51 protein-coding genes and 1 pseudogene (2 of these 52 cut by a window edge) are annotated in these 57,192 nt (G+C 62.8%); 36 read left to right on the forward strand and 16 right to left on the reverse strand.

Annotated features, from left to right (window positions below):
* The 6 genes from gspL to gspG all read right to left on the reverse strand — a co-directional run.
* A protein-coding gene (gene gspL, locus AB3X89_RS20240; protein ID WP_368584842.1) for a type II secretion system protein GspL crosses the window boundary here: on the reverse strand, window positions 1-870 show its 5' portion. The gene continues 540 nt to the left of window position 1, outside the view; only the first 870 of its 1,410 coding nucleotides appear in the window; it begins with the start codon at window positions 868-870; the stop codon falls past the left edge of the window.
* 28 nt (window positions 871-898) lie between these two features.
* A complete protein-coding gene (gene gspK / locus AB3X89_RS20245; protein ID WP_368584843.1) occupies window positions 899-2,008 on the reverse strand; it encodes a type II secretion system minor pseudopilin GspK in 1,110 nt (369 codons plus the stop codon).
* A gap of 1 nt (window position 2,009) precedes the next feature.
* Window positions 2,010-2,684, reverse strand: a complete 675-nt coding sequence (locus tag AB3X89_RS20250; RefSeq protein ID WP_368584844.1) for a type II secretion system protein J — start codon at window positions 2,682-2,684, stop codon at window positions 2,010-2,012.
* Window positions 2,662-3,054, reverse strand: a complete 393-nt coding sequence (gene gspI / locus AB3X89_RS20255; protein WP_368584884.1) for a type II secretion system minor pseudopilin GspI — start codon at window positions 3,052-3,054, stop codon at window positions 2,662-2,664. The genes AB3X89_RS20250 and gspI overlap by 23 nt, the downstream gene beginning before the upstream one ends.
* 52 nt (window positions 3,055-3,106) lie before the next feature.
* Entirely contained in the window at window positions 3,107-3,646 is a 540-nt protein-coding gene (locus AB3X89_RS20260; RefSeq protein WP_368584845.1) for a GspH/FimT family pseudopilin, read from the reverse strand.
* A gap of 176 nt (window positions 3,647-3,822) precedes the next feature.
* On the reverse strand, window positions 3,823-4,287 hold the full coding sequence (gspG, locus tag AB3X89_RS20265; RefSeq protein WP_013090996.1) for a type II secretion system major pseudopilin GspG: 465 nt from the start codon (window positions 4,285-4,287) through the stop codon (window positions 3,823-3,825).
* A 136-nt stretch (window positions 4,288-4,423) separates the two neighbouring features.
* Here gspG and AB3X89_RS20270 point away from each other — a divergent pair, with 136 nt between their 5' ends.
* Complete coding sequence (locus AB3X89_RS20270; protein ID WP_368584846.1) at window positions 4,424-4,837, forward strand: type II secretion system protein N; 414 nt, start codon at window positions 4,424-4,426, stop codon at window positions 4,835-4,837.
* A gap of 76 nt (window positions 4,838-4,913) precedes the next feature.
* On the opposite strand, the gene gspF is transcribed toward AB3X89_RS20270, so the two are convergent.
* From gspF to gspD, 3 genes and pseudogenes are all read right to left on the reverse strand, one after another.
* Entirely contained in the window at window positions 4,914-6,131 is a 1,218-nt protein-coding gene (gspF, locus tag AB3X89_RS20275; RefSeq protein ID WP_176380597.1) for a type II secretion system inner membrane protein GspF, read from the reverse strand.
* A gap of 4 nt (window positions 6,132-6,135) precedes the next feature.
* Window positions 6,136-7,649: pseudogene (gene gspE, locus AB3X89_RS20280) on the reverse strand (type II secretion system ATPase GspE).
* 5 nt (window positions 7,650-7,654) lie between these two features.
* On the reverse strand, window positions 7,655-10,057 hold the full coding sequence (gspD, locus tag AB3X89_RS20285) for a type II secretion system secretin GspD (protein ID WP_368584847.1): 2,403 nt from the start codon (window positions 10,055-10,057) through the stop codon (window positions 7,655-7,657).
* Between the two features lie 496 nt (window positions 10,058-10,553).
* Between gspD and AB3X89_RS20290 the strand changes: the two genes are divergently transcribed.
* Window positions 10,554-10,997, forward strand: a complete 444-nt coding sequence (locus AB3X89_RS20290; RefSeq protein WP_013090991.1) for a lytic transglycosylase domain-containing protein — start codon at window positions 10,554-10,556, stop codon at window positions 10,995-10,997.
* Between the two features lie 144 nt (window positions 10,998-11,141).
* Window positions 11,142-12,497 (forward strand): GTP-binding protein, encoded by a 1,356-nt coding sequence (locus AB3X89_RS20295; protein WP_368584848.1) that lies wholly within the window; start codon window positions 11,142-11,144, stop codon window positions 12,495-12,497.
* A 99-nt stretch (window positions 12,498-12,596) separates the two neighbouring features.
* Here the strand turns inward: AB3X89_RS20295 and AB3X89_RS20300 are convergent, their stop codons facing one another.
* Window positions 12,597-12,875, reverse strand: coding sequence for an HU family DNA-binding protein (locus AB3X89_RS20300; RefSeq protein ID WP_013090989.1), 279 nt, complete (start codon window positions 12,873-12,875; stop codon window positions 12,597-12,599).
* A 445-nt stretch (window positions 12,876-13,320) separates the two neighbouring features.
* Between AB3X89_RS20300 and mnmC the strand changes: the two genes are divergently transcribed.
* The 7 genes from mnmC (at window position 13,321) to AB3X89_RS20335 (ending at window position 22,706) form a co-directional block, all read left to right on the forward strand.
* Complete coding sequence (mnmC, locus tag AB3X89_RS20305; RefSeq protein WP_368584849.1) at window positions 13,321-15,288, forward strand: bifunctional tRNA (5-methylaminomethyl-2-thiouridine)(34)-methyltransferase MnmD/FAD-dependent 5-carboxymethylaminomethyl-2-thiouridine(34) oxidoreductase MnmC; 1,968 nt, start codon at window positions 13,321-13,323, stop codon at window positions 15,286-15,288.
* A gap of 972 nt (window positions 15,289-16,260) precedes the next feature.
* Entirely contained in the window at window positions 16,261-17,466 is a 1,206-nt protein-coding gene (locus tag AB3X89_RS20310; RefSeq protein ID WP_368584850.1) for a cation:proton antiporter, read from the forward strand.
* A gap of 88 nt (window positions 17,467-17,554) precedes the next feature.
* On the forward strand, window positions 17,555-18,670 hold the full coding sequence (locus AB3X89_RS20315; RefSeq protein WP_368584851.1) for a YbdK family carboxylate-amine ligase: 1,116 nt from the start codon (window positions 17,555-17,557) through the stop codon (window positions 18,668-18,670).
* Window positions 18,671-19,242: 572 nt separating this feature from the next.
* The gene (locus AB3X89_RS20320) at window positions 19,243-19,881 is read left to right on the forward strand and encodes a MarR family winged helix-turn-helix transcriptional regulator (protein ID WP_176109905.1); all 639 of its coding nucleotides are present in this window, start codon (window positions 19,243-19,245) and stop codon (window positions 19,879-19,881) included.
* A 142-nt stretch (window positions 19,882-20,023) separates the two neighbouring features.
* Entirely contained in the window at window positions 20,024-20,737 is a 714-nt protein-coding gene (locus AB3X89_RS20325) for a glutamine amidotransferase (protein ID WP_368584852.1), read from the forward strand.
* 110 nt (window positions 20,738-20,847) lie between these two features.
* Window positions 20,848-21,960, forward strand: a complete 1,113-nt coding sequence (locus AB3X89_RS20330) for an NADH:flavin oxidoreductase/NADH oxidase (protein WP_368584853.1) — start codon at window positions 20,848-20,850, stop codon at window positions 21,958-21,960.
* Between the two features lie 212 nt (window positions 21,961-22,172).
* Complete coding sequence (locus AB3X89_RS20335) at window positions 22,173-22,706, forward strand: SET domain-containing protein (RefSeq protein WP_368584854.1); 534 nt, start codon at window positions 22,173-22,175, stop codon at window positions 22,704-22,706.
* A gap of 94 nt (window positions 22,707-22,800) precedes the next feature.
* Here AB3X89_RS20335 and AB3X89_RS20340 read toward each other — a convergent pair whose 3' ends face one another.
* Complete coding sequence (locus tag AB3X89_RS20340) at window positions 22,801-24,315, reverse strand: sensor histidine kinase (protein ID WP_368584855.1); 1,515 nt, start codon at window positions 24,313-24,315, stop codon at window positions 22,801-22,803.
* A gap of 167 nt (window positions 24,316-24,482) precedes the next feature.
* Window positions 24,483-25,169, reverse strand: a complete 687-nt coding sequence (locus AB3X89_RS20345) for a response regulator transcription factor (RefSeq protein WP_013090980.1) — start codon at window positions 25,167-25,169, stop codon at window positions 24,483-24,485.
* Window positions 25,170-25,318: 149 nt separating this feature from the next.
* On the opposite strand from AB3X89_RS20345, the gene AB3X89_RS20350 reads away from it, so the two are divergent.
* Complete coding sequence (locus AB3X89_RS20350; RefSeq protein ID WP_368584856.1) at window positions 25,319-25,543, forward strand: DUF3717 domain-containing protein; 225 nt, start codon at window positions 25,319-25,321, stop codon at window positions 25,541-25,543.
* A 104-nt stretch (window positions 25,544-25,647) separates the two neighbouring features.
* On the opposite strand, the gene AB3X89_RS20355 is transcribed toward AB3X89_RS20350, so the two are convergent.
* Both AB3X89_RS20355 and phhA read right to left on the reverse strand, forming a co-directional pair.
* Window positions 25,648-25,962 (reverse strand): 4a-hydroxytetrahydrobiopterin dehydratase, encoded by a 315-nt coding sequence (locus AB3X89_RS20355; protein WP_368584857.1) that lies wholly within the window; start codon window positions 25,960-25,962, stop codon window positions 25,648-25,650.
* A 97-nt stretch (window positions 25,963-26,059) separates the two neighbouring features.
* The gene (gene phhA, locus AB3X89_RS20360) at window positions 26,060-26,950 is read right to left on the reverse strand and encodes a phenylalanine 4-monooxygenase (protein WP_368584858.1); all 891 of its coding nucleotides are present in this window, start codon (window positions 26,948-26,950) and stop codon (window positions 26,060-26,062) included.
* Between the two features lie 146 nt (window positions 26,951-27,096).
* On the opposite strand from phhA, the gene AB3X89_RS20365 reads away from it, so the two are divergent.
* Window positions 27,097-27,588: an Lrp/AsnC family transcriptional regulator gene (locus AB3X89_RS20365; RefSeq protein ID WP_013090976.1), complete on the forward strand. Its 492-nt coding sequence runs from the start codon at window positions 27,097-27,099 to the stop codon at window positions 27,586-27,588.
* A gap of 86 nt (window positions 27,589-27,674) precedes the next feature.
* On the opposite strand, the gene AB3X89_RS20370 is transcribed toward AB3X89_RS20365, so the two are convergent.
* Both AB3X89_RS20370 and AB3X89_RS20375 read right to left on the reverse strand, forming a co-directional pair.
* Window positions 27,675-28,211 carry a class IV adenylate cyclase gene (locus AB3X89_RS20370; RefSeq protein WP_368584859.1) on the reverse strand — a complete coding sequence of 179 codons (537 nt, stop codon included), beginning with the start codon at window positions 28,209-28,211 and terminating at the stop codon, window positions 27,675-27,677.
* A 242-nt stretch (window positions 28,212-28,453) separates the two neighbouring features.
* On the reverse strand, window positions 28,454-29,353 hold the full coding sequence (locus AB3X89_RS20375) for a LysR family transcriptional regulator (RefSeq protein WP_368584860.1): 900 nt from the start codon (window positions 29,351-29,353) through the stop codon (window positions 28,454-28,456).
* Between the two features lie 145 nt (window positions 29,354-29,498).
* Between AB3X89_RS20375 and AB3X89_RS20380 the strand changes: the two genes are divergently transcribed.
* The 24 genes from AB3X89_RS20380 to atpD form a co-directional block, all read left to right on the forward strand.
* The gene (locus tag AB3X89_RS20380) at window positions 29,499-31,052 is read left to right on the forward strand and encodes a CoA-acylating methylmalonate-semialdehyde dehydrogenase (protein WP_368584861.1); all 1,554 of its coding nucleotides are present in this window, start codon (window positions 29,499-29,501) and stop codon (window positions 31,050-31,052) included.
* Between the two features lie 139 nt (window positions 31,053-31,191).
* Window positions 31,192-32,907, forward strand: coding sequence for a GMC family oxidoreductase (locus AB3X89_RS20385; RefSeq protein ID WP_368584862.1), 1,716 nt, complete (start codon window positions 31,192-31,194; stop codon window positions 32,905-32,907).
* A 300-nt stretch (window positions 32,908-33,207) separates the two neighbouring features.
* On the forward strand, window positions 33,208-33,987 hold the full coding sequence (locus tag AB3X89_RS20390; RefSeq protein WP_018418872.1) for an ABC transporter ATP-binding protein: 780 nt from the start codon (window positions 33,208-33,210) through the stop codon (window positions 33,985-33,987).
* The gene (locus tag AB3X89_RS20395) at window positions 33,984-34,742 is read left to right on the forward strand and encodes an ABC transporter ATP-binding protein (protein WP_368584863.1); all 759 of its coding nucleotides are present in this window, start codon (window positions 33,984-33,986) and stop codon (window positions 34,740-34,742) included. Before AB3X89_RS20390 ends, AB3X89_RS20395 begins: the two co-directional genes overlap by 4 nt.
* A gap of 63 nt (window positions 34,743-34,805) precedes the next feature.
* A complete protein-coding gene (locus AB3X89_RS20400) occupies window positions 34,806-36,020 on the forward strand; it encodes an ABC transporter substrate-binding protein (RefSeq protein ID WP_368584864.1) in 1,215 nt (404 codons plus the stop codon).
* A 191-nt stretch (window positions 36,021-36,211) separates the two neighbouring features.
* Window positions 36,212-37,096: a branched-chain amino acid ABC transporter permease gene (locus tag AB3X89_RS20405; protein WP_368584865.1), complete on the forward strand. Its 885-nt coding sequence runs from the start codon at window positions 36,212-36,214 to the stop codon at window positions 37,094-37,096.
* A complete protein-coding gene (locus AB3X89_RS20410) occupies window positions 37,096-38,067 on the forward strand; it encodes a branched-chain amino acid ABC transporter permease (protein WP_368584885.1) in 972 nt (323 codons plus the stop codon). The genes AB3X89_RS20405 and AB3X89_RS20410 overlap by 1 nt, the downstream gene beginning before the upstream one ends.
* A 558-nt stretch (window positions 38,068-38,625) precedes the next feature.
* On the forward strand, window positions 38,626-39,792 hold the full coding sequence (locus tag AB3X89_RS20415; protein WP_368584866.1) for an ABC transporter substrate-binding protein: 1,167 nt from the start codon (window positions 38,626-38,628) through the stop codon (window positions 39,790-39,792).
* 418 nt (window positions 39,793-40,210) lie between these two features.
* Window positions 40,211-41,371, forward strand: a complete 1,161-nt coding sequence (locus tag AB3X89_RS20420; RefSeq protein ID WP_368584867.1) for an ABC transporter substrate-binding protein — start codon at window positions 40,211-40,213, stop codon at window positions 41,369-41,371.
* A gap of 220 nt (window positions 41,372-41,591) precedes the next feature.
* Entirely contained in the window at window positions 41,592-42,647 is a 1,056-nt protein-coding gene (locus AB3X89_RS20425; protein WP_368584868.1) for a branched-chain amino acid ABC transporter permease, read from the forward strand.
* A gap of 4 nt (window positions 42,648-42,651) precedes the next feature.
* The gene (locus AB3X89_RS20430) at window positions 42,652-44,436 is read left to right on the forward strand and encodes an ATP-binding cassette domain-containing protein (RefSeq protein ID WP_368584869.1); all 1,785 of its coding nucleotides are present in this window, start codon (window positions 42,652-42,654) and stop codon (window positions 44,434-44,436) included.
* Entirely contained in the window at window positions 44,436-45,212 is a 777-nt protein-coding gene (locus AB3X89_RS20435; RefSeq protein ID WP_368584870.1) for an ABC transporter ATP-binding protein, read from the forward strand. The genes AB3X89_RS20430 and AB3X89_RS20435 overlap by 1 nt, the downstream gene beginning before the upstream one ends.
* A 176-nt stretch (window positions 45,213-45,388) precedes the next feature.
* Window positions 45,389-47,347, forward strand: coding sequence for a tRNA uridine-5-carboxymethylaminomethyl(34) synthesis enzyme MnmG (gene mnmG / locus AB3X89_RS20440; protein WP_368584871.1), 1,959 nt, complete (start codon window positions 45,389-45,391; stop codon window positions 47,345-47,347).
* Window positions 47,344-48,027: a 16S rRNA (guanine(527)-N(7))-methyltransferase RsmG gene (gene rsmG / locus AB3X89_RS20445; RefSeq protein WP_368584872.1), complete on the forward strand. Its 684-nt coding sequence runs from the start codon at window positions 47,344-47,346 to the stop codon at window positions 48,025-48,027. The genes mnmG and rsmG overlap by 4 nt, the downstream gene beginning before the upstream one ends.
* Before the next feature lie 71 nt (window positions 48,028-48,098).
* Window positions 48,099-48,890 carry a ParA family protein gene (locus tag AB3X89_RS20450; protein ID WP_368584873.1) on the forward strand — a complete coding sequence of 264 codons (792 nt, stop codon included), beginning with the start codon at window positions 48,099-48,101 and terminating at the stop codon, window positions 48,888-48,890.
* Window positions 48,891-48,908: 18 nt separating this feature from the next.
* Window positions 48,909-49,796, forward strand: a complete 888-nt coding sequence (locus tag AB3X89_RS20455) for a ParB/RepB/Spo0J family partition protein (protein WP_368584874.1) — start codon at window positions 48,909-48,911, stop codon at window positions 49,794-49,796.
* A 566-nt stretch (window positions 49,797-50,362) separates the two neighbouring features.
* The gene (locus AB3X89_RS20460) at window positions 50,363-50,908 is read left to right on the forward strand and encodes an ATP synthase subunit I (protein ID WP_368584875.1); all 546 of its coding nucleotides are present in this window, start codon (window positions 50,363-50,365) and stop codon (window positions 50,906-50,908) included.
* Window positions 50,909-51,065: 157 nt separating this feature from the next.
* Window positions 51,066-51,917: a F0F1 ATP synthase subunit A gene (gene atpB, locus AB3X89_RS20465; protein ID WP_013090956.1), complete on the forward strand. Its 852-nt coding sequence runs from the start codon at window positions 51,066-51,068 to the stop codon at window positions 51,915-51,917.
* Between the two features lie 81 nt (window positions 51,918-51,998).
* On the forward strand, window positions 51,999-52,268 hold the full coding sequence (gene atpE / locus AB3X89_RS20470; RefSeq protein ID WP_007180033.1) for a F0F1 ATP synthase subunit C: 270 nt from the start codon (window positions 51,999-52,001) through the stop codon (window positions 52,266-52,268).
* Between the two features lie 136 nt (window positions 52,269-52,404).
* Complete coding sequence (locus AB3X89_RS20475) at window positions 52,405-52,875, forward strand: F0F1 ATP synthase subunit B (RefSeq protein WP_013090955.1); 471 nt, start codon at window positions 52,405-52,407, stop codon at window positions 52,873-52,875.
* Window positions 52,876-52,877: 2 nt separating this feature from the next.
* Window positions 52,878-53,417 carry a F0F1 ATP synthase subunit delta gene (locus AB3X89_RS20480; RefSeq protein WP_368584876.1) on the forward strand — a complete coding sequence of 180 codons (540 nt, stop codon included), beginning with the start codon at window positions 52,878-52,880 and terminating at the stop codon, window positions 53,415-53,417.
* A gap of 56 nt (window positions 53,418-53,473) precedes the next feature.
* Window positions 53,474-55,015, forward strand: coding sequence for a F0F1 ATP synthase subunit alpha (gene atpA, locus AB3X89_RS20485; RefSeq protein ID WP_018432453.1), 1,542 nt, complete (start codon window positions 53,474-53,476; stop codon window positions 55,013-55,015).
* A gap of 91 nt (window positions 55,016-55,106) precedes the next feature.
* Window positions 55,107-55,991 (forward strand): F0F1 ATP synthase subunit gamma, encoded by an 885-nt coding sequence (gene atpG, locus AB3X89_RS20490; protein ID WP_368584877.1) that lies wholly within the window; start codon window positions 55,107-55,109, stop codon window positions 55,989-55,991.
* A gap of 101 nt (window positions 55,992-56,092) precedes the next feature.
* Window positions 56,093-57,192, forward strand: the 5' portion of a protein-coding gene (atpD, locus tag AB3X89_RS20495) for a F0F1 ATP synthase subunit beta (RefSeq protein WP_176109931.1). It continues 295 nt past the right edge of the window; the window shows 1,100 of its 1,395 coding nt (coding positions 1-1,100); its start codon is at window positions 56,093-56,095; its stop codon lies off the right edge, out of view.

A 57,192-nucleotide genomic window follows, 5' to 3' on the forward strand; every position in this document is an offset into this window, starting at 1 on the left:
GAACGGCAGCGGACTCGCGCCGTGGATATGCGAGGCGAGCCGCGCGGGACTCGTCGTCGGGTGGCTGGGCTCGTTACCCGGCACTTCGGTCAGCATGTACAGCGACACCGGCGCCGCCCCTGCCAGCGCGGAGAGCGTCGCGTTCACCGCATTGGCCGGGGCCGCGAGACCCTCGCCCTGCACGCCGCGCGCAATCGCCAGTTCGACGCGCGGCACGCCGCTGTCGACCGCGCCTTCAACCAGCAGCGCGGGCGCGGTCTGCACGACCGCACCGAGCACCGCGGCCACCATCGGCACGATGGACGGCGCTTCGGGCGCGACCACCGGCGCGACGCCCGGCAGCGACGTCGCGACGCTCGCCGCGCCAGCCAGCACCGGCTCGCGCACCTCGGCGGTTTCGTCGACGTTCGCGGCGGCTTCGGTCACCGGCGCCGGCGGCAGGCAACGCGTGACCGGCACCGCGCGCAGGCTGCGATGACCGGCCGCCGTGAACGCCTCGCAGATGAAACGGAACCAGCCGCGATCGATGATCGCGAGCAGGTGCCGGCCTTCCCCAAGCCCCTGCGGATCGACCGCGATATGACAGGTCTGCGGGTCCTGGATCAGTTGATCCTCGACGATATTGGGCAGCGCCTGGCGCAGCTTCGGGCCGCGCAGCGGCGGCAGCGTCGCGGGCATCAGCAGCAGGTCGCGCGCGGCGACCATCAGCACCGTCGTGTTCGCGCGCGGCAGCAGCGCGAGCGCCGAGCGGCCGGCGCGCTGCGTGCGCCCGGCCTTATCGAGCAGCACGAACGGTAGCTCGGGCAGTTGCCACTCCTGCGAGGGCACCGCCGGATCACGCGGCGGCAATAGGACGATCAGCGTGCTCAAAGGCCACTCTCTCTGTGGATTGCGTTATTCATAGTTGGTCTTGTACCCGCACGATACGCGTAGTGTGAGTCAGCGGATCGCGATAGACGAGCGTCGTGCGATCCACTTCGGCGCGCTCGTGCTGCACACTGCCGTGGACTAAAAAGTAGCTCGAATTGACGTCGAACTGATTCGGATCGATCGACGCCGATTGCACGCCGGCGGCGGTCAGCGCGAGCTGCACGTCGCCGGCGTTGCGGAAAAACACGGTCTGGCGCCGCGCGACCAACGCCTGCGCCTGCGACACGGTCATGCCCGGCACCACCGCCGCGATCACTTCGGCCGACGCGGTGTTCATGTTGATCGCGGTGACGGTCGGCAGCACGGTGACGAACGGCCGCAGCTTTGCGACGATCTCCGGCGTGTAGCCCGGAATGTCGAGCAGCGAATCGACGCCCGTCATTAGCAGCGGCGCGACCGCCACGTTGTCCTCGCCGTCCTCGATGCCGGGCTGGTTCGTGAAGCTGCCACCCGTCATACCGCCGCCGCCGACCTGCGGCGAGCTGCTGATCGACGTGCCGGTCTGAAAGCGCGTCGCCGATTGCGACAGTCCCGCGCGCACATGCAGCGCGGTCACTTTGGCGAGCTGCCCGCTCAGGCCGAGCGACACCAGCAGGCGCTGATACGCGGCCATCTGCTCGGCGCTGATTTGCGTCACGCCGGGCGCCGGACTCGCGACCAGATTGCGCAGATTGAATCTCGACTGGGCGTCCTCGATCGAGCCCGACAGGTACGTGGCCGCGCCTTGCTCAGCGCGCACCTCGCCGATCTGGCCGAGAAAATCCGACAGCCGCGTTTTCGCGATCGGCACGCCCCACAAGCCGCCCAGATACGTGATGCCCGCCGACGTATCGCCCTCGGAGCGCAGGATCAGCCGGGTCCAGTCGAGCGCGCCGCGCGCGACCCATTGCGCCTGCGACAGCAGCCGCTGATTCTCGATGCGGCGGATCTGCACCTGCTGGCGCCACAACATGCCGGACACGAGGATCGCCGACAACGCGACGACCAGCAGCGCGCTGATGATGGCCGCGCCCCGCTCTCGCGCACGTGCGCGCGAAGCGGATGCGGACTTCTTCGGCAATGACGAGGAGAACGTCATGTCATTCTCCGACCAGAAAAACACGCGTGATCGGCCGTGCGAGCGATGTCGCGCCGATGCTGACCTGGAGCCCTGTCACCGAGCGCGGCATCGGCGCGTTGCCGAGCTGCGGCACCTTCAGATTGTTGACGGCCTGGTTCATCGCGGTTTGCACGTCGTTCATCTGGATGGTCCAGCCGAGCTTCGGCACGTACATGCGCGCCGAGATGGAGCCGACGCCGCCCATCAGCGGCACCGCGCTCCAGCCTTCGTCGCTGCCGTGCAATGCGCGCCGCAAGTCGCCGACGTTGCCGATCGGCGGCGACGCATAGCGCACCACGCGGCCGTTCGAGATCTGATAGCGCACCACCTGCAGACGCGGCGCGGCGCCCGGCAGCACCATGTGCCGCACGATCTGCAGCGTGTTGCCGGACACCGAGACCGCGGCCTGGCTGGCTTCGTCGTCGCTGGCGGCCTGCCGCGCGTCGATGCGCATCTGATCGAACAGCTGCGCGAACACCCGCTCGTCTTCCATCGCGTTCGTGATCGTCGTGCGGGCGCGGATGATCTGATCGAGCCCGCGCCACGACAGCACGGCGATCACCGCGAGGATCGCGATCGCGACCAGCAGTTCGATCAGCGTGAAGCCGCGCGCGCCGTAACGGCGGCGGCGCTCACAGCGAGCGGTTGGCTTCATTCGCGACCACCGTGACCATCTGGGCGAGATTGCCGGATTGCCCCGGCATCGTCACCATCACTTCGACACGGCGAAACACCGGATTCGGCGTCGCCGTCACATGCTCGGTACAGCGCAATTGCAGATTGCCTTGCGAGCAATCGAAGCTCGTCGAGCCAATGTTCGGCCAGGCATGCTTCAGATGCAGGTCCGCGAGCGCGTTGTCCGCGCTCCAGCCGGCGAGCAGACGCCGATGCAGATCGGCTTCGCCGCTCGCCAGACTGCCGACCGCGCGCAGCGACGCGGCAAGCGCGACCGCGATGATCGCGAGCGCGACCAGCACCTCGATCATCGTGAAGCCGCGCTGGTTGTGGCACGCGATAGCGCGCATGTTGAAGAGAGAAGAGGCATGGGCGGGCCTGCCATAACGACGCATCCGCATGTCAGCGCACCTCGTAGCGGCCATTGCCGGTACTGACGATCGTCGCCTGTCCGGCCGCCGAAAACAGCGTGACCTGCACCGGCACGTCGATCGCCTCGGTACCGAATACGATGCGATCGGCATGTGAATCCGAGCCCGGGTAACTGATCGCGACACTGGTCACGCCGCCTTCCCACTTACGCGGCCCGAGCAGATCGTCACGCAGCGGACGCCAGCCGTCCTGGGTGCGCTGATCGAAACGGAAGCCGCCCTCGAACGGCTGCCACGCGATCGGCCGCGCGCGCACTTGCGCTTCGTCGCCAGCCGATTCGAACAGCAGCGCGAGACGCTGCGCTTCTTCGTTCAGATCGGTGCGCGGATTGCGGGTCATCGTAAGCGCGGTCAGCGACACGAGCAGGCCCGCGATCACGAGCACGACCATCATTTCGAGCAGCGTGAAGCCAGCCGCGCGGCCGCGGCGTTGCCGGTAGCGCGGCCGCGAAGCCGTACACGGGGTGTCCACGGGGGACTTGCAAGCGGACGTGCGCATAGTGCCGGCCATCGACGATCCACGAATATTCAAACAGCAATGCATCGGTGAAACACGCGCGCTTCGTCGCGCCATGCAAATTGCGGCGTGGCGGGCAGGGCGCCCGGTGAGACCAGCGGCCAACCCTGTGCCAACGAGGGTGCGTGCGTGAACATCATCGAGCCTGGCGGATGCTCTGTTCAGCGTGCTTATTGCCAGGACCCGACGTCGGAATCGTTGCCTTCGCCGCCCGGTTTGCCATCGGCGCCGTAGCTGAATACATCGATCTCACCGTGCACGCCCGGATTCAGATACTGATACGCGTTGCCCCACGGATCGTTCGGCAGACGCTCGAGATAGCCGCCGTCCTTCCAGTTGTTCGGCACTGGGTCGGTGGACGGTTTTTCGATGAGCGCGCGCAGGCCTTGCTCCTGGGTCGGATAGCGGCCGTTGTCGAGACGATAGAGCTTCAACGCCTGCATCACGGTGCCGATATCCTGCTTCGCGGCGACGCGCCGCGCTTCGTCCGGACGGCTCATGATCTTCGGCACGATCAGCGCGGCGAGAATGCCGAGAATCGCGATCACGACCATGATTTCGATCAGCGTGAAACCGCGTTGACGGCGGCCGCGTGAACCCGCGTTGTCAGCGCGGCGAATGGTCGACAGTTGCATAGCTTGCTACCTCTTTTCAGATGAAATTTTTGGCTCGGGTTGTCAGATTGAATACGCCGGGCCGGTCATTTTAATGTCATGCAGTTGAAGGCTTTCAACCCACCGCAATTTTCACAATAGTCCGTACAATGTGCGCATGAACGCCATCCAAATCCGCCTCCTGTCGCTCGCGCTGTTCGCCGTTTTCTGCGCGACGCTCACGTACTGGGTCATCACGCTCACCACGATGTCCGGCGCGCCGCTACCGGCTGCCGCCGCACACGCGCAGGTCTCGACCGACCAGGCCGCGACGCTGTTCGGCGGACAGCTCACGCGCAACGTCAATCAGGACATCCATCTGTTCGGCATCCTCGCGTTGAGCGAAGGCGCCGCGGCGATCGTCAGCGTCGGTGGCGAGCCGCCGCACGCGGTGTCGCTCGGCAGCACGCTGATGCAAGGCACCAGGCTCTCCGAAGTTCGCGCCCGCTCGATCATCATCGACCGCAACGGCGCCCATTCGGAAATCTTCCTGCCCGCCAACTCCAGCGGTCCCACCATTTACGTGCGCTGAAACCTGAAGCGGTTGCGCGGCTGATACGGCACGCCGCGCAAATCCTTTCTTTTCCTTCCTCGCGGTACGGCCACAGCTACTGCACGAGGTTGTTCAGTTCGATGATCGGCAGCATCACCGCAAGCACGATCACGAGCACCACGCCCCCCATCGCCAGAATCAGCAGCGGCTCGAGCAGGCTCGTCAGGAACATCGTGCGGCGCTCCAGCTCGCGCGCTTCGCCGTCGGCTGCGCGATCGAGCATGGTCGTCACGTCGCCGGTCGCTTCACCCGAGCGGATCAGGTGCACGAGCACCGGCGGAAACGTCTTCGTGTTGCCGAGCGCGCGCGACAGCGACGTGCCTTCGCGCACCCGCACGATCGCATCGTCGATGTTCTCGCGCATCGCGTTGTTGCTGAGCGTATCGGCCGCGGCCTGCAACGCGCGCAGAATCGGCACGCCCGCCGCGGTCAGAATGCCGAGCGTGCTGGCGAAGCGCACGGTGTTATAGCCGCGCACCAGCTTGCCGAGCAGCGGCGCGGTCAGCAGCCAGCGGTCGAAGGCGAGACGCGGCCCCGGTTGCCGGAGCGTCGCGCGCACCAGATAGACGACCACGATCACGCCGATCAGCATCGCCCACCACCAGTGGCGCACGAAACCGGACAGCGCCATCATCACGATCGTCAGAAACGGCAGTTGCTGCTTGGTGCTCGCGAACACGTTGACGACCTGCGGCACCACATAGCTGAGCAGGAACGTGACGATGCCGAACGCGATGATCGTGACGATCGTCGGATACGTGAACGCCAGCACGATTTTTTGCTTCAAAGCATTGCGCTGCTCGATGTAATCGGCGAGCCGCGACAGCACCAGGCCGAGCTTGCCCGTGTGTTCGCCGGCCGCGACGAGCGCCCGGTAGATCTCGGGGAAATCCTTCGGATGCTGCTGCAGCGCGTTGGCAAGCGAATGACCGCCGAGCACTTCGGCGCGAATCGCCGCCATCAGCTCGCGGATGTAGTCGCGCTCCGACTGCTCGGTCAGCACCGAGAGCGCTTCGTCGAGCGGCAGGCCCGCGATCAGCAGACTCGCGAGCTGCCGCGTCAGAATGGCCTGCTCGCGCTGCGACAGACGACGCCCGAGCGCGAGCCGCTGATTGCGCTCGCCGCGCGTGCGCGACGCCGCCGGTTCGACGACGAGCGGCGTGAGTCCCTGCGAACGCAGGTTGGTGCGCGCGCCGCGCGCACTGTCGGCGTCGAGCACGCCTTTTTGTGCCTTGCCCGCCGCGTCGATCGCTTCAAAACGGAATGCCGGCATGCGCTTATGCTCCGCCCGTCACGCGAATCACTTCTTCGAGGGACGTCAGTCCCGATGCGAGCCAGCGCTCCGAATCCTCGCGCAGCGTGCGCATGCCCTGGGCGCGGCCCGCTTCGAGAATTTCGGCATCGGCCGCGTTGCGGTGGATCAGCGAGCGGATCGTTTCGTCGATCAGCAGCAGCTCGTAGACGCCGCGCCGTCCCGCGTAACCGGATTGGCCACAACGGTCGCAGCCGACCGGATGCCAGCGCTTGCTACCGTCTTCCTCGGTGCGCTCTTCGCGGCACACCGGGCACAGTCGCCGCACCAGCCGCTGCGCGAGCACGCCGAGCAGCGACGAGGCGAGCAGATACGGCTCGACGCCCATGTCGGTCAGACGCGTGACGGCCGATGCCGCGTCGTTCGTGTGCAGCGTCGCGAGCACAGGTGGCCGGTCAGCGACGCCTGCACCGCGATTTGCGCGGTTTCGAGGTCGCGGATTTCACCGATCATGATGATGTCCGGGTCCTGACGCAGAATCGAGCGCAATGCGCGCGCGAAGCTCATGCCGATCCGCTCGTTGACCTGGGTCTGGCCGATGCCGGACAGGTCGTATTCGATCGGGTCTTCCACCGTCATGATGTTGGTGGTTGCCGTCTCCAGTCGCGACATCGACGCATACAGCGTCGTCGTCTTGCCTGAGCCGGTCGGACCCGTCACGAGCACGATGCCGTGCGGCTTGCCGATCAGCTTGTCGAACTGGCGGAGCGTGTCGGATGCCATGCCGAGCGCTTCGAGATTGAGCCGCGCCGCGTCTTTTTCGAGCAGACGAAGCACCGCGCGCTCGCCGTGGCCGGTGGGCAGCGTCGATACCCGCACGTCGACCGGACGACCGCCGACGCGCAGCGTGATGCGGCCGTCCTGCGGCAAACGTTTTTCCGCGATGTCGAGCTGCGCCATGATCTTGATCCGCGAGATCAGCGCGCCGTGCAGCGCTTTTTTAGGCCGCACCACGTCGCGCAACGTGCCGTCGACGCGAAAACGCACCACCGACGCATTCTCGAACGGCTCGATATGAATATCCGATGCCTGCTCGCGTGCGGCTTGCGTGAGCAGCGCGTTGATCATACGGATGATCGGCGCGTCGTCTTCCGATTCGAGCAGATCCTCGACCTCGGGGATGTCCTGCATCAGCCGCGACAGATCGACTTCGCCTTCGACTTCGCCGACCACCTGCGCGGCGCTGCCGTCCTGGCGCGCATAGGCCTGGTTGATCGCCTGCGCGAGATCGTCGGCGGGCACGCGCACAACCGACACCACGCCGTAGTTGCGCGCGATTTCGGCAAGCGCGGCTTCGCTCGTGCGCTCGCTGATCCAGACTTCGAGGCTATCGGCATGCTGATGCGCGACCAGGATCTGGCCGCTGCGCGCAAAACCGTATGGCACGAGCCGGGCGGCAAGCGGGGACGGTGCCGCGCGCTCGCCGGCCGCGGCATCGCCGTTCAGCGGACGTTGCGAAGGCGCGGTTTGCGCGGGCATCTGCGTCACGGACGCGCTCCCGGCGACACCGTGCTCGACACCGGGCCGCTTGCCGGCTCGACGACGGCCGGTTGCGGCATGGTTTGCGGCATCGTCTGCGGCACGGGTTGGGTCGTGGTCTGCGCGCCAGCTTGCGGCACGGCCTGCGGCGGTACCTGTTGAGGAACCTGTTGCGGTGCCTGCTGCGGCATCATCTGCTGGCGGCGCATCTGGTTCAGGTCGAACAGGTTCATCGCCGGCACCCCGCCCTGGCTCGGGCCGAGCGGCATCGGCGGCACGACCGGATCGTCGCGATCCCTCATGATGTTGTTGTCCTGACGGTACGCGCCCTGCACACCCTGGATGTAGTCGTAGCGGTTCGCCGTGACGGCCTGCGTGGTGTCGCGGTCGGCGAGAATGACCGGGCGCAGGAACACCATCAGGTTAGTCTTGTTGCGCGTCTTCTGCTCGGAGCGGAACAGCTGGCCCAGCCAGGGAATGTCGCCAAGCAGCGGCACCTTGCTGTTGCTGACCTGGTAGTTGTCCTGCATCAGGCCGCCGAGCACGATGATCTCGCCGTTATCGCACAGCACGGTCGACTGGATCGAACGCTTCGTGAATTCCGGGCCCGCCGGGTTCGTCGCCGCGTTGTTCGTGCCGTTCACGATCGCCGAATCTTCCGTGTAGAGCAGCAGCTTCAGGATGCCGCCGTCGGTAATCTGCGGCTTCACGTGCAGCGTCAGACCGACGTCGACCCGGTCGAACGTGTTGAACGCCGCGCTCGTCGTGCCGCTCGTCAGGTTCGAGTACGAACCGGTCTGGATCGGCACGTTGGTACCGACGATGATCTTCGCCTCTTCGTTGTCGAGCGTGATCAGGTTCGGCGTGGACAGCACGTTCGCGTCTGCGGTCTGCGACAGCGCCTGCAGCAGTGCGCCGAGACCCTGCACGCCGAAGATGTTGTGGATCCAGCCGACGTTCAAGCCTTGTTGCAGGGCCTGGCTGCCTAGCGCCGTCGCGAGACCGCCGGTCGAACCAGCCGCGGCCGCCGCGGCCGTCAGGTTGATGATGCTGTTGCCCGAGCCAGTCGCCAGGTTGGTACCGGCAAACAGGTTGCCGTTCGCGACCTGCCACTGAATGCCGAGGTTGCCGCTCGTATTCGAGTTCAACTCGACGATCAGTGCCTCGATATACACCTGCGCGCGACGCGCATCGAGCTGGTCGATCACCGCGCGCAAGTTGCGGTACGTCGCTTCGGGTGCGGTGATGATCAGCGAGTTGGTCGCGGGATCCGCGGTAATCATGCCGCCGCCCTGATCCTCGCTCTTTTCCTTGTCGCCGCCGAGAAAACCGCCGGTGTTACTGTTCGAGCCCGAAGCGCCGCCGCCCATCGGCGAGTTCATCGAGCCACCGCCGAGGCCGCCCGACGGCAACGGCGGCGTACCCGACGAGCCCGTCGAATAGCCGCTGTTCGACAGACCGCCACCGCCACCACCACCGCCGCCGCCGCTCGTGTTCTGGTTGAACGAGTTGGCCTCGTTCGCGCCGCCTGACGAACCCTCGCCGCCGCCCTTGCCGAGCATGCTGCGCAGCGTGCGCGCGAGCTTCGTCGCGTCGGCATTGCGTAGCGGCACGACGTGGATGTTGCCCGGCATCGTGGTCGGCATGTCGAGCTGCTTCGCGAGTTCCTTGGCCGCCGCGAGGCGTGCGGTGTTCGACGCGCGCATCAGCAGCGAGTTGGTGCGCGGATCGGACGAGATCGACACCTTGAGCGTCGCGTCCGTGCTGCCGATCGAGCCCGGATCGAGCATCTTGTTCATCTGCTGCGCGATGTCGATCGCATTCGCGTTCTTCAGCGGCACGACTGCAACCGCCTGGCCGGCCGCGCTATCGACACCCGCGATGATCTGGGCGATGCGCCGCACGTTGTCGGCGTAGTCGGTGACGACGATCGTATTGTTGGAGGGGTAGGCCGCGACCGTGTTGTTCGGCGAGATCAGCGGACGCAGTACCGGCAGCAAATTGTTGGCCGACTCATTCCTCAGCGTGAAGACCTGCGTGATGACCTGGTCGCCGCGCGCCGTCGGCGCGTTGCCGACGTAGGTCGGCACGCCTTGCAGCTTGGCGTCGGCCTCGGGCACCACTTTCAGCACGCCATGATCCTGCACGAGCGCGAAACCCTGCATGCGCAGCGCGGACTGCAGGGTTTTGAGCGCCTGATCCTGAGGCACCGAATTTTCGGACACGAGGTTCAGTTGCCCCTTCACCCGCGGATCGACGATGATCGTCTTGCCGGTCGCCGCGCCGATCGCCTTCGCGACCTGGTCGATGTCGGCGTTGACGAAGTTGAGTGTCACCTGCGCGTGTGCAGTTTGCGCGGTGATCAGTCCAGCCACCAGCAGCGTCGTTGCCACCCGACGCAAAGCCATACAATTTCTTCTCATGGGATGTGATATCGATGCCGGCAGCCTCTGCCACCGACGGTCATGCGATGCGGACCCGGCGGCAAGCTACCGCCCGGTCGGTTTGTGAGCCGGCCCTAAAAGCGAGTTTCGCTTCGAGTTCCGGCGTCCCGAGGTCCGAAAAAATCGAACAGTAACAGCTTTTCATGTCGGAATTGAAACAAAACAAGGGGCCCCATGCGAATTCATGAAGATCGCAGAGCTGTTATTAAAATGAAAGCTAGCCAGCACCGTACACTCGCGCCATTACCCGGCTTTGTACGGTCTTATGTCGGTTAGCCAACTTGACGAAGGTCGGACTGCCGGTATGATACGAGCCGTTCGACCCACTGTTATGTGTTTGCTGACGCGGGTTTTCCCCGATGCTCGACAAACGCCCGGCCAGCTTGCCGTTGCGGCCGAAACGCGGCCGGCGAACTGCCTTACCGATTCTTACCTCGGGTTTGCTTAGTCCTATTGACCGATGAAACGTCCGCTCGTCACCGTTGCCGCCACGCTCGCGCTGCTCGCCGCGGCCGGCTCCGCGCGCGCCGACTGCTTTGATGAAGCGGCGAAGTATCAGAAGGTCAATCCGCTGATCTTACGGGCTATTGCGTGGCAGGAGTCGCACAACCGGCCGGATGCCCAGCACAAGAACGCGAATGGCTCGACCGACTACGGTGTGATGCAGATCAATTCGGTGCATCTGCCGGTGCTCGCCCAGTACGGGATCTCGCAGGGCACGCTGATGGAGCCGTGCAAGAACGTTTACATCGCGGCGTGGCATCTGCGCCGGCAGATGAACAAGTACGGCAATACCTGGCAGGCGGTCGGAGCATACCACTCGGAGACGCCCACGTTGCGGGACAAATACGCGCAACAGATCGCTGCGATTCTGCGCAGCTGGAAGTTGATGCCCGCGCAGTAAGCCATTCCAACGCTTTGGCTCGCACGAGCCGCACGCATTTTAATGCACAATGCGACTTCGTGCTTTTGTCGCGCCGTCGCAGCGATGCCGACGATTTGACCCCGCGCGCGGCACGCCTTCCAATCTTCCCGTATTCGTACCGCGATGAACCAGCCGCTATTGCCCATCACCGTGCTCTCCGGTTTTCTGGGCACCGGCAAGACCACGCTCCTGAAGCACATCCTCGCGAACCGCGCCGGTTTGCGCGTCGCCGTGATCGTCGACGATCTGGGCGACGCCAATATCGACCCGACGCTCATGCGTAATGCGGCCGAACTGTCGGGCGTCGACGAGCAGATCGTCGAACTCAAGAATGGCTGCATCTGCTGCACGCCGCGCGACGATCTGCAAAGCGAAATCCGTCGCCTCGCCGGCGAAAAGCGCTTCGACGCGCTCGTGATCGAATCGAGTGGCATCGCCGAGCCTATGTCGATTGCCGAAACCATCACATTCGATGGCGACGACCGCCTCTCGCCCGGCGAAGTCGCCCGGCTCGATACGATGGTCACGATCGTCGATGCGTTCAACTTCCTGCGCGATTACGCGTCCGCCGATGCGCTCTCCGAACGCGGCGTCAGGGTCGACGAAGACGACGACCGCACGATCGTGGAATTGCTGATCGAGCAGATCGAGTTTTGTGACGTGCTCGTCGTGAACAAGATTGATCTCGTCAGCGCGGACGAACTCGCGCGTTTGCAGCGCATCCTCGCGCGCCTGAACCCGCGTGCGGTGCAGCTCGTGAGCCGCTTTGCCGAAGTGCCGCTCGATCAGGTGCTGAACACCGGACGCTTCGATTTCGACGAAGCGTCGAATGCGCAGGGCTGGCTCGCGGCGCTCGAGCACAAGCACGAGAATCAGCACGGCGATCAAGATGGCCACGTGCATCACAGCGAAGCCGACGAATACGGCGTCGGCTATTTCGTCTATCGCGCACGCCGGCCGTTTCATCCGCAGCGACTGTGGGAGCTGCTGCATCAGGAGTGGAAGGGTGTACTGCGCAGCAAGGGATTCTTCTGGCTCGCGACGCGCAACGATATCGGCGGTTCGCTATCGCAGGCCGGTGGCGCTTGCCGGCACGGCCCCGCGGGCATGTGGTGGGCCGCGCAGGATCGCGGCGAGTGGCCGGAAGGCGACGACGAGTTGGCCGCCGAAATCGCCGCCGACTGGTACGGCGCGCCGGACGATATGAGCATCGGCGATCGTCGTCAGGAGTTCGTGCTGATCGGCGTCGACATCGACCCCGCCCTCTGGCGCGCGAGGTTCGACGCCTGTCTGCTCACCGACGACGAATACGCGCTCGGGCCGCAAGCCTGGCAGCAGTTCCCCGATCCGTTCCCGGCATGGGAGTTCGACGACCACGATCATGACGACGAGCATGATCACCACCATCATCACGGGCACGGCGACGACTGCGAGCATTGCGGACATGACCACGGCAAGAATGCGCATCGTCATGACTGAACGAAGCACGCCTCGCATTTGAGCCGCACGCATGGACGAAAAAAAACCCGCCACTGGCGGGTTTTTCTCGCGGGTGTCAACTGCCCGGCAGCAATCTGCTTAGCGCTTGTTGACTGCGTCCTTGAACGCCTTGCCTGCCGTGAACTTGACGGTCTTGGCAGCCGGGATCTTGATGGTTTCGCCGGTCTTCGGATTACGCCCCGTACGCGCTGCGCGCTTGCCCGAACCAAAGCTACCGAAGCCGATCAACTGGACCGCCTCACCCTTCGACACAGACTTCTTGATCACTTCAAGCAACGTGTCCAGCGTTTCACCGGTTTGAGCCTTGCTGGCGCCCGTCTGTCCTGCGACAGCGTCGATCAGTTCCTGTTTGTTCATTAAGGTTCCTTTCTGAGTTTAGGTTGATACGAACAGCGCGACCGCGCCGATTATACGTGCGCGCACCGCGCCGTCGAGCAGCTGCGGCCCCGATCCTGAAGATCTCCCACGCCGGACAGGACACTGTTCGGCGGCCGTGCTGCCGCTCCCTTCGCGGCGCTTGCTATGATAGCGCAGCGCAAACCCAATCAGGATAAGGGTTTCGAGGAATTGCACGGTTTTCGGGCCGTTCTTGCAAGGAAATCGAAAATTCGCCCCTCAACACCCCTAAACGAGGGCTGAAACCCAGTCCTGGCGGGGGTTAGCGTTGGTTTTTGCCAACGCAGCAAAGCGTCTGAAAGCGTCCTGATGGGTCTTTTGCGGCGACTCGCGCGCGGCGCGCGCCGACTCCAACCATCGAACCCGCTCTTTCGAGCGATCTTTTGAGCGTGTTTTCCCGTCGCGCATGACCGATCCGCTGATCCCCGCCGTCCTCGCTTTCCGCGACAACGGCAGCCCCTTCTCACCGCACTACGACGACATCTATCACAGCGCCGTCGGCGCGCTCGAGCAGGCTCACTACGTCTTTTTGCGCGGCAACGAATTGCCCGAAAGATGGCAGAGCCGTCGAACCTTCACCGTCCTCGAGACCGGCTTTGGCATCGGCATCAACTTTCTCGTCACCTGGGCCGCGTGGCGCGCCGATCCGGCACGCTGCGAGCGGCTGCATTTCGTGTCGACCGAGAAGCATCCGTTTAGCGCCGCCGATCTGCGCCGCGTCCACGCATCGACGATCTCCGATCCGCTGATCGCCCAACTCGCGGACACGCTCGCGAACGCATGGCCGATGCTTGTGCCCGGTACGCACCGGCTGGAATTCGAAGGCGGCCGCGTCGTGCTGACGTTGATCTTCGCCGATGCGCTCGAGAGCCTGCCCGCATTGCGGCTGCGTGCCGATGCGTTTTATCTCGACGGTTTCGCGCCCGCGAAAAATCCCGAGCTGTGGAGCCCGGCGATCTTCAAGGCGCTCGCGCGGGTCGCCGGCGATGACGCGACCTTCTCCACCTATAGCAGCGCAGGCGACGTCAAACGCGCGTTGACGCAATGCGGCTTCGAGTATCGCAAGGTCGACGGCTTCGGCTGGAAACGCGCGATGCTGGTCGGCCGCTTCGCGCCGCGCTGGCGTGTGCGCCGTTATGAACCGCCCGCGCCGTACGGGCACGATGAACGACACGCTGTCGTGATCGGTGCGGGGCTGGCCGGCTGCGCAGTGATCGAGCGGCTTGCGGCACGCGGGTGGCGCGTGACTTCGCTCGAGCGGCATGGGTCGGTTGCACAGGATGCGTCAGGCAATCCGGCCGGCGTATTTCACCCAATGATTTCGCGCGACGACAGCGTTGCGTCGCGCGTCACGCGAGCGGGCTTTCTGTACGCGCTCAATCGTTGGACCGCACTCGAAGACGCAGGGCATCGACTGGCCCGCGGCGATCGTGGCCTGCTCCAGATCGCCGCGGACGACGACGAAGCGCGCGCGATCGGCGACGCTATCGCCACGTTTCGCTATCCGTCCGACTACGTGACGCCGGTCTCCGCGGCCGATGCAGCACAACTCGCCGGCATGCCGCTCGCGCGTGGCGGCTGGTTCTTTCCGCGCGGCGGCTGGATCGATCCCGCCTCTCTTTGCGCGGCGCAATTCGCATCGGCAGGCGGCTTGCTCGAACGACGCTTCGGCGTCGACGTCGCGCGGCTCGAACGTTGCGGCGATCAGTGGACCGTCTTCGATATCGAGGGAAAGGAGGTCGCGCGAGCGCCGGTCGTAATCGTCGCCGGCGCCCATGAAGCTGCGCGCATCGCTGGCTTGCGTCATGCGCCGACCCGTAGCATTCGCGGCCAGTTGAGCTTGCTGCCGGCGGGCACCGTCGCAGCGCTTGCGCTGCCGGTGATCGGCGAGGGCTATGCCGTGCCACTCGCGAACGGCGTCACGCTGACAGGCGCGACCTATGAACTAGACGACCACGACACGTCGCTGCGCGCGGATGGTCATCGCGAGAATCTCGAGCGCGTCGCGCAGATGCTGCCATCGTTCGCAAGCGCGCTCGATGACGCGTCGCTGACCTCGCTCAGCGGACGCGTTGCGTTTCGCTGCGTGACCTCGGACCGCATGCCGATGATCGGCCAGTTCGCCGACGAAGCCGCTGCCGCACGAGATGCAGCTCGCCTGCGCGGCGCATGGCCGCTCGATCTGCCGCGCGTCGACGGTCTATACGGCGCATTCGCTTATGGTTCTCGCGGGCTGGTATGGGCCGCGCTAGGCGCTGAATTGATCGCGTCACAGATCGAAGGCGAACCGTGGCCGCTCGAACGCGGTCTCGCCGAAGACATCGACCCCGCACGTTTTCTGCTGCGGTCGTTGCGGCAGGGGACGATCGGTTAACCGGCTTCGACCATTGCGGCGTTAACGCCCGGCAGGTTAACTCCGCCCGCGCTGTAAACCACGTTAACCGACACGCCCGCTTATCCACCGCACCCTGTGGATAACCGCGCAGTTAACCGGCGCAAGTCGTGTGGAGCCGTTGTGGACGTAAACGGGGTAACTGGGACATCGCGAAAAAGTCCGAAAAGTTGCTCGCGTATACCGGCCGCCGCCGCACATGCTGTACATCCGGTTATGCGGCCGACAACTCGATGATTCATTTCGGTAAACACGGGTTATCCACAGAAAACGAGGCAGCTTGTTAACTGTTACTACGTATACATACGGTAAACCAGTAAACAGCAAAGACGGGAGCTAACGCCCCGCCTATCGGGCTAGAAGATTTCGTTCGAGCTCGCGTAAACGGATCACTCGATGCGCTCCGTTAACCCGTGGGAGAGCACCAAAAAACGCGGACGAAACCGCACACCAAAGTCACACACGCGAACGTAACGCAAGGGAGCGGATTCGCCGTTCGCGACGTTGTCGAAATTGACGCGATACCTCGAAAAAAGGTCGCTTTTTCCGTTCAGTATAAAAATAACGTACTTTTTTACCGTTTTGCCAGCGAGTTAACGTCTTTTCGGTTAACGCGGAACAAGCTATGGCACAATCCCGGTTCTTTTCCGCGTCGTGCCACCGCATCTGACGGCACGCGCAGCAATGGAACGGTGCCGGTCAAACAGAATCTGATTCAAGGTCGACGGCGTTCCTTCACCGTGCCTGTTGCTACTGCCGCATCCCGTGAATGTGCCCGACTCCGTGCGGTTTTTTGCGGCCGCGGCGCATTCCGATCATCCGATCATTGAAACCTCGCAACGCTGACCTCGCGAAGCGCTTGCGACAACGAGCGCTCTCGGTTCGCTCGTGCCACGGCGTGCGTGTGCGCCGGTTCGTGTCGTCTGCCGTTGCTGCCAAGGAGAACCCATTACGATGAATTCGGCGTTTTCGTTTCTGCCAGCGTGGCCGCTTTCACCCGACGCCATTTTTTGGGCAGGTCTCGCATTGCTTGTCGCTGGTCTGTGCGGAGAGCTTTGCTTTCGCGCGTGGCGCTTACCGCGCATTTCCGGCTATGCGGTGATCGGCCTCATAGCGGGCGGGGCCGGCTTTGGCGTGATCGATGCGGATTCCGCGAGCGCCGCGCGGCCGCTGCTCGACGTCGCGCTAGGCCTGTTGCTGTTCGAACTGGGCAGCCGGCTCGATCTGCGCTGGATCCGCCGTAATCCGTGGCTGATTCTGTCGAGCGTCGCCGAAGCCACGCTGACTTTCGTGCTGGTGCTGCCGGTGCTGCTATTCCTGCACGTGCCGCTGATGGTCGCGACCGTACTCGCTGCGATCGCGATGGCGACATCGCCCGCGATGGTGATCCAGCTCAAGACCGAACTGCGCGCCGAAGGCCAGGTCACGCAGCGTCTTCTGACCTTGACCGCGCTGAACAGCATGTACGCGGTCGTGATCGAAAAGCTCGTATCGAGCTGGCTGCATCAGGAGGTATACGGCAACGTGTTCGCAACGATCCTGCAGCCGTTGTACCTGCTGGTCGGCTCGCTCGTGCTCGCATATCTGCTCGCGCGCACCTGCACGTTCTTCTACCGGCGCCTGAACATGCACGACGAGCATTCGTTCGTCGCGCTGTTCGGTCTCGTGCTGCTCGCGATCGCGGTCGCGCATCTGTTCAAGCTATCGACGATTCTCGCGCTGCTCGCCGCGGGCATCATCGTGAAGAATCACGAAGCGCGTCCGCAGTTGTGGCCGCAGCATTTCGGCACCGCGGGCTGGCTGCTGACGGTGATTCTGTTCGTGCTGACGCTGACGTCGTTCGAATGGAGGCACATTGCGTTGGGCGGAGTCGCGGCGCTGGGCCTGATCGTTGCTCGCCTCGTCGCGAAGTTGGTCGGCGTGCTGGCTTTCGCGAAGCCGAGCGGCCTGAACCTGAAGCAGGGCATCGCACTCGGCCTGTCGTTGTCACCGATGTCGGCGCTCGCGTACCTGCTTGTCGACGACACGTACAACCTGTATCCGAGCTTCGATCCGCAACTGCGCGCGATCGTCATGTGTTCGATTTTCGTGCTGCAGATCCTCGGGCCGTGGCTCGTCTATCGCAGCCTCGCGCTCGTCGCCGAGCGGCGCGAGGGGTGAGCGTGAAACGCGCGTGGTCTGCCAGGCGCGTTTCACGAACCCGACTTTTCAAAACCTTCGCCTCAAACGACCTGACTCAGGGGACGCCATGTCACTCGAACCCTTCATCGATTCGAAACCGTTCACCTTCGGTATCGAGCTCGAAATGCAGATCGTCAATACGCACGACTATGATCTGACCAAAGCCGGCACGGATCTGCTGCGCCTTATCAAGGATGAAAAAATCCCCGGCAATATCACGCCGGAAATCACCGAAAGCATGATCGAGCTGTCGACCGGCATCTGCACGTCGCACGAACAGGCGGTCGCCGATCTGCGCAAGATTCGTGACACGCTGGTATCCGCGGCCGACCATCTGAACGTCGGTCTGTGCGGCGGCGGAACGCATCCCTTCCAGCAATGGAGCGAGCGGCAGATCGTCGATACGCCGCGCTTTCAGTATCTTTCCGAGCTGTACGGCTATCTCGCGAAGCAGTTCACGGTGTTCGGCCAGCACGTGCACATCGGTTGCCCGAATCCGAACAGCGCGCTGTATCTGCTGCATTCGATGTCGCGCTTCATCCCGCATTTCATTGCGCTGTCCGCGTCGTCGCCTTTCGTACAGGGTGTCGATACCGGATTTCATTCGGCACGACTGAATTCCGTGTTCGCCTTTCCGCTGTCGGGCCGGGCGCCGTTCGTGCTGACGTGGGACAGCTTCGAGGAGTATTTCTCGAAGATGGTCCACACGGGCGTGGTCAACAGCATGAAGGATTTCTACTGGGATATCCGTCCGAAGCCGGGGTTCGGCACGATCGAGGTTCGAGTGATGGATACGCCGTTTTCGGTGGATCGCGCCGCGGCGATCGCCTGCTACATCCAGACGCTGGCTCGCCATCTGCTGCTCGACAAGCCCATCACGCCGCAGGAAGACGACTATCTGGTCTACACGTTCAACCGTTTCGAAGCCTGCCGTTTCGGACTCGGCGGCACCTGCATCAATCCGCAAACCGGTGAACGAAAGACGATTTCCGAAGATATCCTCGAAACGCTCGAACAGATCGGATCGCATGCGGAAGCGCTCGGCTCGGTCAATGCGCTGGCCGAAGTCGGCGCGATCGCGCGTGGCCAGGTCAACGACGCGACGTGGCTGCGCAGCGTGTTCGCGCAGGAAAAGTCCTTGCACGAAGCGGTCCGGCAGCAGTGTTTGCAGTGGCGCGCCTAGTCGCGAAGATCTCATGAAAGCGTTTGCGTGCGCCTAGGTACGCGACGTTCGGACGAAAACCCGCCATGCGCGGGTTTTTTTTCGTAAAAAAATTTTTAGGACTTTTCGTCCGCGCAACCCTTCAGGTTTGTCGAAAGTTTACGTATACCAGCCTAGGAGCAGTGAGCAGGCGTTGCCGAAGTCTGTGGACAACTGAATAAATACCTGCAAAGTCAATGCTCTGGGGAATTGATAACCGGGTCGATAAAAGACGCTCCGGCCACGCCTGGCAGGCGCAACCGAGGAAACGCTCGACACGCTGCAAGTGCTTGTTGCAAAACGGTACACAGGCTGTCCAAACGTTTTCCCCTGCTTATCCACAGCTCGCGTTGGATAAGTTAGCTGTACGATTTGCAGGTCTCGCATAGAATGTCGTTTTTTTGCCGCCTTCGGCTTCAAAGGCGGTGTATTTTTGAGATAGTACAAACGGCTTCATCTGCGGTCGGACGAAGCTACCCACACACGCAACGGGCGTACCCCGGCAGACAACGGCCGGCGTCGCACCCCAGCGGTAAATAAACGAATCGAAGATTATGAGCGAAGGCGTATACGGAGAACAGGCAAACGGGCGAGTGACCCACAGCCTCTTGCGATTGAGCACGGCGATGCGAAGCCAGGCTTGGGAATGGGCGGAAGGCGCGGGCCTGACGCCGACCCAGGGCGAAATCCTCGTGCTGTTGATGCAACGCAAGGGGCCGATGCGTCTCGGCGAGATCGCGCGCGAAACGGCGCTGACCGCCGCGACCACTAGCGATGCGGTCAGCACGCTCGAGACCAAGGGTCTCGTCGAAAAGCGTCGCGCACTCGACGACGGTCGCGCGCTCGCGGTACGCCTGACCTCGCGTGGCCGCACCGCTGCCAAACGCGCGGCGCAATGGCCGGACTTCCTGTCCAAGGCGGTCGGCACGCTGCGCGAGGACGAACAGTCGGTGTTCTATCGCACGCTGCTCAAGACCATCTATCAGCTCGAAGCGCAAAACACGATTCCGTCGCATCGCATGTGCCTGAGCTGCACGCATTTCCAGGCAAGCAAGAATCCGAAGAAGACGCCGCATCACTGCGCGCTGCTCGACCTGAACATGTCGGATACCGATGTGCGTCTCGACTGCTCCGTGCACGAAACGGCGGACGTCGCCACCCAGAAGAAGACCTGGAAGATCTTCGCCCAATAACCGGCATCTTCCGGAACAATCCGCTAACATGACCTGGCCGGCCAAGGCGGGCGGTGTACGCCGCCTGCTTGCCGGCTGGTGCCGTGCAAGGACAAAGTCGTTGGCGGCAAGTCGTTAGTCAACCTGAAGATAGGGCAGGCCGATGAATCGGGAAGTACTCGCCATCCGCCATGTGCACTTCGAGGATCTGGGCAGTCTCGAGCTCGTGCTCGGCGAGCGCGGGCGTCCGGTCCGCTATCTCGATGTCGGCGTCGCCCGTATCGAGGCCCCCAATCCGGTTGCCGCGTCGCTGATGGTCGTGCTGGGCGGCCCCATCAGTGCCACCGACGACGCGCTGTATCCCACGCTCGCGCCGCTGCTGTCGTTGATCGAGAAGCGCATCGCGGCCGGTTTGCCGACACTTGGTATCTGCCTTGGCGCACAACTGATCGCCCGGGCGCTCGGTGCGCGCGTCTACCCCGCGGCTCAGGCCGAACTTGGCTGGGCACCGCTTACGCTGACCGATGCGGGCCGCGCCTCGCCACTGCGTCATCTCGATGGCGCTCATACGTCGATGCTGCACTGGCACGGCGACACCTTCGATCTGCCCGCCAACGCGACCCGTCTGGCATCGACTCCGGCCTGCGAGAATCAAGCCTTCGCATGGGGAGATCACGTGCTGGGCTTGCAGTGTCATCCTGAGATCCGCACCGATCGGTTCGAACCTTGGCTGATTGGCAATGCCAATGAACTGTCGAGTCACGGCATCGACGCGCGTCAGTTGCGCGCCGACACCGCACGATACGGTCCCGCGCTCGAAGCCGCCGGGTGCCGCATGTTCGGCGAATGGCTCGATCAGGTCGAGACGAAAGTCTGAATGGCTCGCCGAATGGCGACGTGAGTGGCCAGCGAGGTGCCCCCGTTTCTGCAGCAAACCGCGCGCGGTGCTATGCTCGATCGCTCTCGGGCTTTCACTGGACGTAATCCATGAGCGCGCTTTTTTCTCCGCTCACGCTGCGTAGCGTGACGCTTCCCAACCGTATCGTCGTCTCCCCGATGTGCCAGTACTCCGCCGAACGCGGCGAAGCGAGCGCATGGCACATGATTCACCTCGGCGGTCTCGCGCTGTCCGGCGCGGGCATGCTGTGCATCGAAGCGACCGCCGTCGAGCCGGATGGCCGCATCACCCCCGGCGATCTCGGTTTGTGGGACGACGCGACCGAAGAGGCGCTCGTGCCAGTGCTGGCCGCGATCCGCAAGCATTCGCACATCAACGTGACGATGCAACTGGCACATGCGGGGCGCAAGGCATCGAGCCATGTGCCGTGGGAGGGCGGCCAGCTGATTCCGGTGTCGCAAGGCGGGTGGCTGCCGCATGCGCCGTCGGCGCTGCCGCACAAGCCGGGCGAGGAGCCGCCGCTTGCGCTCGATGTCGCCGGCCTGCACCGGATTCGCGAGGCGTTCGCCGCGTCCGCGCGCCGCGCCGCGCGTCTCGGCATCGATGCGCTCGAAGTGCATGCCGCGCATGGCTATCTGCTGCATCAGTTCCTGTCGCCGATCGCGAATCAGCGGACCGACGACTATGGCGGCTCGCTGGAAAACCGCATGCGTTTCCCGCTCGAAATCTTCGACATCGTGCGGGCCGCATTCCCTGCCGACAAACCGGTCGGCGTGCGCGTGTCGGCGACCGACTGGGTCGAAGGCGGCTGGACGCTGGAAGACACGATCGCGTTTGCGCACGAGCTGGAAAGGCGCGGCTGCGACTGGATCGACGTGTCGTCGGGCGGTGTGTCGCCGCTGCAGAAAATCCCGCTGGAGCCGGGCTATCAGATTCCGTTCGCGAAGGCGGTCAAGCACGCAACCGGTCTGGCGACGATCGGCGTCGGGCTCATCACCGATCCGCTGCACGCCGAGCAGCTGATCGAAGCGGGCGATGCCGACCTGATCGCGCTGGCTCGCGCGCTGCTTTATAACCCGCGCTGGCCGTGGCATGCCGCCGCCAACCTCGGCGCGACCGTCGAAGCACCGCCGCAGTACTGGCGTTCACAGCCGCGCGACCAGAAAGCGCTGTTCGGCGACATTACGTTCGGTCAACGGTGACGCTCGTCGCACGTTGAACACACGCATCGGCTGACGGTTGAAGGAAGCCGTCCACAGCGTGTAGGATGCCGGTTGTGGCGCGATGCGCGTCGCAAGTCGACGCGGCGCTCGCAGGGCGCCGCGTTTGCTATTCGCGTCAGAAAAAGCCGCGCGCGAGACGTGCCTGACGATTGCCAGACTTGATTCTCCAGTTCTTCACAAGGATTCATTCAATGAATTCACGCAGGATCGCCGTGCGCCGTTCGGGTGTGCACGGCAAAGGCGTGTTTGCTCTCGAACCGATCGCGGCGGGCGAACGACTGATCGAATACAAGGGCGAGCGGATTACCTGGAAAGAAGCGTTGCGCCGTCATCCGCATAATCCGGCTGAACCGAATCACACGTTTTATTTCGCGCTGGATAACGGCAAGGTTATCGACGGCAAGGTGAACGGCAATAGCGCGCGCTGGATCAATCATTCATGCGCGCCGAACTGCGAAGCCGAGGAAATCGACGGACACGTGTACGTGCATGCGCTGCGCGATATTGCGGAGGGCGAGGAAGTCTTTTACGACTATGGCCTCGTGATCGACGCGCGGCAGACGAAGAAGCTGAAAAAGGAATACGAATGCCGTTGCGGCGCGCGTAAGTGCCGCGGCACGATGCTGGCGCCGCCGCAAAAGGGCAAGGGCGGCGGCAAGTCGGCAAAAGGCGCCGACAAGCCGGAAAAGTCCAGCAAATCTGCGAAGAAATCGAAGAAGAAATGAGCCAGAAATGAGCCACGCGCCGGCGCGCGGCGTTAGCTGTCTGCGCTGATCGAAGCGCCAAGGCGAACGCTGCCGCGGCAGCCCGGCAAACCTTCTACAAATCGACCGGCGCCGAGTGCGCCGGTTTTTTCGTGGCGCGTCGCTCGTTGGCATCGCTGGCGGTGGCTGCGTCTGCCGACGCACTGGGCGGCAGCAACGGAATCCGCACGATAAAGCGTGCGCCACCCTCCGGCGCGTCCTCGTAATGCACGCTGCCGTGATGCAGCACCATGATGTCGTGGACGATCGCAAGGCCCAGACCCGCGCCGCTGTCGACCCCCGCCTCGGCCTGCCCGTCGCCGCGGAAGAACCGCTTGAACAGGTCCGCCTGCTGCGAACGCGGCACGCCAGGCCCGTTGTCTTCGACGATGATCTCGGCCATGCGCAGATCGTCGATCAGGGTCTGCGAAACCGTCACCGTGATGCGTCCGCCGTCGGCCCGCGAAGGTGGCACATATTTCAGCGCGTTATCGAGCAGATTTGCGATCACTTCGTGCAGCAGTACCGGGTTGCCGCGCGCCATCAACGGGTCGTCGTTCGACGGATCGTCGAGGCGCTGGAAGCCGAGGTCCACGTGTACCGCTAGCGCGCGCGGCACCCATTCGGCGCCCGTGTCGAAGGCGAGCGCGGCCATGTCGACATTGACGAAGCGGGCCGCCTGTTCGCCCGGCTCGGCGCGCGCGAGCGACAGCAATTGATTCGACAGCCGCACCGCGCGATCGGCCGCGGCGCGCAGTTCGCGCACGGCGGCGAGCGTCTGCTGCGGATCACGCGCAACGACCGCCTGCTCCGCATGCAGCTTCACCGCGGTGAGCGGCGTGCGCAGCTGATGCGCGGCATCGGCGATGAATTTGCGTTGCGCATCGAGGGCGGCTTTCAGACGGTCGAGCAGCGCGTTCAGCGCGCCGGTCAGCGGACGGATCTCGACCGGCACATAGGTTTCGTCGACCGGCTCGAGCGACGTGTGCGTTTGCCGGTTCAGCGAATCGGCGAGCGCGGTCAGCGGATTGAGCTGCTGATTGACGACGCGCCACACGATCACCCAGCCGGCGAGCAGCAGTAGCAGCAACGGCATCATGATCGCGATCAGGAACTCCGCGGCGATGCGGTAGCGGTGATGCACGGGCTGCCCGACTTCGACGACGATCGGATTGCCGCTCGGCTGGTCGACCCGCACCTGAGCGACCCGCACGGTCACGCCTTCGTGCTGCGTCTCGAATACGTACGCGTAATGCATGCGGCGCACGTTGGTGCCTTGCAGCGGCAGATTATGGTCGCCGGCGATTTCGCTGTCACCGGTGCTGATCCGGTAGACCAGATGTTCGACCGGGTCGGAGAACATCGCTTGCGCGAGCGGCGGCACCGTGATCGGCGCTTCCGGTCCGGCAATCTGGATCTGTTTGGAGATCGCGGTCGCGAGGTCCGCGAGCGAACGATCGACCACGTGCTGCGTGTAGTGCCAGGCGAGCCAGTAGGCGATCAGGCCGCTCATCAGCGCGAGCAACGACAGGGGAGCAGCGAGGCGCCGCAGCAGCGTGCGGCGCAGACTATTGGCGGCCGGCTGGTGCATGATCGTAGGCGCGGGAAAGTTGTGACTGCGGTGGAAACTGCGGTAGCAACGGCGCGAAGCGCCTTGAGACAGTCCGGGGTCCGGCCCGACGCGCAGCGGGCACAGCCGATGCGCGGCGCCGGCGCGGCGCCGTTAGGCCGCGACGCAATGCGCGGCCTTCACGACGGTCATGCGGCCTGGCGGATTTCCTGCAACAGATAGCCAAAGCCACGCACGGTGACGATTTCGACACGGCAGTTCTCGAGCTTCTTGCGCACACGGTGCACGTAGACTTCGATCGCGGTATCGCCGAGATCGCCGCCGAAGTGCGTCAGGTGATCCTGCAGTTGCGCCTTGCTGACGACGCGGCCATGACGCAGCAGCAGCATTTCGAGCACTGCGAATTCGCGCGGCGACAGTTCGAGCGGTTTGTCGTCGTTGAAGATGCGGCGGTCGACGCCCGACAGCCGCACACCACCCAGTGACACTTCCGGACGCGGCATGTCGCCGTGCGGACCGCTGCGGCGCATCACCGCGCGAATGCGCGCTTCGAGCTCAGCCGGTTCGAACGGTTTCAGCATGTAGTCGTCCGCGCCCGAGTTCAGGCCTTGCACGCGGTCGTTCAATTCGTCGCGCGCGGTCAGGATGATCACCGGCGTGTGACGGTTGCTCTGGCGGAAACGCGACAGCAGTGTCATGCCGTCGATGCCCGGCAGACCCAGATCGAGGATCACGAGTTCGTGGCGGTTTTGCGTGAGGGCCTGTTCGGCAAAGATGCCGTCATGGACCATGTCGACGGTGAAGCCGGCTTGTTCGAGACTGCTTTGGATGCCGCGTGCGATGGGGCGGTCATCTTCGATCAGAAGGAGTCGCATGGATTTCGCTCAAGTACAATGGGTTTAGGCGTTTTGGCAAGCGGTTCGCCGGGGCGCCTGCAACACAGCCAGCGTGCGACGCGGCGGCAGAGGCCCCGCGAAGCAGCTGTCGAGCCGACTCGAAGCGCCGTGCCAGTCATCACGAAGTCATGTCCGAGATCAGCATTCACGAACTGGAAGCCGCGATCAACTTCTGGCGCGCCCGCTCACCTTCGAGCGGCGACGAACACGTTCTGTGCAAGGAGGCAAGCGCGCTCTCCAAGCCGTATGCGCTGCTGATTGTACAGCGTCAGCAGTCGCTATCACTCGATCGTTTTGACCCGATTGCAAGGCGGGCGTGGGAAGCTTACGTTCAACTTAAGAATAGCCTGTAGAACTGAAGGTTTGCCCAGGGTATTGCCTGCATTGTCCTTTCATTGTGGACTGATTACGCGGCGAGTTGTATATAAACGCGCGTCAGGGCCCGTAATTATTTGTATTACGTAGTAACACTGTCGATGAATGTCGCGAGCGCGATGTCGCGTTCGGTCACGCCGTTCGCTTCATGGGTGGACAGCGTGATATCGACCTTGTTGTACACATTGAACCACTCCGGGTGATGATCCATTTCCTGCGCCTTGATCGCCACGCGCGTCATGAAGCCGAACGCCTCGTTGAAGTCGGCGAATTCAAAGGTGCGGCGAATCGCGTCACGCTGCGCCACGCTTTCCCAGCGAGGCAGTTTCGCCAGTTGCTGGGTGCGCTCGGCGGAAGTCAGCTTCTGAATCATGGTGTTACCTCGTTGGTCGAACACGCTCGCCGGCGGGCGGGCGAAGCCGTTATTTTTTCACGGTTGCGCAACGCTCGCCGCGCGCCGGGCGGGGGCGGGTCGGTCTAAGGCGGCTTGGTGTTCAGACGTCGCCGCTGGTTTGCCATCCCTCGCGGGTTCCGCGCGAGATCACGCGGTCGCCATCGAGTACGTCGCCCGCTGCGTAGGCCGGTGCATTGGCGAGCTTCGTCAGCAGCGGCGCGAAGTCGGATTGTGCGACGCGGAACAGTTGCGCGAAGTCATCGATGACGAAGTAGGTTTGCTGGAACGTATCGATGCGATAACGCGTGCTCATCACCCGTTCCAGCGCGAAGCCAAGCCGGTTCGGCGCAGCGCTTTGCTGGCTGTATACCGTCTCGGCCTTGCTCGAGACGATGCCGGCACCGTAGATCTTCACGCCGTTTGGACTCGCGGCATCGCGGATCAGCCCGAACTCCACTGTGTACCAATAGAGCCGCGCGAGCAGCGGCAGTGCGCCCGCTTCGTTGGAAGCGAGCGCGGCGCGGCCGTATGCGTGCATGTAGTCGGCAAATACCGGGTTGATCAATAGCGGCACATGGCCGAACAGATCGTGAAAGCAGTCGGGTTCCTGCAGGTAGTCGAGCTGGTCAGGGCGGCGCATCCACCACGTGACTGGAAAGCGGCGATTCGCCAGGTGCTCGAAAAACACCTGATCCGGTACGAGGCCGGGCACGGCGACGATGCGCCAGCCGGTTGCGGGCGTGAGCTTCGCGTTGACGTCGTCGAAAGACGGCACGCGCTCGGACGGCAGGCCGATACGTTCGACGCCCGCGAGGAATTCATCGCAGGCACGGCCTTCGAGCAAGGCCGTTTGGCGCGCGTACAACTGTTGCCAGACCGCATGGTCGACCGTGCCGTAGCGCTCGAGCGGCTGGTCGATCGTAAAGTCGGCGTGGGTCTCGAGACCTGCGTCGAACTGTTCTTTGAGTTTGACGGTGCTGGCGGCGGACACGGCGAGCTTTAATAGAGGAAAGCGCAGGAAATCGATATATGCGAGTGTAGAGCGGAGCGGACGCGGAAGGGGCGCAAGATCGGCGTGAAAACCCAGGCCTATGCCATAATCGTGCATTAACTGGCCAATTGATGCGGGATATCACCATGCTTGAACTCGACCACTTCGATCTCGCGCTGCTCGACGTGCTGCAGCGCTTTGGCCGCGCCACGCATCAGCAACTGGCAGAGCAGGTGCCGCTGTCGCCGTCGCAGATCGGGCGACGCCTGCAGCGGCTGGAACAGGTCGGCGTGGTGGATGGCTATCGCGTCGTGCTGCGGCCCGAAAAGCTCGGCCTCGGCGTCACTGCTTTCACGAGCCTGAAGCTGAAGCATCACGGCGATTCGATCATCGAGCAGTTTCAGCAGCAGATCGACGTGCTGCCCGAAGTGCTGGAATGTCACGCGGTCGTCGGCGATGCGGACTATCTGCTGCGCATCGTCGCGCCGGATCTGAATTACCTGTCGACTTTCGTGATGAAGAAGCTGATGCGCGTGCCGGGTGTCGATAGCGTGCGCTCGAATATCGTGCTGACCACGTTCAAACGCAACGGGCCGTTGCCGTTGGGGCATCTGGCGCCGGGGGCGGCACCGGTTTGAAGGTTTGAGGCGGTTGCCGCCGGTGTCGACCGGCAGGACGAGGGAGCCGCGCATGTCGCGCCGCGGCCCCTACAGAAACGCGATCTTTATGCTGCTCGCTTAGGCTCGTCGTCGGCATTCAGCAGATCGACATACGCGACCGGCACCAGATCCGCTTCGGATACGCCGAGGCTCTTGAACAGCGCTTCCGCTTCGGCGTGGCCGCCTTCTTCGTCGTCGTCCTGCGCGAGCACCACTTCGAGTTCGATGAAATCGCCGAGACCGTCGACGCGATCCAGATGAATCCGAGTGCGCCCGCTCAGATACACGTGACGCTCTTTCGAGACGATGCCGCGGGTGGTCAGCGCGGTCGCGAGCAGCGCATGCATCGCTTCGGGATTCGTGACCGGACTGCGCGTGTAGTACGACGCCTTCGGGCCGTCGCGGTCGTCGCGCTGGTAGAAGATCAACTCGGCTGGCGTGCCGTCGTCGAACTGGCGCAGCTTCAGGCGGCCGCGCGGCACGTCGTAGAAAAAGTCCTGCTGGCGAAAGATCAGCGGCGCGTCCGTCGCGAGCTGCGCGGCGCGCTCGCGAAGTTGGTCGAAACGCTGGGCGCGGGCTTTGATTTCGATGTTGCGTGCCATGTGGGCTCCTGTGAATGGGCGGAGTGATCGACGGGTTCCGGGGCTGCTGCTGGTGTTGCCGGGGAGAAGCCGCCGGGAAGGACGAAGTCGGGCGGAACGGAAAGCGGTACGAGGGCGCTGCGCGAGCGCAAACCGACAATCTAGCAAAAACTTCGTGACGGAGTGGTTTCAGCCCGGGCGGTAGGTGGGAGAAGGGCGGGCATTAGCGGGACTCATATCGCAGCGCGTCAGACCGTCCTCGCTCAGATCGTCCACTGCTGTTCGATCAGCTTCAAGGCCGCCGCGATCGCCGGCTCGTCTTTGCGCTCGTCGAGCGTGATGAAGCTCAGCTGCGTCGGCACGGTGATGCCATCGACGATCGTCAGCGCGTGCGCATGCGCCTCGGCGATCGCGGTTGCGTCGCGCGCGAGCGTGAGACCGACGCCCGACTTGACCAGATCGAGCATCGACGGCTCCTGGTCAACTTCTGCCACCTTGACCGGTTTCACGCCCGCCTCGCCGAAACAGCGCGACAGCAGCCGGTTGTGCGCGGACGCCGGCGGCGTCCAGATCCACGGCAGCGCCGCGAGCGAGCGCCAGTCCCGCGCACCCTTCACGCGATCTTTCCAGCCCGCAGGAGCGAGCACGCGATACTGGAAGTGGGTGAGCGTGACCGCGTGAAACGTGGCGCCGTCGCGGGTGTCGTCGTCGGAGGGCAGGCCGATGTAATAGCCGACGTCGAGTTCGCCTGCGCGAATCTGTTCGCGCACCCAGCCCGACATGCCGTGGCGCAGCGCGGTTTCGATCCGCGGCCAGGTCTCGACGAGCTGCTTCAGGAAGCCGCCGAGACGCAAAAACTCGGGGTCGAGAATGGTGCCGATGCGCAGGCGCCCGCGCACTTCCTGGCGCAGCGATTGCGCCGCGCGCTGTACGTCGGCTGCCGCGCCCAGCGCGCGTTCAGCGTGCGGCAGCAGCGCCTGGCCGTCGCGCGTCAGCGCGAGCCCGTGGGAAGTCCGCGTGAACAGCGTCACGCCCAGCGTCTCCTGCAAGTGTTTGACTTGCAGGCTGACGGCGGGTTGGGTCAGGTGCAGTTGCACCGCGGCACGCGTGAGGTTGCCCTCGCGTGCGACGGTGACGAAAGCCCTAAGCAGAGTCAGATCCATATCCTGATATTAGCGCGGCTTATAGCGCAGTTGAGCATTACTCATTGGATTTGTCGCTCGTAGACGCCGTACGCTGAGCGTTGAGCATGCTTCGGCGCGCGATATCGAGCGCGAAGCGGAAGATTTCACAGCAAAGAGGAACGAGATGAGCGAGACATATTCCGACGCAACCGCGCAGGACGACACCGCACGCAGCGCGGCGGGCGCACACGCGCTGAGCCATTTCATCAACGGCAAGACCGTCGAAGGCACGAGCGGGCGCTTCGGCGACGTCTTCAATCCGGCGCTCGGCAGCGTCAGCGCACGCGTACCGCTCGCGAGCGTCGCCGAGGTGGACGCTGCTGTTGCCGCGGCCAGAGGCGCGTTTCCCGCCTGGAGCGAAACCGCGCCGATCAAGCGCGCGCGGGTGCTGTTCAAGTTCAAGGAACTGCTCGACCGCCATCACGACGAACTCGCGGAACTGATCACGCGCGAGCACGGCAAGGTGTTTTCCGACGCCAAAGGCGAAGTGATGCGCGGCATCGAGATCGTCGAATTCGCGTGCGGCATCCCGAATCTGCTGAAAACTGATTTCACCGATCAGATCGGCGGCGGCATCGATAACTGGAATCTGCGCCAGCCGCTCGGCGTGGTCGCCGGCATCACGCCGTTCAATTTCCCGATGATGGTGCCGTGCTGGATGTTCCCGGTCGCGCTCGCGTGCGGCAACACCTTCGTGCTCAAGCCGTCCGAACGCGATCCGTCCGCATCGATCCGGCTCGCCGAACTTCTAAAGGAAGCGGGCCTGCCGGACGGCGTGTTCAACGTCGTGCACGGCGACAAGGTCGCGGTGGATGCGCTGCTCGCGCATCCCGAGGTGAGCGCGCTGTCGTTCGTCGGTTCGACCCCGATCGCCGAATACATCTACACGGAAGGCACGAAGCACGGCAAGCGCGTGCAGGCGTTGGGCGGGGCCAAGAATCACCTCGTCGTGATGCCCGACGCCGATCTCGATCAGGCCGTCGACGCACTGATCGGCGCCGCCTACGGTTCGGCCGGCGAGCGTTGCATGGCGATTTCGGTGGCGGTCGCGGTGGGTCATATCGCCGATGAGCTGATCGAGCGTCTGACGCCGCGCGTGAAGAACCTGAAGATCCTCAACGGCATGGAAGCGGCGGCCGAGATGGGGCCGCTCGTCACCGGCGCGCATCGCGACAAGGTGGTCGGCTATATCGACGCTGGCGTCGCCGCGGGCGCGAAGCTCGTCGTCGATGGACGCGCTCATCAGGTCGTGGGACACGAGAAGGGCTTCTTCCTCGGCGGCACGCTGTTCGACGACGTGTCGCCTGACATGAAGATCTACCGCGAGGAAATCTTCGGGCCGGTGCTGTGCGTCGTGCGCGTGCCAGACTTTGCCTCGGCGGTCGAGCTGATCAACGCGAATCAGTTTGCGAACGGCGTGTCGCTGTTCACGTCCGACGGCGGCATCGCGCGCGCGTTTTCCCGGCAGATCGAGATCGGCATGGTCGGCATCAACGTGCCGATTCCAGTGCCGATGGCCTGGCATTCGTTCGGCGGCTGGAAGAAGTCGCTGTTCGGCGATCATCACGCGTACGGCGAGGAAGGCGTGCGGTTCTACACCCGCTACAAGAGCATCATGCAGCGTTGGCCCGACAGCATTGCGAAGGGCGCGGAATTCACGATGCCGGTCGCTAAATAAGCTGGCGGCTTTGCGCCGCGTCAAGTCGGCGAACGCGCGAACAACAGAGTAAAAGCGAATCAAAGCGCGTCGCGGCGTAAGCGTGGAGGCGATCGAGCTTCCACGCCTGCGCTGCGAAAAATGCTTAGGAGACTGAACGATGGGTGATACCGACAGTACGCCTCGCGCCGCACGGCGGCTCGAAGGCGAGTTCGACTACATCATTGTCGGTGCGGGCACTGCGGGTTGCGCGCTGGCGAACCGGCTCACCGAAGATCCCGACATCCGCGTGCTGCTGCTGGAAGCCGGCGGGAAAGACGACTATCACTGGATTCATGTGCCGGTCGGCTACCTGTATTGCATCGGCAATCCGCGCACGGACTGGCTGTACAAGACTCAGGCAGAGCCGGGTCTGAACGGCCGCGCGCTGTCCTACCCACGCGGGCGTGTGCTCGGCGGGAGTTCGTCGATCAACGGCATGATCTATATGCGCGGTCAGCGTGAAGACTACGACGAATGGGCCCGTGTGACGAACGACAGCACGTGGTCATGGAACGCGGTGCTGCCGGTCTTCAGGCGCAGCGAGGATCACCACGGCGGCGCCAACGAAGCGCACGGCGCAGGCGGACCCTGGCGCGTCGAGAAGCAGCGGCTCAAATGGAAGATCCTCGAAGAGTTCGCGCAAGCCGCGCAGCAAACCGGCATTCCCGCCACCGACGATTTCAATCGCGGCGACAATACCGGCGTCGGCTACTTCGACGTCAACCAGAAGCGCGGCATTCGCTGGAATGCGTCGAAGGCGTTTTTGCGGCCCGCGTTGAAGCGGGGGAACCTCACGGTTATTACCGGTGCGCACACGCAGCGCGTCGTGTTCGACGGCCGCCGCTGCAGGGGAGTCGAATATCGTGGCGGCGACGTCGAGTATCTCGCCAAAGCGCGTTGCGAAGTGATCCTTTCCGCCGGCGCGGTCAACTCGCCGCAACTGCTCGAATTGTCCGGCGTCGGCAATGGTGCGCGTCTGCAGAATCTCGGCATCGAGATCGTTCAAGATCTGCGCGGCGTCGGCGAAAATCTGCAGGACCATCTGCAGCTGCGCATGGCGTATCAGGTGCAGGGCGTGCGCACGTTGAATACGATGTCCGCGCACTGGTGGGGCAAGCTGATGATCGGCATGCAGTACGCGTTGTTTCAGAGCGGACCGATGTCGATGTCGCCGTCGCAACTCGGCGCGTTCGCGAAGTCCGATGCCGACGATCGCTCGCTGTCGCGACCCGATCTCGAGTATCACGTGCAGCCTTTGTCGCTCGACCGCTTTGGCGAACCGTTGCATCGCTTCAATGCATTCACGGCGTCGGTGTGTCAGCTGCGCCCGACGTCGCGCGGCAGCATTCATATTGCGTCGGCCGATTCTTCCGCGCCACCGTTGATCGCGCCGAACTATCTGTCGACCGACTATGACCGCCACGTCGCCGCGAACGCGCTACGTCTGACGCGCCGCATCGTCGCGGCGCCCGCGCTCGCGCGCTATCAGCCGCGGGAGATTCTGCCGGGCCTGCAGTATCAGAGTGAAGAAGAATTGCAGCAGGCCGCGGGCGCGGTCGGCACGACGATCTTCCATCCGGTCGGCACCTGCCGCATGGGCACGACCGACGATCCCGCCGCGGTCGTCGACAACCGGCTACGGGTTATCGGAGTCGAGGGCTTGCGTGTCGTCGATGCATCGGTGATGCCCAACATCACGTCGGGCAACACCAATTCGCCGACGCTGATGATCGCCGAACGCGCGAGCGACATGATCCGCGAGGATCGTCGCGCGCGCGTGAGCGCTAGCATCGCAGCGCAAATGGGTGTGGCTGCGTCGATGTCGCCTGTGTGACATTCAACGTGCGATGGAAACTGAGCGGATCGGTCATGTTTTCCGCCGCATACATGAAGCATGCTAACCGCGTGCCAGGTGCGCACGGCGCGGGCCTCGTTCACTAAGTGCAAATCCCAATGAATGCGCTGCATCATTGGGGCGACAATGGCAGCCATGCTGCGTGCCGCGCCATGGATCACCGTCCGGATTGGTGCAGCACGCCAACGAGCGGCCAGGGGTGCCGCCAACATAACAAGTCGCGCAGAACTTCGCGCGGAAAGATCGTAGTGCTTCGCCTTACTCCGTATGGAAGGGAACATGATTCTCGGCGATACGATTCTCGAAACGCGCGGCCTCACCCGCGAGTTCAAAGGCTTTGTCGCCGTGAACGGCGTGAACCTGCGTGTGCGCCGTGGCTCGATCCATGCGCTGATCGGGCCCAATGGAGCGGGCAAGACCACCTGCTTCAATCTGCTCACCAAATTTCTCGAACCCACCGCGGGGCAGATCGTTTTCAACGGGGTCGATATCACCGGCGAACGTCCGGCGCAGATCGCGCGGCGCGGCATCATCCGTTCGTTCCAGATTTCCGCGGTATTTCCGCATCTGACGGCATTGCAGAACGTGCGCATCGGGTTGCAGCGCTCGCTCGGCACCGCGTTTCACTTCTGGAAGAGTGAGCGTACGCTGCGGCGTCTGAACGATCGCGCGATGGATCTGCTGACTCAGGTCGGCCTGACCGATTTCGCCGATGTGTTGACGGTCGAGCTCGCCTACGGCCGCAAGCGCGCGCTCGAAATCGCGACCACGCTCGCAATGGAGCCGGAACTGATGCTGCTCGACGAGCCGACGCAAGGCATGGGTCATGAGGACGTCGATCGCGTGACCGCGTTGATCAAAAAAGTATCGGCGGGCCGCACGATCCTGATGGTCGAACACAACATGAATGTGATCGCCGGTATCTCCGACACGATCACCGTGCTGCAACGGGGTGAAGTGCTCGCCGAGGGCAGCTACGCGGAAGTGTCGAAGAATCCGCTCGTGATGCAAGCCTACATGGGCAGCGCCGACGCGGCGCTCGCCGGAGCCCACGCATGAATACGACGGTCGAGCGCGAAGGCCTCGAAGCGAACGAAACAAAAAGCGGCGCGCCCGCGCTGGAAATCGCGGGACTGCAAGCCTGGTACGGGGAATCCCATATTCTGCACGGCGTCGATCTGTCGGTCGGCCGTGGCGAGGTCGTGACGCTGCTCGGGCGCAATGGCGCGGGCCGCACCACGACGCTGCGCGCGATCATGGGCCTGACGGGCCGCCGTACCGGCTCGATCCGGATCGGCGGACGCGAAACGATCGGCCTGCCCACGCATCGCATCGCACATTGCGGCATCGGCTATTGCCCCGAAGAGCGCGGCATTTTTTCGAGCCTGTCGTGCGAGGAAAATCTGCTGCTGCCGCCGCCCGTTGGCGACAAGGCGCACATGATGTCGCTCGAGGAAATCTACGCGATGTTCCCGAATCTGCACGAGCGGCGCATGAGCCAGGGCACGCGGCTCTCGGGCGGCGAACAGCAGATGCTCGCGGTCGCGCGAATTCTGCGTACCGGCGCGAATCTGCTGCTGCTCGACGAAATCTCGGAAGGGCTCGCGCCCGTGATCGTGCAGGCGCTCGCGCGGATGATCATCACGTTGAAGGCGCGCGGCTACACGATCGTGATGGTCGAGCAGAACTTCCGCTTCGCCGCGCCGCTCGCGGATCGTTTCTATGTGATGGAGCACGGCATGATCGTCGAGCATTTCGGGGCTAGCGAGCTCGAAGGCAAGATGCCGGTGCTGCACGATTTACTGGGCGTATAGAGAAGGGACACACACGCGCCCGACTGCCTCTGATAACCACAAGCGAAGAACCAGGAGACATGCATGAAAAAGAATCCACTCGCGCGAATCGCCTCACTCTGTTTCGCGGTCGCCGCCGGCACCGCACTGACGCTGGGCAGCGCGCAAGCGGCCGACGATGCCGTGAAGATCGGCTTCATCACGGATCTGTCGGGACTGTACGCGGATATCGACGGGCAGGGCGGTCTTGAAGCGATCCGGATGGCAGTCGCCGACTTCGGCGGCAAGGTCAACGGCAAGCCGATCACGGTGCTGTACGCGGATCACCAGAACAAGGCGGACATCGCGGCGTCGCGCGCTCGCGAATGGTTCGACCGCGATGGCGTCGACGTGGTGATCGGCGGCACCAACTCGGCGACCGCTCTGTCGACGAACACCGTCGCGGGCGAGAAGCACAAGGTCTACATCAACGTCGGCGCGGGCGCCGATACGCTGACCAACGAGCAATGCACGCCGTACACGATCCACTACGCATACGACACCACCGCGCTCGCAAACGGCACGGGCTCGGCGGTTACGAAGCAGGGTGGCAAGACGTGGTACTTCCTGACCGCCGACTACGCGTTCGGGAAGGCACTCGAAAAAGCGACCTCGGACGTCGTGAAGGCGAATGGCGGTCAGGTGCTCGGCTCGGTGCGTCATCCGCTGTCGGCGTCGGACTTCTCGTCGTTCCTGTTGCAGGCGCAGGCGTCGAAGGCGCAGATCCTCGGCCTCGCGAATGCGGGCGGGGACACGATCAACTCGATCAAGGCCGCGAAGGAATTCGGCATCACGAAGACGATGAAGCTCGCTGCGCTGCTGATGTTCATCAACGACGTGCACAGCCTCGGTCTCGAAACGACGCAGGGTCTCGTGCTGACCGACAGCTGGTACTGGAACAAGGACGCCGACACCCGCAAGTGGTCGCAGCGCTACTTCGAGAAGATGAAGAAGATGCCGTCGAGCCTGCAGGCCGCCGATTACTCGGCCGCGATGAACTATCTGAAGGCGGTGCAGGCAGTCGGCTCGACCGATCCGGACAAGGTGATGGCGCAGCTGCGCAAGACCAAGATCGACGACTTCTACGCGAAGGGCTACATCCGTCAGGACGGCAGCATGATCCACGACATGTACCTGATGCAGGTGAAGACGCCGGCCGAATCTAAGGAGCCGTGGGACTACTACAAGATCATGGCGACGATTCCGGGCGATCAGGCGTTCACGACCAAGGCGCAGACTCGCTGCGCGCTGTGGAAGTAATAGCGGACGGGCAGGATGCGGTCGAGGACCGCGCAGACCTGAGAGAACCGCCGGCGCTGCAGCGATACGCGCTGGCGGGTAACCGTTTCAGATGCCGCACGCGATGGGCAGTGTCGCCGCTCGCCGCGTGCCGTCCGGATCGTGCGTTACCGATCTCACCTTGACGATGGCTTGAAGGGCTAAGGGCTTCAATGGACATCTTTGGCGTTCCGCTGCCGGCGATGCTGAGCCAGCTTCTGCTCGGGCTCGTGAACGGCTCGTTCTACGCGATTCTGAGCCTCGGGCTGGCTGTGATTTTCGGCCTGCTCAACGTGATCAACTTCGCGCATGGCGCACTATTCATGCTCGGCGCGATGCTCGCGTGGATGGGGCTGTCGTATTTCAATTTGCCGTACTGGGTGATGCTCGTGCTCGCGCCGCTGATCGTCGGACTCGTCGGCGTCGCGATCGAGCGCTCGATGCTGCGCTGGCTTTACAAGCTCGATCATCTGTATGGCCTGTTGCTGACGTTCGGCCTCACGCTCGTGATCGAAGGCGTGTTCCATTCGATCTACGGCTCGTCGGGCCAGCCGTACGACGTGCCGTCGGCGCTGTCGGGCGCGACCAATCTCGGCTTCATGTATCTGCCGAACTATCGCGCGTGGGTGGTCGTCGCGTCGCTGATCGTGTGCTTCGTGACATGGTTCGTGATCGAGAAGACACGGCTTGGCGCGTATCTGCGAGCGGGTACCGAAAACCCGAAGCTCGTCGAGGCATTCGGCATCAACGTGCCGCTGATGATCACGCTGACCTACGGCTTCGGCGTCGCGCTCGCGGCGTTTGCCGGCGTGCTCGCCGCACCGGTGATTCAGGTCTCGCCGCTGATGGGCCAGCCGATGATCATCACTGTATTCGCGGTGGTCGTGATCGGCGGCATGGGCTCGATCATGGGCTCGATTCTGACCGGGCTGATGCTCGGCGTAATCGAAGGACTCACGCGTGTGTACTACCCCGAGGCGTCGGCGACCGTCGTCTTCGTGATCATGGCGCTCGTGTTGCTCGTGCGTCCGGCGGGTCTTTTCGGCAGGGAAAAATGATGCAGAGAAAAGTGCTCTACGGTCTGCTGCTGATCGTGCTGCTCGCGGTGCCGGTGCTCGGCATCTATCCGCTCTTCGTGATGAAGGTGCTGTGCTTCGCGCTGTTCGCGGCCGCCTTCAATCTGCTGATCGGCTATACGGGCTTGCTGTCCTTCGGCCATGCGATGTTTCTCGCGTCGGCCGGTTACGTGACCGGCTATGCGATGCAGACGCTCGGCTTTTCGCCTGAGCTCGGCGTGCTGAGCGGCACTGCGGCGGCGACGCTGCTTGGCCTCGTCGTCGGCTTCTTCGCGATTCGCCGTCAAGGCATCTACTTTGCGATGGTGACGCTCGCGCTCGCGCAGATGGTTTACTTCGTGTTCCTGCAGGCGCCGTTCACGCACGGCGAAGATGGTCTGCAAGGCGTGCCGCGCGGGAATCTGTTCGGCCTGTTGAGTCTTTCGTCCGATGTCGCGCTGTATTTCGTCGTGCTCGCGGTGATCGTCCTGGCATTCCTGCTGATCGTGCGGATCGTGCATTCGCCGTTCGGCCAGGTGCTCGTCGCGATCAAGGAAAACGAGCCGCGTGCGGTGTCGCTCGGCTACGATACCGACCGTTTCAAGCTGCTCGCCTTCATTCTGTCGGCCGGCATCGCGGGTCTCGCGGGTTCGCTGAAGGTACTCGTGCAAGGCTTCGAAACGCTGAGCGATGCCTATTGGACGATGTCCGGCCTCGTGATCCTTATGACGCTGGTGGGCGGCATGGGCACGTTGTTCGGGCCGCTGCTCGGCGCCGCACTGATCGTGTCGCTCGAAGACAGGCTCGGCGATATCGGCTCGGCGCTCGCGTCGATGACCGGCATCGACTGGTTCCGCTCGCTCGGCGAATCGGTGACGATCGTCACGGGGCTGATTTTCATCGCGTGTGTGCTGGCGTTCCGGCGCGGCATCGTCGGCGAGATCGTCGCGCGCGTGCGACCGTTGCGGGCTTGAGATTGGCTGTATGATGCCGGCCGGGAGGCCGCACACCTGATGCAGTGCGATACGCGATTGCTTCGACGTCCGATGTAATCGCGGCCTGGGCTGAAGGTCCGGTGGATCAGGGACTCGAGCGAACCTGCGGCAAACCGTGTGACGAAATGCGCGCAGCGCGCCCCAATCCGGTGCCGCAGTGCACCACTAGGGTAATTGCTAGTTGTTACTGCAGGGGTGGTCGTTTAATCTTCATCCAGTTCTGATGCACCACGAATTTGCAGGTGGAGAACGAGGAGACAATTGAGGCACTAAGTGCCCAGAAGAAAGCGCTGTTGGATTGATATCCAACAGCGCTTTTTTATTTGTGTTTTTCGAATTTCCTGATGCAATCTCCCGCTTATTTCGAGCGCCATTTTCTATTCCTCGGCAGCCGCTGCAGCTAAACATCACAAGCCTTCGAAACGCTTGCAGCACGGCGCTTGCGTCCGCTAAACTCGCTATTCACCGACCACTGGGTTGGCAATTAAATCCGTGGATTTAATTGCAATTGAACAACGGGTTTAATAGAGGAGCAGGATGAAGTCGGCATTGCGTTGGATCAGCGCGGCATTGGTCGCCACAGGGGTTTCGGCTGCATGGAGCGGCCATGCATTTGCGGATGTGAAAATCGGCGTCACCGTGTCGGCAACAGGGCCGGCCGCATCGCTCGGTATTCCGGAAAAGAACACGATTGCGCTGCTGCCGAAGGAAGTAGCGGGCCAGAAGATCGACTACATCGTCCTCGACGACGCAACCGATTCCACTCAGGCGGTCAAGAATGCCCGCAAGCTCACTAGCGAAGACCACGTCGATGCATTGATCGGCTCGACCGTCGTGCCGAATTCGCTCGCCATGATCGACATTGCGTCAGAAACCTCCACGCCGATGATCTCCCTGGCCGCGGCTGCGGGTATTGTCGAACCGATGGACGCGAAGCGCGCATGGGTCTTCAAGACGCCTCAAAACGACATTCTGATGGCCACGGCGATCGCGCAGCACATGGCCAATCACGGCGTGAAAACGGTCGCGTTCATTGGTTTTTCCGACGCGTACGGCGAGAGCTGGTTCAAGGAATTCAGCAAGGCCGCTGACCTCGCGAAGATCAGGATCGTCGCGAATGAGCGCTTCGCGCGCAACGACGCGTCGGTCACGGGTCAGGTGCTGAAGATGATGTCGCAGAACCCGGACGCGGTGCTGATCGCCGGTGCGGGCACGCCGGCCGCATTGCCGCAGAAAACGCTGAAGGAGCGCGGCTACAAGGGCAAGTACTATCAGACGCACGGCGTCGCGAACAACGACTTCCTGCGCGTGTGCGGCAAGGATTGCGAAGGCACGTGGCTGCCCGCCGGCCCGCTACTGGTCGCCGAGCAACTACCCGAGACGAATCCGGTGAAGAAGAGCGCGCTCGCGTACAAGCATGCATATGAAACGGCGTACGGCGCGGGTTCGGTGTCGACGTTCGGCGGTCATGCGTGGGACGCGGGTCTGGTGCTGCAGCGTGCGATCCCGCTCGCGTTGAAGAAGGGTCAACCAGGCACGCCGGCATTCCGCGACGCGCTGCGTGCCGCAGTCGAAGGCACGAAAGATTTGCCCGGGTCACACGGCATCTTCAACATGAGCGCGAACGACCACGCCGGTCTCGATCAGCGGGCGCGCGTGATGGTGCAGATCGTCGACGGCAAGTGGAAGCTCGCCGGCGACTGAGCGAAGTCTCTGCGCCACGAGACCTCATCGAAAAGACGCGTGCAGTTGACGCGTCTTTTTTTGTTACCCGGGCCAGGTGTCTGCAGCGCGCAAAAGTGTGGTTTCGGTGCTTCAGGACAAACCCGCATTTAGCAAACGCTCTCTTGACCGTCGATAATGCAGAACGCAAGCTACTAACATATTAGTGGTTTGTGAAGGTCCGGTTGGAAATAAAGCCGCGGCAAACAAACGCGGCGTACGACGCGAATGCGCACTCGCGCGACGCGAGAGGAGCGGTAGCCGACAAAGCGGGGAAGGTGTGCGCGCCGAGCAGGGAAAACCATGCTTGGCACACCTGAACTCGCTCACTAGATTCAGACACCCGGCCATGCAAGCCGGTTTATAGATAGGCGCTTTTGAAGGCGTTTGGAGACTCGCAATGAAAAAGACAAGGCATTGGGTACGCACCGGCATCGCGATGGCGCTGATGTGCGGCGCGGGGGCGGCATTCGCGCAGGTGAAGATCGGCGTCACGTTGTCGACGACGGGGCCGGCAGCGTCGCTCGGAATTCCTGAGAAGAACACGATCGCGTTGTTGCCGAAGGAGATCGGTGGCAAGAGCGTGCAGTACATCATCCTCGACGACGGTTCGGACACCAGCAAGGCCGTGCAGAACACGCGCAAGCTGATCGACGAAGACCACGTCGACGCGATCATCGGCTCGACCGTCACGCCGAATTCGCTCGCGATGCTCGATCCGGCTGCTGAGGGCAAGACGCCGGTGATCTCGCTCGCGGCGTCGGCAGCGATCATTCAGCCGATGGATGCGAAGCGCGCATGGGCGTTCAAACCGCCTCAGAACGACAGCCTGATGGCCGACGCGATCGCCGATTACATGCAGCACCACGGCGTGAAGACGGTCGGCTTCATCGGTTTCTCGGACGCCTATGGCGACAGCTGGAATACGACGTTCGATGCCGTGGCTAAAGCGCACAACCTGAAGATCGTGTCGAACGAGCGCTTTAACCGCACCGACGCTTCGGTGACGGGCCAGGTGCTGAAGACAATGGGCGCGAATCCCGACGCGGTGCTGATCGCGGGCTCGGGCACGCCGTCGGCGCTGCCGGCCAAGACGCTCAAGGAGCGTGGCTACAAGGGCAAGATCTATCAGACGCACGGGGTCGCGAACAACGACTTCCTGCGGGTATGCGGCAAGGATTGCGAAGGCGAACTGCTGCCGGCTGGTCCGATTCTCGTCGTCGATCAATTGCCGGATTCGAACCCGGTGAAGAAGTCGTCGGAAGCCTATAAGAACGCCTATGAGAAGGCTTATGGCGTGGGTTCGGTGGCGACCTTCGGCGGTCACGCATGGGATGCCGGCCAGATGTTGCAGGCTGCGATTCCGGTCGCGCTGAAGACCGCACAGCCAGGCACGCCCGAGTTCCGCGTGGCGCTGCGCAACGCGCTCGAAAACATCAAGGAACTGCCGGTGTCGCACGGCATCATGAACACCACCGCGAACGACCACAACGGCCTCGACCAACGCGCGCGCGTCATCGTGCAGATCGTCGACGGCAAGTGGAAGCTGCAGAACGACTAAGACGATCTACAAAAACAACTAGCGGTACGCGCCTCTCGCGCAAACTGCGGTGTATGACGCCGCATTGCCATTGTGTTCGACGAAAATGGCATCGACCGCCGCGCCGTGACCCGGCGCGGCGGTCGTCTTTTCAGACATTGCAGATCGATGGCCGGCTACGCGCCGCGCCGTCACGACTGTTTCCCGGTTTTTCGATTTCGACGCTTCAGGACGAGGAAGTATGGATCTATCAATTGCGGCGATCCTCGCGCAAGACGGCATCACGACCGGCGCGATCTACGCGCTGCTCGCGCTTGCGCTGGTGCTGGTGTTCTCCGTCACGCGGGTGATCTTCATCCCGCAAGGAGAGTTCGTTTCGTACGGCGCGTTGACGCTCGCCGCACTGCAGACGCAGAAGTTTCCTGCCACGTGCTGGCTGTTGATGGCGATGGGCGCAGCATGCTTCGTCGTCGAGACGGTGGCCGTTTTGCGGCATGCCGAGCGGCGTCGTCATGCGGCGCGCACGCTGCCTGTGCTGGCAGGGAAGTATCTGCTGTTTCCGATCGCGGTCTACGCGCTCACGCGCGGCATCTTTTTGCAGCCGCTGCCGATGATCGTGCAGATCGCGTTGACACTGCTGATCGTGATTCCGATGGGTCCGTTCGTTTATCGGCTTGCCTATGAGCCGATCGCGGAGGCGGCCACGCTGCTGCTGCTGATCGTCGCGGTGGCCGTGCATTTCGCGATGGTCGGTCTCGGCCTCGTGATGTTCGGCGCCGAAGGCTCACGCACCAACGCGTTTTCCGATGCGACATTCAACGTGGGCACGTTGTCGATCTCCGGACAGAGCCTGTGGGTGATCGGCACCGCGGTCGTGCTGATCGGTGCGCTGTATCTGTATTTCGATCGCTCGATCTCGGGCAAGGCGCTGCGCGCGACGTCCGTGAACCGGGTCGGCGCACGGCTCGTCGGCATCGGCACGACGCAGGCGGGACGCCTCGCGTTCACGCTTGCAGCGGGCCTCGGCGCGCTGTGCGGCATCCTCGTCGCGCCGCTCACGACGATCTACTACGACTCGGGCTTTCTGATCGGTTTGAAGGGCTTCGTGGGCGCGATCATCGGCGGTCTGGTCAGCTATCCGCTCGCGGCGGCCGGCTCGATTCTGGTCGGTCTGCTGGAGTCGTATTCGTCGTTCTGGGCCAGTGCTTACAAGGAAGTGATCGTGTTCACGCTGATCATCCCGGTGCTGCTGTGGCGCAGTCTTGCGAGCCCGCATGCCGAAGAGGAAGAGGAGTGACACGATGAAACGGATCATGCAAAAGAAGTTCTTCTGGTTGTTCCTCGTGGTGCTGTTCGCTTTGCCGGTTCTGCCGCATCCGATTCATGTGCCGGAGTACTGGGTCACGCTGCTGAACTACATCGGTCTCTATTCGATCGTTGCGATCGGCCTCGTGCTGTTGACCGGTATCGGCGGCATGACGAGCTTCGGGCAGGCCGCGTTCGTCGGCATCGGCGCTTATGCAACGGCGTATCTGACGACGAACTTCGGCGTGTCGCCGTGGCTCGCACTGATCGCCGGCGTAATCGTGACAGCGCTGATCGCGCTGATGCTCGGTCTGGTGACGATGCGCCTGTCCGGCCACTTCCTGCCGCTCGGCACGATCGCGTGGGGGCTCGCGCTGTTCTACCTGTTCGGCAATCTGGAAATGCTCGGCAAGTACGACGGCATCAACGGCATCCCGGTGCTGAATGTTTTTGGGATCAACCTCGAGTCCGGCCGCCATATCTACTACCTGATCTGGGTGGTCGTGCTCGGGGCAGTCGTTTCTGTTCAGAATCTGCTTAATAGCCGTCCGGGTCGCGCAATTCGCGCGCTGCGGGGCGGCGGTCTGATGGCGGAAGCAATGGGCGTCAACACCGGCTGGATGCGCGTCGTGATCTTCGTCTATGCGGCGGTGCTGGCGTCGGTGTCGGGCTTTCTGTACGCGCACCTGCAGCGCGCGGTGAATCCGACGCCGTTCGGGCTGAATCACGGCATCGAGTTTCTGTTCATGGCGGTGGTGGGCGGCGTCTCGCACGTGTGGGGCGCGGTGCTCGGCGCGGCGATCCTGACGGTGCTGCAGGATTATCTGCAGACGCTGCTGCCGAAACTGCTCGGCGAGAATGGCAACTTCGAAGTGATCGTGTTCGGCATCATCATGGTGCTGTTGCTGCAGTATGCGCGGCAGGGCGTCTGGCCGTTCGTCGCGCGCTTCTTCCCGCGGGGCCCGCGGGCGCATCTCGCGGATCACGCGGACCCTCTGCCGCAGCGCAACAAGCCGCAAGCCGGCGAAGACCTCCTGACGGTGAACAAGGCACGCAAGCAGTTCGGCGGCCTCGTTGCGGTGAACGATGTCAGCTTCGAAGTCAAAGCGGGGCAGATCATCGGGCTGATCGGACCGAACGGCGCGGGTAAGTCGACCACGTTCAATCTGGTGACCGGCGTGCTGCAGGCGACGAGCGGCGAGATCACGTTCCGCGGCGAGCGCATCGATGCGCTCAGTTCACGTGAAATCGTCAAGCGTGGTATCGGCCGGACCTTCCAGCATGTAAAGCTGCTGCCGGGTATGACCGTGCTCGAGAACGTCGCAATTGGCGCGCATCTGCGTGGCCATGCGGGTGTGTGGCGCAGTGTCGTGCGGTTGAACAGCTCGGAAGAGGCGCGGTTGATGGCCGAAGCCGCTCGGCAGATTCGGCGGGTCGGCCTCGAACAGCATATGTATGACGAAGCGGGCAGCCTCGCGCTGGGTCAACAGCGGATTCTCGAAATTGCACGCGCGCTGTGTTGCGATCCGACTCTGCTATTGCTCGACGAACCGGCCGCTGGTCTGCGCTATCAGGAAAAGCTGCAGCTCGCCGATCTGCTGCGCAAGCTGAAGGCGGAAGGGATGAGTGTGCTGCTCGTCGAGCACGACATGGATTTCGTGATGAATCTGACGGACCGGCTCGTAGTGATGGAGTTTGGCACGCGAATCGCTGAAGGCCTGCCGCAAGAAGTGCAGCAGGATCCGGCGGTGCTCGAAGCGTATCTGGGTGGGGTGGAATGATGGACAACACGACAACGACCGGCGTGGCGGCAGCGGGACCGATTCTCGAAGTGGACCGTCTGTCGGTCCGTTACGGCAAGGTCGAGGCGCTGCACAATGCGGCGATCAAGGTGCGGGCGGGGCAGATCGTCTCCGTGATTGGTCCGAACGGAGCGGGGAAGTCGACGCTGCTGAATGCGATCATGGGCGCGCTGCCGACGTCTGGCCATGCGAAAGGCGCGGTTTTCTATCAGGGAGACGACGTCAGCGCGATGCCGGTGGAAAGGCGGGTCGCACTTGGTATGTGCCTGGTGCCGGAAAAGCGCGAGTTGTTCGCGTCGATGAGCGTTGAGGACAATCTCCTGCTTGGCGCCTACCGACGCAAGCGGGCAGGGGAGCGCAACTTTCTCGATCAACTGGAACCGGTATTCGAACTGTTCCCGCGGCTGAAGGAGCGGCGCAAACAGGCGGCGGGCACGCTTTCGGGCGGCGAACGGCAGATGCTCGCGGTCGGCCGCGCGCTGATGGGCAAGCCCGATCTGCTGATGCTGGACGAGCCGAGCCTCGGTCTTGCGCCGTTGATCGTGAAGGAAATTTTCCACATCATCAGCGCGTTACGGCAGACGGGCGTCGCGACGCTGCTGATCGAGCAGAATGCGCGGGCTGCGTTGCAAATCTCGGACTACGGCTACGTGCTGGAAACCGGAGAGCTGGCGCTGGAAGGGCCGGCGACCGACCTCGCGCAAAATCCTCGGGTGATCGAAACCTATCTCGGCTTGGCTAAAAAAGTCGCATAAGCGCGTACCTTTTTCGGCGATCGCTGTCTTTCAAAGCGGTGTGTTTCACGTGAAACACACCGCTTTTTTCTTGTTTCACCATTCGGACGAAATTCGGGCCGAAACTTAACCCGTTATAATTCGCCCATACATTTTCCTTTGAAGGCTCACGCGACGATCTGGCGTGAGATCCCGCGATGCTTTTTCCCACAGAATTTGACGTAATCGTCGTCGGCGGCGGTCATGCCGGCACCGAAGCCGCTTTGGCGTCGGCGCGCATGGGCAATAAAACGCTGCTTTTGACCCATAACATCGAGACCCTCGGTCAGATGAGCTGCAATCCGTCGATTGGCGGCATCGGCAAAGGCCATCTGGTCAAGGAAGTCGATGCGCTTGGCGGCGCCATGGCGGCTGCCACCGACGAAAGCGGCATCCAGTTCCGCATCCTGAATTCGTCGAAAGGGCCGGCGGTGCGCGCGACGCGCGCTCAGGCCGACCGCGTGCTGTACAAGGCGGCGATCCGCCATCGCCTCGAGAACCAGCCGAATCTGTGGCTGTTCCAGCAGGCCGTCGACGATCTGATCGTCGAGGGCGACTGCGTAGTCGGCGCCGTCACGCAAGTCGGCATTCGTTTCCGGTCGCGCGCGGTGGTGCTTACGGCAGGCACGTTCCTCGACGGCAAGATTCACGTCGGCTTGAATAACTACACCGGCGGCCGCGCGGGGGACCCCGCCGCGGTCTCGCTGTCGGCTCGGCTGAAAGAGCTGAAGCTGCCGCAGGGCCGGCTGAAGACGGGTACGCCCCCGCGGATCGATGGCCGCACGATCGACTATTCGCAGCTCGAAGAGCAGCCGGGCGATCTGGACCCGGTGCCCGTGTTCTCGTTCCTCGGGCGGGTCGAGCAGCACCCACGCCAGGTGCCGTGCTGGGTCACGCATACGAATCAACGGACACATGACATCATTCGCGGCGGTCTCGACCGTTCGCCGATGTACACGGGCGTGATCGAGGGAGTGGGGCCGCGCTATTGTCCGTCGATCGAGGACAAGATTCACCGGTTTGCGTCGAAGGAATCGCATCAGATCTATCTCGAGCCCGAAGGTCTGACCACTAACGAGTTCTATCCCAACGGGATTTCCACGAGCCTGCCGTTCGACGTGCAGCTCGAACTGGTCCGATCGATGCGCGGTCTGGAGCATGCGCATATCCTGCGGCCCGGCTATGCGATCGAGTACGACTATTTCGATCCGCGTGGGCTGAAGGCATCGCTGGAAACGAAGGTGATCAGTGGCCTGTTCTTCGCGGGGCAGATCAACGGTACGACTGGCTACGAAGAGGCGGCAGCGCAGGGCGTTCTGGCCGGCATCAATGCCGGTCTGTTCGTGCAAGGCAAGGAAGCATGGTGCCCGCGTCGTGACCAGGCTTATCTCGGCGTGCTCGTCGACGATCTGGTCACGCGCGGGGTGTCCGAGCCGTACCGGATGTTTACTAGCCGTGCGGAGTACCGTCTGAGCTTGCGCGAAGACAATGCGGACATGCGGCTGACGGAGATCGGGCGCGAACTGGGTGTGGTCGATGACACCCGCTGGGACGCCTTCAGTCGCAAACGTGACGCTGTTTCACGTGAAACACAGCGCTTGCGTTCAACGTGGGTCAATCCTAAGACGTTGCCTGCGGAAGAAGCGACCGCATTGCTCGGCAAGCCCATTGATCACGAATACAGTCTCGCGGACCTGCTGCGTCGTCCGGGTGTCAGCTACGACGGCGTCTGCGCGCTGCGTGACGGCACTTGTGGCGCGCCCCAAGCACTGGCGGAAGACCCGGTGCTGCTCGCGCAGATCAAGGAACAGATCGAAATCGGCGTCAAATATCAGGGCTACATCGACCGACAGGCCGGCGAGATTGAACGCAACGAGGCCCAAGAGAACACCCGTCTGCCAGAAGGGCTGGACTATACCGAGGTGCGTGGACTGTCGTTCGAAGCTCGCCAGAAGTTGATGCAGTTCCGGCCGGAGACGATCGGCCAGGCGTCGCGTATTTCGGGCATCACGCCTGCCGCGATCTCGCTGTTGATGGTCCATCTGAAGCGCGGCCTCGGGCGTCGCGCGTCGAAACCCGCCGAACCCGGCGCCGACAGCACGCCGGTGGTGCAATGACGGCAGCGCAAAGGGGAAGCGATCAGCAGGCGTTGGTATCATTGCTGGCGGACGGCGTCCGTGAACTCGGGCTCGAACTCAGCGACGCGCAGCAGCGCAAGCTACTCGATTACGTCGCGCTGCTCGCGAAGTGGAACAACGTCTACAACCTGACGGCAATTCGCGATCCACGGCAGATGCTGATTCAGCACATCCTCGATTCGCTGTCGATCGTGCCGCACCTGGCGCCGCGTGGACCGTCGTCGGTGCTCGACGTGGGCTCGGGCGGGGGCATGCCGGGCATCTTGCTCGCGATCGTGCTGCCCGATTGGACCGTCACGACGAACGACATCGTCCATAAGAAGACGGCATTTCAAGCGCAGGCGAAGGCCGAACTGGGTCTCGCGAACCTGTCGGTCGTGACCGGCCGGGTGGAGACGCTGCAGCCTGGCGCCGAAGTACCGGCAAAGTTCGACGTAATCGTCTCGCGCGCATTCGCAGACCTCACGGATTTCGTTACACTGGCCCGTCATCTGGTTGCGGAGCAGGGCGCGATCTGGGCGATGAAGGGCGTGCGACCGGATGCCGAAATCGCGCGTCTACCAGCGGGTGCCCACGTGGAACAGATCATCCGGCTGAATGTGCCGTTGCTCGACGCCGAGCGGCATCTGATCGAGGTGCGAGTGGACACCGAAAGCTAACGGCCGTCGCGGCCTCTAAGCAATCTCAACGATTTTCACTTCATCCAAGCAGCAAAAGGGACACACCAACGATGGCAAAAATCTTCTGCGTTGCGAACCAGAAGGGCGGTGTCGGCAAGACGACCACCGCAGTCAATCTGGCCGCGAGCCTGGCAGCGCAGGGACAGCGAGTCCTTCTCATCGATCTGGACCCGCAAGGCAACGCCACGATGGGCAGCGGTATCGACAAAGCCGAATGCACGAACACGGTCTATGAGGTCCTCGTGGACAGCGTGTCCGTGGCCGATGCGCGCGTGCGGCCCGAGGCGGCCGGATACGACGTGCTGCCCGCGAACCGTGAGCTCGCGGGCGCCGAGGTCGAGCTCGTCAGCATGCAGAATCGCGAGCGTCAACTTAGGACGGCGCTCGCCGTGGTCGAGGGCGAGTACGATTTCGTGCTGATCGATTGCCCGCCGGCTCTGTCGCTGCTGACGCTCAACGGACTATGCGCCGCGCACGGCGTCGTCATTCCGATGCAGTGCGAATACTTCGCGCTCGAAGGGCTGTCCGACCTCGTCAACACGATCAAGCAGGTGCACGCGAACCTGAATCGCGACCTCAAGGTGATCGGTCTGCTGCGCGTGATGTTCGATCCGCGCATCACGTTGCAACAGCAAGTCTCGGATCAATTGAAAGAGCACTTCGGCGACAAGGTGTTCGACGCAGTGATTCCACGCAACGTGCGATTGGCCGAGGCGCCCAGCTACGGGCTGCCCGGTGTGGTGTTCGACAGGGCGTCGCGAGGCGCGCAGGCGTACGTGCAGTTCGGCGTCGAAATGATTGAGCGGGTGCGCGCGCTGAATGACGCGCCCCAGGCATCCTAAGCGGATCGAGGAAGCACGATGAACGCAGTAGCAAGAAAGAAGGGACTTGGCCGCGGTCTTGAGGCATTGCTCGGCGGCACCGCGGATATCACTGAAGCAGCGGTGATCGACGGCGCGCCGAATGTACTGCCGCTCGGCAAGATGCAGGCCGGCAAATACCAGCCGCGTACGCGCATGGACGAAGGCGCGCTGCAGGAGCTCGCGGCGAGCATCCGCGCGCAAGGGCTGATGCAACCGATTCTCGTGCGTCCGATCGCGGCGGATCGCTACGAGATCATCGCGGGCGAGCGGCGTTTTCGCGCGGCGCGACTCGCGGGCCTCGATGAGGTGCCGGTGCTTGTGAAGGACGTGCCCGATCAGGCCGCCGCGGCGATGGCGCTGATCGAAAACATCCAGCGCGAGGATCTGAATCCGCTCGAAGAGGCGCAGGGCATCCAGCGCCTGCTCGACGAATTCAATTTCACGCATGAGCAGGCGGCAGAGTCGGTGGGTCGTTCGCGCAGCGCGGTGTCGAACCTGCTGCGGCTGCTGAATCTCGCGACGCCGGTACAGACGATGTTGCTTGCCGGCGATCTGGACATGGGTCACGCTCGTGCGCTGCTCGCGGTCGATGCCGCGACGCAGATCACCCTGGCCAATCAGGTAGTCAACAAGCGCCTGTCTGTGCGCGAGACCGAAAAGCTGGTCGCGATGACCACGAAGGTGACGCCGGCGGTAAAGGCGCGCGCGAACCCGGATGGCGGCCGTGACACGCGACGGCTAGAAGAGGAACTGTCGGACCTGTTGTCGGCGACAGTGAAAATCAAGCTCGGCCGACGCGGTCGCGGCCAGGTGCTGGTGGACTTTGGCGATCTCGAAGCGTTGGAAGGCATTCTTGTTCGCTTGCGCGGGAACGCGAACGTCTGAGTGCAGAATGGCGCTCGAAGGGGGGAAACGGCTGGCGGCCTGTGCATGAGCACTGCCGCGAGTTGGATTGCTCAGTGCCAGCAACTATCGTGGATTCCAAAACAACCGATGCAAAAATAATCAGTAATCCTAGTTTCAAACCTTCGACTTCGACGCGGTAATCATCCTTACGAGCCGCTATCGCAAAGCGGCTGATCATCATGAAAGCCGCGGCGAGAATGGCTCAGTTCAATTGAAGAGCCGTTCCGTTTAGCCCTTAAAAAAGCGGCATTTGTTGCATTTTCGAGACGTCCGTCGGAGCGTCGAAACGTCCTGCCAAAGAGCTTCGATCCACGCGACTACCCACTCGGGTTTCGCGGTCCCCCGTCCACCTTACATTTGACGTGATTCGTGTCGTTAGCATACGTTTTACCGCATCGTGAAGGCACGTTTCACGCAGCTATAGGTTGGCCTAAAGTCTTGAATTGCCTGCAACTATCGCTTACAATCGCCCGGATTTAATTGCACGGCAACCCCGTAAGCGCTGCGTAAACTCGCGGGCTGAACGAGACTTTCGGAACATTGCGATGGCGGTTAAAACGTCGAATCTGTCGCCGGAAAATGGTGACGACAGACACCGCGCTGAACGCTCCGCACCCGAGACATCCGCCAGTCGGCAGTTCGATCCGGCCGAAGCGTGGGATGACGCGCAGGAAGATAACAATATCGTTCCGCTCACGCGGGCCGAGGCGGAAAAGCTGTTTGGTCCCGGCGTGGGTCGTCCATCGCGCGTGACGCCGTTCAGGGTCGTCGCAGCGCAAATGGTTTTGTCCCTGGTTGCAACGCTGTTGTGGTGGCTGTTCTACAAGCCGCCGGGCGCTGCTGCGCTGTCAGCGTTCCTGGGGGGAGCGATCTGCTGGGTGCCGGGTGCGTTGTTCGCGGCGCGATTGAAAAAGCTGGGCGGCGCCGAGACCGTGATGAGCTGGATGATCGGTGAAGCACTAAAGATGGGGACAACGATTGCGATGTTTGTCGCAATCGCCTTCTGGTATCACGACGTACGTTGGATTCCGCTGCTGGTGACCTACCTCATCGCGTTGAAGACTTACTGGATCGCCTTGGCGTGGCGCTAAGGTAGCAGCACAAAAAATAGCAGCAAAAAGAATTTAAGGCCGGCGCCTAGCGCTGGCACGGGTGTGCGGACGAGACAGGGCCTGCACCCGGCGCGTTCCCGCAATACGGCGGGAACGGCCTCGAACGATTTTCGACAATTTGGGTGGCTTTAACGATATGGCAGCTAGCGAAGGCACGCGCGCAATGGATCCGTCCGAGTACATCGCGCACCACTTGCAGAACTTTTCCACCGCACACCAGACGTCGATTTTCGACATCCATGTGTGGAATCTCGACACCCTTTTCTGGTCGATCGTGTGCGGTCTCGTCACGATCCTCGTGCTGCATCTGGCAGCCCGCAAGGCAACGTCCGGCGTGCCGGGCCGCTTCCAATGCGCGATCGAAATGCTGGTCGAAATGGTCGAGGATCAATCGAAGGCCATGATCCACGGCTCACGCACCTTCATCGCGCCGCTTGCGCTGACGGTGTTCGTCTGGGTCGCGCTGATGAACTCGCTCGACTTCATTCCCGTCGACCTGCCGGGCCGCTTGATCGGCTGGCTTGGCCTCTCCGAAGTCATTCCGCACCACCGCCTCGTACCGACCGCCGACCTGAACGGCACGATCGGCATCGCCCTCGGCGTGTTCGTGCTGATGATTTACTACAACTTCAAGATCAAGGGCGCGGGCGGCTTCGTGCATGAACTGCTGTCCGCTCCGTTCGGCGCGCATCCGCTGCTGTGGATCCCGAACCTGGCACTGAACATCATCGAGTTCGTCGCGAAGACGGTCTCGCTCGGCATGCGGCTCTTCGGCAACATGTACGCGGGCGAACTGTTGTTCCTGCTGATTGCCCTGCTCGGCAGCATCTGGAGCTTCGGCGCGGACACGACGGTGCTTGGCTTCATCGGCCACGTGGTCGCCGGCACAGTGTGGTCAATCTTCCACATCCTGATCGTTCTGCTGCAGGCGTTCATTTTCATGATGCTGACGCTGGTGTACATCGGCCAGGCACACGACGCGCACTAACCTGCGTTGTCGGCAAAGAATCGTAGTTTTTTAAATCCCAGTTCCAACCAGTTCTAAAAGACTTTTCACAAAGGAGTGATCATGCAAGCTTTCATCGCCAACATCCAGGGTCTGACCGCCATCGGTATCGGCATCATCATCGGCCTGGGTGCTATCGGCGCCTGTATCGGTATCGGTCTGATGGGCGGCAAGTACATCGAAGCATGTGCCCGTCAGCCGGAACTGATGAACCCGCTGCAAACCAAGATGTTCCTGCTGGCTGGTCTGATCGATGCGGCGTTCCTAATTGGCGTTGGTGTGGCAATGCTGTTTGCGTTCGCGAACCCGCTGCTCTCGAAGCTGGCAGGCTGAGGTTCCTCGGAGGTTTGCGCCTGAGCTATAACAGGTAAAGGCGCAGGGCGGAACGGGTACTGGGGCGCTGATCGAGCAGAATCGATGAGCGCCTTGCCGTTTCACTTTCCGAACAAGCAACGTTTAAGGAAACACCGTGAATCTCAACGCAACCCTGTTTGCGCAAATGGTCGTGTTCCTGATCCTCGCGTGGTTCACGATGAAATTCGTGTGGCCGCCGCTGATCAACGCTCTCGACGAGCGCGCGAAGAAGATCGCCGACGGTCTGTCCGCCGCGGAAAAGGGCAAGCAGGAACTCGAAGCCGCTCATAAGCGCGTCGACCAGGAATTGGCTCAGGCTCGCAACGATGGCCAGCAACGCATCGCGGACGCTGAAAAGCGCGCTGTCGCAGTCGCCGACGAAATCAAGGCTCAGGCTCAGGTGGAAGCCGCCCGCATCATCGCGCAGGCGAAGGCCGACGCGGAGCAGCAAGTCGTGAAGGCGCGCGAAGCGCTGCGTGGCGAAGTCGCTGCACTCGCTGTGAAGGGCGCTGAACAGATCCTGAAGCGCGAAGTCGACCAGGCAGCCCACGCTGACCTGCTGAATCAACTGAAAGCCGAGCTCTGATCATGGCCGAACTTGCAACCATCGCCCGTCCGTACGCGGAAGCGCTGTTTGGCGTGGCCGAAGCTGGTGACATCGCCGCCTGGTCCACGCTCGTGCAGGAGCTGGCACAGGTTGCGCGTCTGCCCGATGTGCTGTCGATCGCATCGAGCCCGAAAGTGAGCCGCGCCCAGGTTAGCGATCTGCTGCTGGCCGCGGTCAAGTCGCCGCTCAAGGACAACGCGCAAGCGAAGAATCTGGTGCAGATGCTGGTGGACAACCATCGCCTGCAGCTGCTGCCGGAAATCGCCTCGCAGTTCGAAGAGTTGAAGAACGCCCGCGAAGGGGCGGCGGATGTGCTGGTCGTCAGCGCATTCCCGCTCGAAGGTGCGCAGTTGAACGAACTCGTCGCAAGCCTCGAACGCAAGTTCAAGCGCAAGCTGAAGCCGACGGTCGAAGTCGATCAGTCGCTGATCGGCGGCGTACGCGTGACGGTCGGCGACGAAGTGCTCGATACCTCGGTCCGCGCGCGGCTCGCCAGGATGCAAACGGCCCTGACGGCCTGAAGCGCTTCGCGCTTTAGCGGCTGGCACGCAACAGAATTGACTATCAGGAGCGAATAATGCAACTCAATCCCTCTGAGATCAGCGAGCTGATCAAGAGCCGGATCCAGGGCCTTGAAGCGAGCGCAGACGTTCGCAACCAGGGCACCGTGATCTCCGTGACCGACGGTATCGTGCGTATTCACGGTCTGTCGGAAGTGATGCAGGGCGAAATGCTCGAATTCCCGGGCAATACCTTCGGTCTGGCACTGAACCTCGAGCGCGACTCGGTCGGCGCCGTGATTCTGGGTGAATACGAACACATTTCGGAAGGCGACATCGTCAAGACGACGGGCCGCATTCTCGAAGTGCCGGTTGGTCCGGAACTGCTCGGCCGTGTGGTCGACGCGCTCGGCAACCCGATCGACGGCAAGGGCCCGCTCAATGCGAAGATGACCGACGCAATCGAAAAGATTGCACCGGGCGTGATTTGGCGTAAGTCGGTTTCGGAACCGGTCCAAACCGGTCTGAAGTCGATCGACTCGATGGTGCCGATCGGCCGTGGCCAGCGTGAGCTGATCATCGGCGACCGTCAGTGCGGCAAGACCGCAGTCGCCGTCGACGCGATCATCAACCAGAAGGGCAAGAACCTCGTTTGTATCTACGTCGCGATCGGCCAGAAGGCTTCGTCGATCATGAACGTGGTGCGCAAGCTCGAAGAATCGGGCGCGCTCGAATATACGATCGTCGTCGCCGCTTCGGCTTCGGATTCGGCCGCGATGCAATACCTCGCGCCGTACGCCGGCTGCACGATGGGCGAGTACTTCCGCGATCGCGGCCAGGACGCGCTGATCGTTTACGACGACTTGACCAAGCAGGCTTGGGCATACCGTCAGATCTCCCTGCTGCTGCGCCGCCCGCCGGGCCGTGAAGCTTACCCGGGTGACGTGTTCTATCTGCACTCGCGTCTGCTCGAGCGTGCTGCTCGCGTCTCGGAAGAGTACGTCGAGAAGTTCACCAACGGCGAAGTGAAGGGCAAGAGCGGTTCGCTGACGGCGCTGCCGGTCATCGAAACGCAGGCAGGCGACGTGACCGCATTCGTTCCGACGAACGTGATCTCGATTACGGACGGCCAGATCTTCCTTGAAACCGACCTCTTCAACGCAGGTATCCGTCCGGCAATTAACGCTGGCGTGTCGGTGTCGCGCGTGGGTGGCGCGGCTCAGACGAAGGTCGTGAAGAAGCTGTCGGGCGGTATCCGTACCGACCTCGCGCAGTACCGTGAACTCGCAGCGTTCGCGCAGTTCGCATCGGACCTCGATGAAGCGACCCGCAAGCAGCTCGAGCGCGGCCGCCGCGTGACCGAACTGCTGAAGCAGCCGCAGTATCAGCCGCTGCAAGTGTGGGAACTGGCTGTATCGCTGTTCGCGGCGAACAACGGCTATCTCGACGACCTCGAAGTTGCTCAAGTCCTGCCGTTCGAGAAGGGCCTGCGCGATCACCTGAAGTCGAGCCATGCTGACCTGGTCAAGCGTATCGAAGATACCAAGGAACTCTCGAAGGACGACGAAGGCCTGCTGCACACGGCCGTCAAAGACTTCAAGAAGTCCGGCGCTTATTGATCCGCGAGTGATCCGCAAGGCATAAACGGACCTTGAAGCGGCGCGGGCCGCATGCGAATGCTCCCGCGCTGCTTCGATCAAGGAGCAAGCAATGGCTGGAATGAAGGAAATTCGCGGCAAGATCAAGAGCGTGCAAAACACGCGCAAGATCACAAAAGCGATGGAGATGGTGGCCGCATCGAAGATGCGCCGCGCTCAGGAGCGCATGCGCGCTGCTCGCCCGTATGCCGACAAGGTCCGCGACATCGCCGCGCACATGAGCCGTGCGAACCCGGAGTATCGTCACCCGTTCATGGTGTCGAACGAAGGCGCGAAGGCGGCCGGCATCATCCTCGTCACGACCGATAAAGGTCTGTGCGGCGGGATGAACACCAACGTGCTGCGCGCGTCGCTGCAGAAGTTCAAGGAACTGGAAAGCCAGGGCAAGACGATCGAGGCAACCGCGATTGGCAGCAAGGGTCTGGGCTTCCTGAACCGTCTGCAGGCGAAGGTCGTGTCGAACGTCGTGCAACTGGGTGATACGCCGCATCTGGAAAAGCTGATCGGCGCGGTGAAGGTCCAGCTCGACCTGTTCTCGGAAGGCAAGATTTCGGCGGTGTACCTCGCGTACACGCGCTTCGTCAACACGATGAAGCAGGAGCCGGTGATCGAGCAGCTGCTGCCGTTGTCGGCGGACCAGTTCGAGCGCACAGAAGAAGACGGTACGACGCCGAGCACGCAGTGGGACTACATCTACGAGCCGGATGCGCAAGCAGTGGTGGACGAACTGCTGGTGCGTTATGTCGAAGCGCTGGTCTATCAGGCCGTCGCGGAAAACATGGCATCGGAGCAGTCGGCCCGCATGGTCGCGATGAAAGCCGCTTCGGACAACGCAAAGACGGTCATCAGCGATCTGCAGCTCGTCTACAACAAGAGCCGCCAGGCCGCGATCACGAAAGAACTGTCGGAAATCGTCGGTGGAGCGGCGGCCGTCTGACCTCGGTCAGACAGGTCGTTGCGTGTGCGCCCGAGTGGCGCACCCATCGGAGAAACTGCGCCTTTGCGCGAGTGAAGAATTGAGTATCTAAAGGAAAAGCGATGAGTACTACTGCTTTGGTAGAAGGCAAGATCGTACAGTGCATCGGCGCGGTGATCGACGTGGAATTTCCGCGTGAATCCATGCCGAAGATCTACGACGCGCTCATTCTCGAAGGTTCGGAGCTGACGCTCGAAGTCCAGCAGCAGCTGGGCGACGGCGTGGTCCGTACCATCTGTCTGGGTGCATCGGACGGTCTGCGCCGCGGCACGATCGTCAAGAACACGGGTAATCCGATCAGCGTGCCGGTCGGTAAGCCGACGCTCGGCCGTATCATGGACGTGTTGGGCCGTCCGATCGACGAAGCCGGCCCGATCTCGAGCGAAACCACGCGTGCGATCCACCAGAAGGCTCCGGCGTTCGACCAACTGTCGCCGTCGACCGAGCTGCTCGAAACCGGCATCAAGGTTATCGACCTGATCTGCCCTTTCGCGAAGGGCGGTAAGGTCGGTCTGTTCGGTGGCGCCGGCGTGGGCAAGACCGTGAACATGATGGAACTGATCAACAACATCGCGAAGGAACACGGCGGTTACTCCGTGTTCGCCGGTGTGGGCGAGCGTACCCGCGAAGGGAACGACTTCTATCATGAAATGAAGGACTCGAACGTTCTCGACAAGGTCGCGCTGGTGTACGGCCAGATGAACGAGCCGCCGGGCAACCGTCTGCGCGTCGCGCTGACCGGTCTGACGATGGCCGAGCACTTCCGTGACGAAGGCCTCGACGTGCTGTTCTTCGTCGACAACATCTACCGTTTCACACTGGCCGGTACCGAAGTGTCGGCACTGCTCGGCCGCATGCCGTCGGCAGTGGGCTATCAGCCGACGCTGGCTGAAGAAATGGGTAAGCTGCAAGAGCGCATTACGTCGACCAAGACTGGCTCGATCACGTCGGTTCAGGCCGTGTACGTCCCTGCGGACGACTTGACCGACCCGTCGCCGGCGACGACCTTTGGCCACCTGGACGCAACCGTCGTGCTGTCGCGTGACATCGCTTCGCTCGGTATCTACCCCGCGGTGGACCCGCTCGATTCGACCTCGCGTCAGATCGACCCGCACGTGATCGGCGAAGAGCACTACTCGATCACCCGCGGCGTGCAGCAAAC

It is taken from the genome of Paraburkholderia sp. BR14320, assembly GCF_040948665.1.
Taxonomy (GTDB): Bacteria; Pseudomonadota; Gammaproteobacteria; order Burkholderiales; family Burkholderiaceae; genus Paraburkholderia; species Paraburkholderia youngii.

Bases quoted from the DNA above. Each gene is read 5' to 3' on its own strand.
- gspG (WP_013090996.1), bottom strand. From the start codon at position 4,287: ATGCAACTGTCGACCATTCGCCGCGCTGACAACGCGGGTTCACGCGGC.
- AB3X89_RS20345 (WP_013090980.1), bottom strand. From the start codon at position 25,169: ATGCGACTCCTTCTGATCGAAGATGACCGCCCCATCGCACGCGGCATC.
- AB3X89_RS20410 (WP_368584885.1), top strand. From the start codon at position 37,096: ATGCAGAGAAAAGTGCTCTACGGTCTGCTGCTGATCGTGCTGCTCGCG.
- AB3X89_RS20405 (WP_368584865.1), top strand. From the start codon at position 36,212: ATGGACATCTTTGGCGTTCCGCTGCCGGCGATGCTGAGCCAGCTTCTG.
- AB3X89_RS20310 (WP_368584850.1), top strand. From the start codon at position 16,261: ATGAATTCGGCGTTTTCGTTTCTGCCAGCGTGGCCGCTTTCACCCGAC.
- AB3X89_RS20350 (WP_368584856.1), top strand. From the start codon at position 25,319: ATGTCCGAGATCAGCATTCACGAACTGGAAGCCGCGATCAACTTCTGG.
- AB3X89_RS20370 (WP_368584859.1), bottom strand. From the start codon at position 28,211: ATGGCACGCAACATCGAAATCAAAGCCCGCGCCCAGCGTTTCGACCAA.
- AB3X89_RS20375 (WP_368584860.1), bottom strand. From the start codon at position 29,353: ATGGATCTGACTCTGCTTAGGGCTTTCGTCACCGTCGCACGCGAGGGC.
- AB3X89_RS20425 (WP_368584868.1), top strand. From the start codon at position 41,592: ATGGATCTATCAATTGCGGCGATCCTCGCGCAAGACGGCATCACGACC.
- AB3X89_RS20420 (WP_368584867.1), top strand. From the start codon at position 40,211: ATGAAAAAGACAAGGCATTGGGTACGCACCGGCATCGCGATGGCGCTG.
- AB3X89_RS20270 (WP_368584846.1), top strand. From the start codon at position 4,424: ATGAACGCCATCCAAATCCGCCTCCTGTCGCTCGCGCTGTTCGCCGTT.
- AB3X89_RS20460 (WP_368584875.1), top strand. From the start codon at position 50,363: ATGGCGGTTAAAACGTCGAATCTGTCGCCGGAAAATGGTGACGACAGA.
- AB3X89_RS20295 (WP_368584848.1), top strand. From the start codon at position 11,142: ATGAACCAGCCGCTATTGCCCATCACCGTGCTCTCCGGTTTTCTGGGC.
- AB3X89_RS20390 (WP_018418872.1), top strand. From the start codon at position 33,208: ATGATTCTCGGCGATACGATTCTCGAAACGCGCGGCCTCACCCGCGAG.
- AB3X89_RS20340 (WP_368584855.1), bottom strand. From the start codon at position 24,315: ATGCACCAGCCGGCCGCCAATAGTCTGCGCCGCACGCTGCTGCGGCGC.
- AB3X89_RS20250 (WP_368584844.1), bottom strand. From the start codon at position 2,684: ATGAAGCCAACCGCTCGCTGTGAGCGCCGCCGCCGTTACGGCGCGCGC.
- atpG (WP_368584877.1), top strand. From the start codon at position 55,107: ATGGCTGGAATGAAGGAAATTCGCGGCAAGATCAAGAGCGTGCAAAAC.
- AB3X89_RS20300 (WP_013090989.1), bottom strand. From the start codon at position 12,875: ATGAACAAACAGGAACTGATCGACGCTGTCGCAGGACAGACGGGCGCC.
- AB3X89_RS20455 (WP_368584874.1), top strand. From the start codon at position 48,909: ATGAACGCAGTAGCAAGAAAGAAGGGACTTGGCCGCGGTCTTGAGGCA.
- AB3X89_RS20450 (WP_368584873.1), top strand. From the start codon at position 48,099: ATGGCAAAAATCTTCTGCGTTGCGAACCAGAAGGGCGGTGTCGGCAAG.
- AB3X89_RS20480 (WP_368584876.1), top strand. From the start codon at position 52,878: ATGGCCGAACTTGCAACCATCGCCCGTCCGTACGCGGAAGCGCTGTTT.
- AB3X89_RS20290 (WP_013090991.1), top strand. From the start codon at position 10,554: ATGAAACGTCCGCTCGTCACCGTTGCCGCCACGCTCGCGCTGCTCGCC.
- AB3X89_RS20325 (WP_368584852.1), top strand. From the start codon at position 20,024: ATGAATCGGGAAGTACTCGCCATCCGCCATGTGCACTTCGAGGATCTG.
- gspF (WP_176380597.1), bottom strand. From the start codon at position 6,131: ATGCCGGCATTCCGTTTTGAAGCGATCGACGCGGCGGGCAAGGCACAA.
- AB3X89_RS20315 (WP_368584851.1), top strand. From the start codon at position 17,555: ATGTCACTCGAACCCTTCATCGATTCGAAACCGTTCACCTTCGGTATC.
- rsmG (WP_368584872.1), top strand. From the start codon at position 47,344: ATGACGGCAGCGCAAAGGGGAAGCGATCAGCAGGCGTTGGTATCATTG.
- AB3X89_RS20395 (WP_368584863.1), top strand. From the start codon at position 33,984: ATGAATACGACGGTCGAGCGCGAAGGCCTCGAAGCGAACGAAACAAAA.
- AB3X89_RS20260 (WP_368584845.1), bottom strand. From the start codon at position 3,646: ATGGCCGGCACTATGCGCACGTCCGCTTGCAAGTCCCCCGTGGACACC.
- gspK (WP_368584843.1), bottom strand. From the start codon at position 2,008: ATGACGTTCTCCTCGTCATTGCCGAAGAAGTCCGCATCCGCTTCGCGC.
- mnmG (WP_368584871.1), top strand. From the start codon at position 45,389: ATGCTTTTTCCCACAGAATTTGACGTAATCGTCGTCGGCGGCGGTCAT.
- AB3X89_RS20415 (WP_368584866.1), top strand. From the start codon at position 38,626: ATGAAGTCGGCATTGCGTTGGATCAGCGCGGCATTGGTCGCCACAGGG.
- AB3X89_RS20380 (WP_368584861.1), top strand. From the start codon at position 29,499: ATGAGCGAGACATATTCCGACGCAACCGCGCAGGACGACACCGCACGC.
- AB3X89_RS20385 (WP_368584862.1), top strand. From the start codon at position 31,192: ATGGGTGATACCGACAGTACGCCTCGCGCCGCACGGCGGCTCGAAGGC.
- AB3X89_RS20365 (WP_013090976.1), top strand. From the start codon at position 27,097: ATGCTTGAACTCGACCACTTCGATCTCGCGCTGCTCGACGTGCTGCAG.
- AB3X89_RS20330 (WP_368584853.1), top strand. From the start codon at position 20,848: ATGAGCGCGCTTTTTTCTCCGCTCACGCTGCGTAGCGTGACGCTTCCC.
- mnmC (WP_368584849.1), top strand. From the start codon at position 13,321: ATGACCGATCCGCTGATCCCCGCCGTCCTCGCTTTCCGCGACAACGGC.
- AB3X89_RS20320 (WP_176109905.1), top strand. From the start codon at position 19,243: ATGAGCGAAGGCGTATACGGAGAACAGGCAAACGGGCGAGTGACCCAC.
- gspD (WP_368584847.1), bottom strand. From the start codon at position 10,057: ATGGCTTTGCGTCGGGTGGCAACGACGCTGCTGGTGGCTGGACTGATC.
- AB3X89_RS20400 (WP_368584864.1), top strand. From the start codon at position 34,806: ATGAAAAAGAATCCACTCGCGCGAATCGCCTCACTCTGTTTCGCGGTC.
- atpA (WP_018432453.1), top strand. From the start codon at position 53,474: ATGCAACTCAATCCCTCTGAGATCAGCGAGCTGATCAAGAGCCGGATC.
- atpB (WP_013090956.1), top strand. From the start codon at position 51,066: ATGGCAGCTAGCGAAGGCACGCGCGCAATGGATCCGTCCGAGTACATC.
- AB3X89_RS20335 (WP_368584854.1), top strand. From the start codon at position 22,173: ATGAATTCACGCAGGATCGCCGTGCGCCGTTCGGGTGTGCACGGCAAA.
- gspI (WP_368584884.1), bottom strand. From the start codon at position 3,054: ATGCGCGCTATCGCGTGCCACAACCAGCGCGGCTTCACGATGATCGAG.
- atpE (WP_007180033.1), top strand. From the start codon at position 51,999: ATGCAAGCTTTCATCGCCAACATCCAGGGTCTGACCGCCATCGGTATC.
- AB3X89_RS20435 (WP_368584870.1), top strand. From the start codon at position 44,436: ATGGACAACACGACAACGACCGGCGTGGCGGCAGCGGGACCGATTCTC.
- AB3X89_RS20430 (WP_368584869.1), top strand. From the start codon at position 42,652: ATGAAACGGATCATGCAAAAGAAGTTCTTCTGGTTGTTCCTCGTGGTG.